We start from the raw sequence: 55,600 nt of genomic DNA, 5'->3' as shown, positions 1-55,600 counted from the left end.
AGTCTTGCTACTCACCCGTAATTTATCGGCAGCAGCTCCCCCTTGTGATCCGGATCACGGGACCAAACCCCCCGCACCATCCCCATGACGCAAGGAGATCACCCGATGCTGCCCTGGCGCCGCCTGCTCCGCCCGCTGGCCGTCCTCACCCTCGCCGCCGCCGCGCTCGTCGCCCCCACCGGCACCGCGCAAGCCGCCTCCGCCCCCAGCAGCGGCTGGAACGACTGGACCTGCAAGCCGTCCGCCGCGCACCCCCGCCCCGTCGTGCTCGTGCACGGCACCCTCGGCAACTCCGTCGACAACTGGCTCGGCTTCGCGCCGTACCTCGTCCACCGCGGCTACTGCGTCTACTCCCTCGACTACGGGCAACTCCCCGGCCAGTCCTTCTTCAACGGCCTCGGGCCCATCGACAAGTCCGCCGTCCAGCTCGGCACCTTCGTCGACCGGGTGCTCGCCTCCACCGGCGCCGCCAAGACCGACATCGTCGGCCACTCCCAGGGCGGCATGATGCCCCGGCAGTACCTCAAGTTCCTCGGCGGCGCCGCCAAGGTCGGCGCGCTCGTCGGACTCGCCCCCGACAACCACGGCACCACCCTGTCCGGGCTGACCCAACTGCTCCCGTACTTCCCCGGAGCCGAGGACCTCATCAGCTCGACGACCCCGGGCCTGGCCGACCAGATCGCCGGGTCCCCCTTCGTCACCAAGCTCAACGCGGGCGGCGACACCGTCCCGGGAGTGGCCTACACGGTGATCACCACCAAGTACGACGAGGTGGTGACCCCCTACACCAGCGGCTTCCTCAGCGGGTCGAACGTCCGCAACGTCGTGCTTCAGGACCTGTGTGCCCTCGACCTCTCCGAGCACGTGGCCATCGGCCTGACCGACCGCATCGCCTGGCACGAGGCGGCCAACGCCCTCGACCCGGCCCACGCCGAACGCACCACCTGCGCCTCGGTCTTCGAGTGACCGACCGCGCCCGGGCCGGAGCCTGACCCGGGGCCGGAGCTAGCGGCCGTGGCGGCCCGGCGTCGAACGGCGGCGGGCCACGGCGAAGAGCACGGCCGAGCCCACGGCCAGGGTGGCCGCCCCGGCGATCGCGATCATCGGGGCGGAGCCGTCGCCGCCGGTCCGCGCGAGGTTCCCGGTCGCCGCGCCCACCGCCGTCGCCGAGGACGGCGAGGCGAACGGGGACTCGGCGGTCGAACCGTTCGTGGCGGGGTCGTTGTCGCCGTGGCCGCCGTGCTCCACCGTCGACTTGGACGCGCCCTCGGAGATCTGCTCGTCCGTCGGCGGCTTGGCCACGGGCCCCTTCGACGGCTTGGCGCTCGCGGCGTTGTCGCCGGCGCCGCCGGTGCCGCTCGGCTTCGGGCCGGGCTTCCCGCCCCCGGTGTCCTTGCCGAAGACCACGTCCGAGCAGGTGTAGAACGCCTCCGGGCTGTCCGAGCGCTGCCAGATGCTGTAGATCAGGTGGCGGCCGCTCTTCTTGGGGACCGTGCCGGAGAAGACGTAGTCACCGCCCTTCATCCCCGGGTCGGTGACCTTCGCGAAGGGCTCCGGCTCCAGGTCGGCCCACTTCAGCGGCTTCGCCGGGTCGTAGCCGTCCTTCGTCACGTACAGCTCGAAGGTGCCCTTGTGCGGGGCCGTGCCCTTGTAGCGGAAGGTGTGGGGGCCGGACGTCAGCGCACTGGCCGGCCAGTCCGCGCGGGCCAGGTCCAGGCCCCGGTACTTGTCGTTGCCCGCCGAGCACAGTTGCCCGTTCGGGATCAACGCCCGGTGGTTGCCCGCCGCGTTGGCGATGTTCACCGCGTTCCAGTCGTAGAACGCCTGGGCGCCGCCCGCCGCGACCGCCGCCTTGCAGGCCGCCGACCGCGGGGACTCGGGGCCTTCCGCGTAGCAGGCCGCCACCCGACTGACCGGGTCCGTCATCGAACCGTGCGCGGCCGCCGGAGCGGCGGCGTACGCGGCCACCGCGAGCGGGGCGAGGCCGGCGGCGGCGATGCGGCCGACGGTGCGGATGGCGGTGCGCATGGTGGTCCTCCGGGCGGCGACGACGTCGGGTACGCCAGGGGGGCCGGCCGGCGCGTCCCCGGACACGAGGTGTCTCCGACGCCGTTCCGGCCCTCCCTGGCCCCGCCAACCTAACCGCCCCGACCTGCGGTTCCGCCCGGATCGGGGCCCGGAAGCCGATCCTTAGGCTCCGCTTAAGGAACCGGTAAGAGAGGGCTTAGGAAGCGGCGTTGGTGAGCCCTTGCACCCCAGGGGGTCTGACTCCTCAGCGTCCGTGACAGTCCAGGCGGATCCGGCGTGTTTCACCTCGGGTGGCTCCCCGATTGGCTCCCCGAGTGCTGCCGGTGACGTTCAGGCTTCGGCGCGCCTCCATACCTCGGGGCCGCCTCCCTCCCACCTGATCGGCCCGTCCTCGCTCAGGTCTACGTCCTCCAAGCCGACGCAGCGAAGGACCTCGATGACATCGCTGGGGGTGTGCGCACGCCCGAGGTCGCCGTTCACTCCGAGCGTGTGCACCGTGGCCTTCCGGCCACCCCGCGGTGGAGCGGCCGCATCTGCTGCACACCTGGGTCTAACAGTGCGAACGGGGCGCTACGCCGGACGGCATCGGGACCCCATGGTCGTTGTGGGCCGTCGAAGGTCCTCTTTCGATGGCCCACAGACGGCTCAGTTGTGCGACCGGGCTGTGTCACTGGTACGGGAAGTTATGTGACCGTGCTCCGACTCACCGCCCAAAGAGTGTCAGCAGCCCCGTGGCCACCCCCATCGTCGCGGCGAAGGCCACGCCAGCGCGGCAGAAGGCTCCGGGGATCGTGGCCCCGTCGGCCCGAGCAAGTACCCCCGCCACCACCGCACAAAGCAGGGCAACAAGAAGAGCAACGAGGACGGCCATGGCCATCAGGGCGTCGTGGGTTCCAAAGGTCATGGCAGGACTCCGTTTCCGTGTAGTGGGCGCCTGTCTTGGAGTTGGCGCGCCTCACTGCCCCGACCTTCGAGGTTCCGCTGTTCGACGATGTGTGGCCTGGTCCAGAATGAACACTCCCGAACACCCTGGGAGCGAGTGCCGATGAACGAGACCGACCCGCTGGAGATGCTGCACCGGGCCTTGCGGATCGCCCAGCTGAGTCGGGGGCTAAGCATGACGGCGGTGGCCACCCGTTCGAAGCTGAGTCGCACCACCGTCAGTCAGGCTTTCAACTCCTCCGTTCCGCCGAGTGAGGAGACCCTCGCCGCGCTCGCTCCCATCCTGAGGCTCGACCTGGAAACACTGCTCACTTACCGCAGGGCGTGCCCTGGACCGCGTATCGCCAACTCGGCACGGGTCGCAACCGTCAAATCCGCCAAGCGCGTTCCGGAGGACGACGCGGTCTTCGAGACCCGCTACCGCGACTACCTCAAAACCCGCCACGGCCAGCTAACGGTTGTCGGCTTGGACCTGCGTGGGCCGGCGGCCTCCAGCTGGCCCCTAGATGCGGCCTATCTAAGCCTGGAGCTGGCGGATTCGGCCACCCAGGCGCAGCGGGTGGAGCGGGCTGAGCATGCCTTACGCCGGAATAACCGCCTGCTTATCAGGGGTTTGGCCGGCAGCGGCAAGACCACCCTGCTCCAGTGGATCGCGTGTGCAGCAGCGGACGGTGAGCTGTTGGGACCCAACGATGGTCCCGACCAGCCCCCGGTCGCGTTCGTCCTACCGCTGCGCACGTTTGCACGCCGCAGCGAAGGGCTGCCCACCCCCCAAGAGTTTCTGTCAGCCGTGGGTTGTCCACTCGCCGGGGCCCAGCCTTCAGGATGGACGGATCGGGTTCTCGACTCAGGACGCGGAATCGTGCTGGTCGACGGCCTAGACGAGGTGCCAGAACGAATGCGTGGCCGAACCAGCACCTGGTTGCAAGAGCTGGTCGCGGCGTATACGCGTGCCCGGTTCGTGGTCACCACGCGCCCTACGGCTGTATCAGAGGGATGGCTGGCCGCCTCGGGTTTCAGGGAGCTCACTGTCCGACCGATGAGCCGCGACGACGTAACCGTCTTCGTCGCGCGCTGGCACACGGCAGCCAAGGCGAGTACCGACGATCCCGAAGTGCAGGCCCACCTTGACGGCCTTGAGAACGACCTCAAGGAGCAGGTCCGTGCGAAGCGGGACCTGTCACTGTTGACCACCACACCGCTGCTGTGCGCGCTGGTATGCGCACTGCACCGGGATCGCCGTGGTCAGCTCCCTCACGACCGCGTGGAGTTGTACGAAGCAGCGCTGACGATGTTCCTCTACCGCCGGGACCACGAGCGGGAGGTCGTGGCTCCCGAGGGCTTCACCCTTAGCGAGAAGGAGAGCGTGCAGCTCCTCCAGAGGCTTGCGTACTGGCTGATCCGCAACGGCCAGACGGAGATGCCCCATGGCACCGGGGTGGCAATCATGGCCGATGCTCTAATGTCGATGCATGCGGTAGCCCAGCAAGGCGACGCGACGCAGTTGCTGAACCATCTGCTGACGCGGAGCGGCCTGCTGCGTAGGCCCACGCCGGACACAATCGACTTCGTCCATCGGACCTTCCAGGACTTCCTAGGTGCGAAAGCAGCCGTTGAGGCGCACGATCTCCCGCTCATTGCTCGAAACGCCCATGACGCGCAGTGGGAAGACGTCGTACGGATGGCGATCGCACATGCCCGGGAAGACGAGCGGGTCGAGCTGCTAGAGGCCATCCTCGCCCGCTCACATGAGGAGGACTACCGCAAACGGCTCGCCCTACTGGCACTGGCTTGTCTCCGGCACGCCACCGAGCTTCCCCCGGCCACCCGCGAGAAAGTCGAGGCAAATGCCGGATCTCTGCTGCCGCCGCAATCCTGGGCAGCTGCGATCGAACTAGGTGAGATTGGGCCACTCGTGCTCGACCTCATGCCCAGCGCGGTCAATACGCCCGCGCGACAGGCTCGCTACTCGATCCGCACCGCCAAGGCGATCGGTGGCGATGGCGCCCTCGCATACCTCAAGTCCTTCAGCGGCACTCGAGACCTCTGGGCGCGCGCTGGACTGTGCGCTGGCTGGTCCGACTTCGATCCGGACGAGTACGTGGCGCAGGTACTCGTGCCCATGGCGGGTGAACTCCCAAATGTTCATCTCGTGGATGATCGGCAGGTTCAAGCGATCCGTCCCCTCCGGGTAACAAAGGTCACTTTCGCTGGGAACCACACGCCACAGGCAATGGGTCGACTGCCCCACCCTGAGCGGATTAGGTCCCTGACCCTCCAAAGCAATGCCCGAGTTGCGGAACTTAACCAGCTAACCAATCTCTTTCCGCAGCTTGGGGAACTGCACCTGGAAGCATGCCCACAGATGCGCGATCTTGCGGGCTTGGTGTCAACGTCGATCAGCCAGCTTTCGCTCATCGGGTCCACCATGCTGCGAAACCTTGGGCCTCTAGAGAGGATGAAGGGGCTTCGCTCGTTGCGGCTCCTGGACCTCGAGCGACTCACCCCGGGTCGCGTACCAGCTCTTCCCCAGCTTGAGTGGCTCGACGTCGACCATGGCGGCTTTCTCAACCTGCTCGACCGCTGGCCCGGCCTGACCCGGTTATCCGTCCAGGGCGCGGGGTTCCTTCGCGGTGGAAAATTCGCGCTGCCGCCGCGTCTGAGCCACTTGGATCTCTGGAATGTCGAACTGGAAGGGGCTGGGCGTCCATGGTTCGAGGGACTCACACAGGTAACCGACGCAAGCTTCAGCACATCGTCTGGAGCCGTAGCCCCGCTCGTCGATTTCTTCCCCCGAGTCCGCTCACTCCGGATCGTTGCACTTCATGGAGCCTTCGAGGTGGACGTAAGCCCCCTACTCGGACTACCCGAGTTGAGCAAGCTAACCCTGGACGGTTTCACCCGCGTCATTGGCAGCGAGGCATTTGCGCCCGATGTCATACGCATCGAGCATTCCTAGCGGTTTAGCCGGTTGCTACCGCCGCTGTGCATCCGCGCGCTCAGGCACGAGTGCGCCGTCGGTCATCCCCGGACGGCCCCACTCGATTCGGCCGCACCCGGAACGTCTGGCCCCCCAGGCCATGCGGAGGCGCTCTACCGGAATACGGCCGTCAGCCCTGGAGGCGCGCCGTATTCTCTTAGCCGGGCCGTTCCCCGTCCGTGAGCACCCAGACATAGCAGGGCGAGTGAGGGACCGGCCGGGCTAGTTCGTCGGTCCGTCCTGGTCGGTGTTGTCCGCTCTTGGTCGGCCTGGGGCGCCCTTGGATCGCTATGGCCTCTTCCACCCATGGCCGGGCATGCGAAGCTGGACTGCGCGGGGCCCATGCAGTCGCCCACGTGAGGCGGAAAAAGAGGAGGACGCGTGACGAACCCCAGCCCGCGCGGGACGTACCTGACGATCTCGGAAGCCCTGCGGGCGAGGATCGCTGCGGGGAGCTACCCGGATGGGCTTCCGTCTGAGGCTGAGATCGGGCGGGAATTCGGCGTTGCGCGTACAACCGTCCGTCGCGCGCTTCGCGCGCTGGAGGACGCTGGCGACGTAGCCATCGTCGCCGGGGTTGGCCGCCGCGTCGGCGGCGGATCACAGGTGGCACCGTACAAGCGAATCATGATGGACCTGTTGGACCGCATCCGGACGGGCGAGCTGTCCGCCGGCGCTCGACTTCCCAGTGAGGCAGAACTCTCCGAGTCCTACGGAGTCTCGCGGGGCACCGTCCGTCGTGCCTTGCACGAGCTGGAAGGCACAGGGCACGTTCAAGCTCGTCACGGAGTCGGGCGGTTCGTGAGCCCGACGTCCTGAACCTCGACAGCGTGGGAGGTACTTGCATGCAGTTGGCCAAGTGGGCTCACGACCTCGCGGAGTCCTTGCTCGCCGAAAGCCTGCCGCAGCGGTGGGCTCATTCGCAGCGCGTCTACTCTCAGGCCCTCACGCTGGCCCCGACGCTGGGTGAGGATGCGGAGCTGCTGGCCGCAGCGGCCATCGTGCACGACGTCGGGTACGCGCGGGCCGCCGTGGACACGGGGCAACACATGATCGATGGGGCGCGTTACCTGCGGGACGTGGTGGGTGCCGGCCCTCGGCTGTGCAGCGTCGTGGCCTTCCACACGTCTTCTCCGTGGGAGGCCGCCGAGGTCGGGCTGAACGAGGCTCTGGCGGAGTTCGGTCCGGCAGAGCCCGCACTGGTCGACGCGATCACCTACTGCGACCTGACCAGCAGCCCCGTGGGCGCGCTCGTGGATCCAGCAGAGCGGTTGGCTGAGGTACTCGACCGGTACGGCCCGGATCATGTCGTGTTCCGGGCCGTGTCCGCGGCTCGACCGGAGCTGCTGGCCCGGGTCGCCCGCGTGCGTCAGTGCAGCTTCGAGAAGGAGCAGTCCAGGCTCAACTGATTAGGGGAACTGGTGAGTCGCGGAAGCCTTCCTCCAGCCGCCGGCGGGTAGTGGGTGATACATCGAGGGACTCGATATCCGCCCTCGGAATCCACCGCACCTCCAAGGATTCCGAACTTACCTTGATCTCACCGCTGACGGGTCGGGCCCGGAAGCAGAGCGAGAACTCTTGCCTCACCTCGCCGTCCGCGAACGCGATGACATGACCCGGGTCGGTGAAAATGCCCACCAGGCCCACGACGTCGACCAGGATCCCGGTTTCCTCCAGGACTTCTCGGACCACCGTTCCCGTGATGTTCTCTCCGACCTCCTGGACGCCCCCCGGCATGCCCCATCGGCCATTGTCCGATCGTCGCTCCAGCAGTACATCGCCCGCATCGTTCACGACGAACGCTGTTACCGCGGGCACGATGCTGTTGGCCTTCGGCGCGTTGGGATCGTTGAAGTAGTCAGTGCGGCGGCTCATTCTCGCCCTTCGATGGGGATAGCTTCGGACCAGACCTTTTCGAAGCTCTGCTGATACGTGGAGACCAGCTCAGCACCGGCGACCTTGCGCAGATGAAGAACCGGCGTCAGAGGTGCGCTCACCCCGTACACCTGTGTGTTCACCAGCCATTCGTCATCCGACCGGTACAACGAGTTGTGCAGAGTGGACCTGTGGAGACGGAACTCGATCCCCGAAACAGAGTAGAGGGGGCGATAGAGCTTCATAACCTCTCGAACCTTGTAGGCCACTCCCTCGCCGATTTCCTCTTCCTCGCCTCGACGTCGAATCTCCGGACTTTCAGGGTCGCCGAGCAGGATGCGTGCCCGAACACCACCCGCTGCTTTCAACCTGAGCAACTGGGCCCAGCGAGGGTTTTCGGCGAGGAACACGCCCGCGTGGACCAGCACGCCAATCTCGCGTTCCGCCCGTCCGAACAGCTGGAGCCAAAGGTCCGCCGGCACGTAGGAGCGGTGAGGGTAGACCTTCAGAACCTCGGCATCAGCAGCGTCTTTACGCTGCCCGTCCGGCAGGCCGTCCGGCCAGAGATACCCCTCGTCCTCACGCAGGAGGGCCGAGACGGCAAGGCGGTGTCGCCGGTACGGCGCCCGCCCCTTGGTGATCCAGCGCTCCACCGTCTTGGGATCTACCCCGAGGTGCTCCGCCAAGGAGTCCGCGGTGACGCCTTGCGTCAGCATCGCGGACCTTAACCGCTCGTTCGCCATCAAACCCCCAGGGACGTCCAGGGACGTGTTCGCCCGCCAGAACGCTACCGAGGACGTCCCAAGTCGTCCAGGGACGTGGTGACTTCGTCCCGCCCTTCGGCGGCACTCTGATGGCACATCGCAAGGCGGACCGGCTGAGGCGCAGAGCTTGACAGCCTCAACCAAAACCGCCACTGTGAGATACACGTTCAAGCATGTATCTCATGCTTCAGTGCGGCTACTTCGCGCTGACCTGCATGGATGAGTGCAACGAGCTGTGTACGCAAGGGGCCCGGAACGGAACGGGCCCACAGCTGAGGGCGGGGACGCTGCAATCCCGCTAAAGGCCAGGGGGCAGGGCTTCAGCCCGACTGGCGAGGTGGCCCGGTGACCGCGAGCAACGGCCGGCGTGTGGGGACGTGGTCCCCCTTGCAGTGAGAAGCCTGTGCCCATCAATTCTGGAGGTCCAAGTGATCCGCTTAAGACCCCTGGCCGCCGCCGCGCTGGACCGGCGTGGCGGCGTTGCCCGTCGCGTCGCCTGATCTGCCGCGCATGCCGCGGCCGGTTGCCTCCCCCGCCCGTCCGCCCGATCGGGCAGGACGGGCGGGGCCGAAGGGAGCCGAGTCATTTCCGCTCCACTCCAACGAAGTGCAGCCCCGGTGCTGGAACACCGGGGCTGCTGTTCGGGCCCGTTCCTCCACAGAAGGAGCAAGACCCATGAAGTCCATCGCTGCACTTCACGACGTTGTTACCCCGTGGTCCGACGGCTTGGAGCCGTCGGACGCGGAGCTGGACGCGATCGAGACCGAGATGCCCGTGGTCCTGGCCGAGGTCGAGTTGCTGGACGCGCTGATCGCCCTGCTGGACCGGCCCGCCTCCGAGTTCGACGCCCGCCGCATCCGGCGGGCCCGCAACCGGGTCCTGACCGCCCAGCGGGCCCTGGCCAACCGCACCGCCGGCGCGACGGTGTCGGGGGACGCGGCATGAGCAAGCAGATCTTCGGAGCGCAGTTGTCGTTGCGCTGCTGCGGTACCACCAAGCCGGTGAAGACGGCCGGCCCGTGCTGGCAGATGTACGTGGCCATGTCCGGTCTGGTCAGCGAGTGGCCCACGTTCACGTGGCCGACGTCCACCGCGATCCCGAGTGTTCACGCGCGGCAGGCAGCCCTGGCGTATCTCGGGTTCACGCTCGCCGAGGACGCCGCATGGGAGTGGACGGAGAGCACCGGACCGGAGTACCACCCCCACCCCATGCGGGTCCTCCTCCTGGGTTCGGTCAAGGTCCGGCCGCTGGAAAGCGGGGCGGCATGAACAGCGTTCACCTGCGTTCAGCGGAACGCGCGCTGGCCGTGGGAACGTGGCTGATCGTGGGCGGGGCGATGCTCTACTCCGTCCTCACGGTCACCCCGTTGATGGCCGCGCACACCCCCGGCGCATGGGTGTGGACGGCGCCGATTCTGCCGCTCGTGGTGGATGCGGCCGTGGTCATCGTGGTCCGCCTTGATTCCGTCCTGGCCCGTCTCGGCGGGCACGGCGGTGCCTGGCCGGTGGCTCTGCGGTGGATGACCGGCGCCATGACCCTGGCCCTCAACGTCGGGGCGTCCGCCCTGGTCGGGGACCTGGTGGGTGTCGCCATCCACTCCGTCGCACCCCTCCTGCTGATCGTGACGGCGGAGGCCGGTCTCGCCTACCGGCGGGCCCTGACCGCCGCCGTGCGGGCACTGGAAGCCGAGCAGCACGCCAAGGAGCAAGCACGGGCGAAGGCGGTCCAGGACCGCGAGGACGCCCGCGAACAGCGGGCCCGTGAACGTCGCGAGCACGAGGCGTCCATCGCTCGTGAACAGCGTGAACACGAAGCCCGCCTCATCCGCGAGGAAGCCGAACGCCAGGACCGCATCCGCCGCGAGGACCAGGCCCGGGCGGAGGCGGCTGAACGGGCAGAGCGCGAGGCCCGTGAACGCCGTGAACAGATCCGTGAACAGCAGCAGGTCGAGCGTGAACGCCTTGAACGCCAGGCCGCGCAGCAGCGCGAATTGGAGGCCCAGCAGCGGGCCGAGCGTGAACGCCGTGAACACGTCCGTGAACAGGAACGCGTCGAGCGTGAACGCGCAGCGCTGCTGTCTGCCGGAGCGCCGGCCGAGAAGCTCCCCGAGGACCGGGCCCGCGCCACCGTCCGTGCCGCGTTCGACGCCGGCCTCGCCGTCCGGGTCGCCGCGGAACTGACCGGCTGGTCCGTCGGCTGGGCCTCCACCCGCTACCAGGAACTGCGCGACGAGAACACCGCCCCCGCCCTGGAAGGAGCCAGCTCATGAGTGTTCCCGCGCGGCTTCGGGCTTTCAGTTTCGGGGGCGGCTGGCAGTCCATGGCGGCCCTGGTCCTCGCGGCGACCGGTGAGATCGACTATCGGACGTTCTTGATGGCCAACGTCGGGGACGACTCCGAGAACCCGGCCACCATGGCCTACCTCGACCAGTACGCGCGCCCCTACGCCACCGAGCACGGCCTTGAGCTGGTCCTCCTGGACCGAATCATGGTCCGGTCAAAGGAGACCCGCACCCTGTACGGGGAACTCACCCGCGAGGGCTCCCGGTCGTTGAAGATCCCGGTGCGGATGAGCAACGGGGCCCCCGGGACCCGCTCGTGCACTGCGGACTACAAGATCAAGGTCATCGGCCGGGAGCTGAAACGCCGCGGCGCCACCAAGGACCAGCCGGCCACCGTCGGGATCGGCATCAGCCTGGACGAGATCGGCCGGGCCAACAAACGCCGATGCGAGCCGTACGAGCAGATCGAGTATCCGCTGCTGGAACGCGGCATCCGCCGCATCGACTGCGCCCGCATCATCCGCTCCGCGGGTCTGCCGGTGCCGCCGAAGTCGTCGTGCTGGTTCTGCCCGTTCCACCGGCCCGAGTCCTGGCACGACATGCGCCGCGATCATCCCGACCTCTTCGAGAAGGCATGCCGGCTCGAAGACCTCCTCAACGAACGCCGCGACACCCTCGGCAAGGACCACGTCTACCTCACCCGGTTCGGCCGCCCCCTGCGGGCCGCGATCCCCGACGGCGTCGACACCCTCCCGTTCGACGACACCGACCCCGGATGCGACTCCGGCTGGTGCATGACCTGACGCCCCCTGAACTACTCAGCAAGAGCCCGGCCGCAAGCCTCCTACAGCGACGGCCGGGCCCTCTTCTCCCGTGAAGGAGCACGTTCAGCATGACCGAGACCATTACCGAACGGCAGGCTCCCCCCGAAGAATCCACCCCCGCTCCGACCTCGCCGGAGGCCGACAAGCCTGCGTCGGCCAAGGACGTTGAGCACACCCCAGGCGGATTCCCGGTGGTGCCGCTTTCCCTGTCGGGGGCGAACACCACGGCGGGTCTGCTCGCCGCCTCTGCCCTGGTCGGTGGGCCGATCGCGGCGGCGGTCGCGATGACCGGCGCCGCGGTCCTGGGCGCCGCCGCCGTTCGGCGCCGTTCCAAGGCGAAGAAGACCGCTGCGAAGCCGTCTCAGGGCTCCGGCCGGACGCCGGGCGGAAGCGGTGGCCGTGGCCTCTTGGGTCGGGTCCCCGCACAGTCCCGCACCGCACCGCGTGCCGGTGGCGGCGCCGGCGCCCGAAAGGCCGCTACCGGTGGGCAGGTCCGGCATCGTGCGGGCGGTCCCGGCGGTGGCCGGTCCGGGTCGACCGTGGGCAAGACCGGTTCGCCGTCGGCTCGTCAGCGGGCCGCCCGTGCGGCTGCGGGTCTGGCCGGTGGCCGGGCTGGTCAGGTGCAGGCGCTGCGGTCCCACGCCCGTACGCAGTCTCCGACCCGGGCCGCTGCCCGCGCGGCGACCGTTCAGGCTCGCCGCCAGGTGGCCGACGCCCGCCGTGCCGCCAAGACCGACCAGCGCGCCAACCCCACCACGGGCAAGCCGCGGGGAGTGGCGGCGCGGACCTTGGCCAAGGGCATGGGCAAGGCCGGCGCCGTTCGGGACAAGGCCGTCGGCGCCGTCCGGGCGGCACGGGATCGCAGTAGCGGCCGGGCCGTGGCCGCCGGCCGTCAGGGTGTCCGGTCGGCAGCACTCCGGGCGAGGGTCGCCCAGCTCAAGGCACCCGCCCAGAAGGCCGCCCGCAAAGCCCTGCTCCGGTCCGCCGCCCGCTTCCACGGGCGGCGGGCCATGGCCGCGCTGTGCGGGCTCCTGGCCGGAGTGGTCGGCATGGTCACCACTCCGCTCGGGCGAAAGCTCGGCTGGACGTGGCTGATGCACCCCGGCCGCCGCCTCTACCGCCTCCTCGCCGGACGCGCCCAAGCCGAGCGCGAGGCCCGGGACGAGGAGATCCGCGCCCGGCTCGACCAGGACGAGAAGACCGCCGAGCAGGAAGCGGCGGCCGAGCTGGAGCAGGACGACGAGCAGCAGATCACCGACCGGGTCGAGCGGCCCGAAGGACAGGTACCCGCACCTCCCGTCAGCGAAGGAGCACACGAGATGGACAGCACCACGTCCGGGTTCAGGTTCGAGGAACTGGCCGCCGAGATGGAGCAGGCCGCCCAGTCCTACGAGCCGGAAAGCGCGATGGAGATCCTCGCGATGATCGAGGGCCTGCCCCAGGCCCTCGCGTCGATCGCGAACATCATGCAGATCCTCGCGGAGCGCTCCGACTCGGAGTTCCCGCTGGAGAAGGAGGTCGCGGGCGGCTTCAACGACATCTACGGCGCCCTGAACTCCGCCACTGCCGTCGCCGAGGACCTGGGCGCCGTCTTCCGTCAGGCCCACGAGGCCGACATCGCCCGCCACGAGGACCCCCGCAACGGCCCCGACGCCGAGAAGGGCTGGAACGTCTGATGACCACCACTTCCGCCATCAAGCACGAGGGTCTGGCCCTGGACTGGGCCGCCGGCCACGGGCCCGTCACCGGGGCCCTTTCCGCGACCACTGGCGCGTTCGCCGTCGCCACCGTCGGCACCCTCGCCCACATGCCGCCCACCTGGGCGCTGGCGGTCGGTACGGTCGGCGCGATCGGTCACACCGCGACCGGACTGCGGCAGAAGCTGGCCGGCCGCACCATCGGCGCGCGGGCCGCGTCCTGGCTCCTGGGGTCCGGCTGGACCACCTGGGCGCTCGCGACCAACCCCCTGACCTGGACCGCGCTGGGTTCCCTCGCGGTGATCGGGGTCGGCATGGGCGCCGCCGCCCGCTCCGTCGGCTTCTACGAGGAGGCCCGCGAACTGGAAGCGCTCGCGGCGGCCGAGCGGCAGGTGGCACGGGAACTCAGCGCGGAGCGGCGGAAGATCGCCGCCGAGTGGGTTGACCGCATCGAGCGGGTCTGCCACATCACCGTTCGCGTTCTGGCGGTGGAGATGTGGCCAACCGGGGCCGGGTTCACCATCGACGCCGAACTCCCGCCCGGCGGCATCACTTACGCCAAGATCGCCACCGAGTCCGCGCGCCTGTCCGCCGACGCCCGCCTGCCGCACGGCTGCACCGCCACCGCCTCACGGGGCATCCACCAGGGACGTGTGCTCATCGACGTGACCACGGTCAACGTCTTGGAACAGGAGATGCCCTACCCGTCGAACTACGGGCCGCTGTCGGTCCTGACCGGCATCCCCTGGGGAATCCGTACCAATGCCGACGAAGTGCCGGTGTTCCTGCGCGAGCAGTGCGCGCTGGTCGTCGGCCCCACCGGATCGGGCAAGACCAACATGGTCCACACGATCCTCGCCGGTTTCGCCCGCTGCACCGACGTCATCACCTGGGTCATCGACCTCAACGCCGGATCCGCCGGCCTGCCCTGGGTCCGTACCGAGGGCACCGGCGGCGCGCGACCGGGGATCGACTGGCTCGCCTCCACCCACGAGGAAGCCCTGCTCATGCTGGACACGGCGATCCGGGTGGCCAAGCACCGCAAGATGGCCTACCAGGACCTCATGTCCGAGGCGAACACCGACCTCCTGCCGGTGTCCGCGCAGATCCCGCAGATCGAGATCGTCATCGACGAGGGCGCCGAAATCCTCGCCAGCACGGACAAGCAGCACCGGGTCCTCGCCCGGAAGATCCTGGAAGTCATCCGCATCGCCCGCGCCATGGCCCTTCGCACCGTGCTGACCGCCCTCGGCGCGACCGGCGCCGTCCTCGGGGACCTGATGATCCGCCGTGAGGCCAAGGTCCGCGCCGCCCTGACCGGCGGGGAGACCGAGGGCATGGACCTGTCCAAGCTGTTCCCCGGCTCCCGGGGACTCAAGGTCGACCAGGCCCCCTACAAGGGCGCCGGGTTCCTCGGCACCCCCGAATCCGGGATCGGCCTGTTCAAGTCCTGGCGGATCAAGCCCGCCCAGATCCGCGACATCGTCATCGCCACCTCCGACCGACACCCCCGCCTCGATGCCATCTCCGCGAAAGCCGCGGGCCCCGACTACGCCCGCCGCTGGGACCAGGCCCGCACCGCCTGGATCACCGAGCACCACACCACCCCGCCCACCGACGAAACCCCGACGCAAGGTGGGGGCCTGAACCTCTCCGCACTCCGCACCGACCCCACCCCGGCCACCCCCGCAGTTGACGCGGTCGACGCCGAGTTCGAGCGGCTCATCGGCATCGAGTTCACCACCACCCCCCAGCCCCAGACCATCGAGACTCCCCAGGAGCCGAAGGCCGAACCGTCCGGGCTGAACCTGTCCGCGCTCCGCGACGACAAGGAAATCGGGCCCTCCTGGCTCCCCGACGCCATCACCGCGATCCGCGCGGCCGGCGCCGAGGGCATGAAGCCCGCCGCCGTCGCCGACCTCGTCGGCCGCAGCCGCGAAGCCGTCCGCAAGACCCTCAAGGCCGCCGCCGAACGCGGCGAACTCCACTACCGCGACCGGGGCCCGCACTCCGTCTACGTCCACCCCGGCCACGCCTGAGCGGCCACACACCGCTACCGCCTACCGCCTACCGCCAAATTGGCAGTAACCCCCGATACAGGCCTCCTACTGCCCACCAGGCGCCTTCACCAGCCGTTTTGGCAGTAGGCAGTACCGGGTTGGCAGTAGGCAGTAGGCAGTAGCCGCACACACGCAGAGCGACCACCCACGCGGGCGGCCCCACCACCAAAGGGGCCGCCCACACCGCGTCCAGGAGCCTGCAATGCCCTATGACCACACGACCGCGAGCACCACCCCGCCCGCCCGCTACGGCGACCCGATCTACCACCCCACGCCCGTCCAGCAGCCCGTCATGCCGCTCGCGGAACTCCCGCCCGGGGTCGAGATGGTCACCCTCCCGAACGGCTGCCGCACCCTCGCCTACACCCAACCCACCTCGCCGGCGCCCGCGCCGGCCGCCCAGCCGATCCCGGCCTGGGCCAAGACCACCGCCCTCCTCGCCCCGACCCTCGGCGGCGGAATCGCCGCCGCCGGATTCGGGATCTCCTACGCCGCCCCGGGACTGATCGCCATGACCGACGCCCTCTGGGCCGCCATCGCCCTCATCGCCGCCGGCACCCTCGCCCCCCTCCTCCTCCGCGCCGGGCGCGGACCGGGCCGGGGGACCACGCCGGTGCAGCACGTCACCCAGACCATCACCGCGTCCGGGATGTTCGGCCGAGCCACCGGGACCCTCAACAACCGCTGAAAGGACTGGCCACATGAACAGGACCCGGCCCCGCTGTCGGAGCTGATCTCCGACGCGGTCGCGCTCCTCACCGGCAAACACACCGTCCGCTGTCCCCATCCCGGATGCAACGTCAGCGTCCGCTACCGAGCCGTCACCCCCGACGAGGCCAAGCGCCTGACCGACCTCGCCACCGACCACACGCGGCACTGACCAGCACAAGGAGGAGAAGCCGTGCGATTCCGCATCCACCGCACCAACTGGCCCCGTCCCGCCCTGGTCCTGACCGACACGCCCCGGCTCGACTGCCCCGACTGCCAGGGGATCGGCGGTCACAACCGCGACTACGGCGACTACTCCACCGGCGAGTACGCGGGCACCGAGTGGGAGCCCTGCCCCTGCTGGGACGAAACCCGCCGATGGGTGCTCCTCCCGCTCCCGCGCCGCCCCCTCACCACGGACCCGTCGGCCGGCGCCTACAGCGACGAACCCCCGTTCTAGCAAAGCGAAGGGCGGCCCCCGTCTCGGCAAAGTCCGGGGCCGCCCTCATCCAGCACTGCGAAAGAGAACTGGAGAGACAAGCATGACCCAACCCACCCCCAATCGGCGAGACGGCCGCGCACAGCTCTTAGCTGACGCCTTGAGCATCGCGGCCCGCGGCTGGCCCGTCTTCCCCCTCCGCCCCGGATCGAAGGTGTCCGCGCTGCACGGCGAGACCAGGTGCCCGCGTACCCGCGCCTGCGCGGACGGGCACGCCAAGCCCGAGCAGCGCGCCACCACCGACCCCGACCACATCCGGACCGCCTGGGCCACCACCCCCTACAACGTGGGCTTGGCGACCGGCCCGGCCGGGCTGGTCGTCATCGACCTCGACCCACCCAAACCGTCTGACCCGCCCGGAACCCGCAGCGGCGCCCAGATCCTCGACGCCCTGTGCGTCGCCACGGGCGAGGAGATCCCGCCCACGTTCACGGTGACCACGCCGTCCGGTGGCCGTCACCTGTACTTCACCGCGCCGGCCGGGGTCCCGATGCGCTGCACTCAGGACGTCCTCGGTCGGCACATCGACACCCGGGCCTGGGGCGGGTACGTCGTGGCTCCCGGCAGCGTGACCCCCGCCGGCGCCTATAGCGTCACCGACGACCGCCCCGTCGCCCCGCTTCCGGCCTGGTTGCAGGTCAAGCTCACCGCCCCACCCCGGATCATCGCCCGCCCTCTCAACGCCCCCTCCACGCCTGTCAGTGGTGGCCGCCGGGCCTCGTATGCCGCCGCGGCCCTGCGCAACGAGGAGAAGAACGTCGCCGACGCGCCCGAGGGACACCGGAACAAGGCACTGGTCAGGGCCGCCCGCGCCCTGGGGCGGCTGATCGCGTCCGGCGACCTCGACCGCGCGGAGGTCGAGGAGGCTCTTAGCAGGGGGGCGGAAGCGGCCGAACTCAAGCCGTACGAGTACCGCTCCGCCATCACCAGCGCCCTCAACTGGTCCATCCGCAACAACCCCGTCAGCCGGAGGACGGCATGACCGCCCGCGAACACCCCCCGGCTAACAGCCCCACAAAGACCCCCGCCGGGATCAGCCCCGCCGAACCGGCCCCCACCCCGCACGGCCCTGGCGCGCCGAAGGTCGTCGCCGAAGGCGTCCTTTCATCTGTTCGCCCTGACCCGCGCGCCGACGACGGACGCCGGCCCATCGCCTGGCTCCACATCACAGCACCCGGCCGCGGCACCACCCCCACCGTCCGGTCCTGGTGCTGGTGCGGGCGAAACCTGTTCGCCGCCGGCCAGACCCGCGCCCTGGCCCTGATCGCTGACCACGACCGCCACCGCACCACTTGCCCCCTGCGGGCCGACGACAGGAGCGCCGCCGCATGACCCTCACCACCGACCACCCCGCCCCCGCCGACACCGAGGCCCCGGAGCAGGCGTCCGAGGGAGCGGCCACCCTCGACGCGGTGGAAGCCTTCCACCGCCGCTTCAACGTCTTCCCCAGCGAAGCCGCTTACGTCGCGGTCGTCCTGTGGGACGCCCACGCCCACCTCCTCGACGCGTTCGACGCCACCCCCCGCATCGCCTTCCTGTCCCCGGAACCCGGCTCGGGCAAGTCCCGGGCCCTGGAGATCGTGGAGACCTTGGTGCCCGCGCCGATGGTGGCGGTCAACGCCTCCCCGGCTGCGCTCTTCCGAGCCGTCTCCGGTGGTGAGGGACGGCCGACGATCCTGTTTGACGAGATCGACACCGTCTTCGGGCCGAAGGCCGGGGAGAACGAAGAACTGCGCGGGTTCATCAACGCCGGCCACCGCCGCTCCGGCGTCACCTACCGATGCGTCAGCGACGGCGCAGGCAACCAAACCGTCGTCGCGTTCCCCTCGTACTGCGCGCTCGCCGTCGCCGGACTGGGGAACCTACCCGACACGATCCTGACCCGCTCCGTCGTCATCCGCATGCGCCGCCGCGCCCGTTCGGAGAAGGTCGAACCATTCCGCGCCCGCCTGCACACCACCGAAGGCCACACCCTGCGGGACCGGCTCGCCACCTGGGCCGACAACGTCCGCGAGCGCATCACCGGAGCCTTCCCCGTCATGCCCGACGGGGTCACCGACCGGCCCGCCGACGTCTGGGAACCCCTCCTCGCCATCGCCGACGCGGCCGGTGGGGAGTGGCCCGAGCGCGCCCGCCACGCCTGCACCGAACTGGTCACCGCGGCCCAGACGGACGACAAGGCCAGCACCGGAATCCGGCTTCTCACAGATCTTCGCGACCACGTCTTCGGTGACATCCCCCGCCTGCCCACCGCCGCCGTCCTCGACCAGCTCCGCTCCCTGGACGAAGCGCCCTGGGGTGACATGAACGGCCGTCCCCTCGACGCCCGCGGGCTGGGCCAGATGCTCCGCGACTACATGACCACCGACAACAAGCCCATCGTCGCCCGGAACATCAAGACCGGCGGCGCGGTGCTCAAGGGCTACTACGCCGCCGACCTCGCCGACGCCTGGAGCAGGTACTGCCCGCCCCCCGGCTTCTGAACGAGCGCTACCACCGCTACCCCCGCTACCTCGCAGGTCAGAGCACCTGCCAGAGGTAGCGGCAACCCCTGAGGTAGCGGCAAGTCACTGCTACCCCACGGGCCCCGGCCAGCAGGCCGGGGCCGTGCACTCATCCGCTACCGCTACCCCCTCCGCTACCAGGACACCCTTTCTGACCTGCGCGGTAGCGGAGTAGCGGCGGTAGCGGACATCTGAGAGGCAGAGAGGGAGGCCATCCCATGGCCCTGAGGCTCGTACTTGAGCGCCGACTTCACAGAGTCGAGGAGGCGGCGACCCTCCTAGGCGTAAAGCGATCGACCGTCTACGAACAGATCCGGATGGGCCGCCTGCGGACCGTTCGCGTAGGCCGCCGCCGACTGGTGCCTACGGAGTACATCGACGAGTACGTCGAGCTTCTCAAAACGGAAGCTCAGGAAGCCGCTTAGCAACCACAGATCCACAGAACGGGGCCGCATCCTCCCGGTGCGGCCCCGTTCCCATGTACGAAAGAGGCCACATGGACGACAAACGGGCACCCGCCCGTAAGGCAGCGAACGGTGAGGATTCGATCTACTGGGACGCCTCCAAGAACCGCTACATCGGAGCTATCTCCCTTGGGTACACGGCGGCTGGCAAGCGGCGCCGATCCAAGGTCTCCGGGGCGACCAAGACGGAGGTCCGCCGGAAGCTGAGAGAGCTCAAGAAGGATCTCGACCAGGGGGCCAAGGCCCCTGCCCACTACACGGTCAAGCAAGCCGTCGAAGACTGGCTGAGTCAGGGACTCAAGGGCAAGGCATCCACCAGCATCGACACGTATCGCAGTCTCGCAGCCACCCACATCTATCCCGAGCTGGGCGCCAGCAAGTTGCGCCTCCTCGATGCCGACGATGTGGATCAGTGGCTGGACAGCCGATCCGCTGTCCTGGCATCAACGTCCCTCCGGCTGGTCCTCTCGATTCTGCGCCGGTCGATCGCCCACGCCCAGCGCAGAGGCAAGGCCGTGCGGAACGTGGCGGACCTGGTGGATGCCCCTGAGGGCAGGGTGGGCCGACCGAGTAAGTCGCTTTCCTTCGCCGAAGCAGAGGCCATTCTCCGAGCCAGTAGGGACACCTGGATCCATACGTACGTCGTCGTGTCTCTGCTGGTGGGCACCAGGCCCGAGGAGACACGACCGCTCTCTTGGCGGCATGTCCACACAGCGCCTATGGAGGATGAGAAGCCGCACATCGATGTCTGGCGGTCCGTTCGCAGTCACGGGGACACCAAGACGCAGAAGAGTCGTCGCTCCCTCGCGATGCCCCAGCAGGTGGCCAGAGTGCTGGACGCGCATCGAACCCGCCAGCAGGCGGAAGCCAAGGCAGCCGGCCGAGAGTGGTCCGTCGACGGTCTGGTCTTTCCCACGGACGACGGCGAGTTGCGGACCGCCCTCAACGTCCGGCGTCACTTCCGTAGTCTGCTGAGGGAGGCCAAGATCGACCAGCCGCAGAAGTGGACGACCAGAGAGCTGCGCACCAGCTTCGTCTCTCTGCTGTCCGATCACGGCATGCCGATCGAGGTCATCGCGCGCATCGTCGGACACAGCGGCAGCAGCACCACCGAGCGTGTCTACCGGAAGCAACTGCGTCCCGTCATCGCAGAAGGCGCTGAGGCCATGGATGAGATTTTCGGGGAAAAGAGATCCGAGGCGCCCGCTTTTCCCCAGTCGCCGTGATTCGCACGCCGTGGCTCCCGGTTTGGCTCCCAGGGGCCGAACCGGGAGCCCTCAGCGTGCCGGTGACCTGCCAGAACGGCCCCAGGGGAGTGTGAGCGCTCGTTAGGCTCCGCTTAAGGCAGCGGTAAGCGGCCCCTCAGGAAGGGGGCTCACTTCACGTTGACCGCGGTCCAGGCAGCGGCGACCGCCTGGTACTCCGTGCCACCGCTTCCATACAGGTCCGCGGCGGCCTTGAGGGTCGCCACCCGGGCTCCGGCGTAGTCCGTCGAGGAGGTCATGTACACCGACACCGCCTTGTACCAGATCTTGTACGCCTTGGTCCGGCCGATGCCGGCCACGCTGGAGCCGTTGGCGGTCGGCGAGTTGTAGCTGACGCCGTTGATGGTCTTCGCGCCGCTGCCCTCGGACAGCAGGTAGAAGAAGTGGTTCGCGACACCGGAGGAGTTGTGGACGTCGAGGCGGCCGACGTTCTTGTCCCAGTAGTCCGCGGAGGCGCCGTCGCGGCTCGGCTTGTCCATGTACCGCAACGGCGTGCCGTTCCCGTGGATGTCGATCTTCTCGCCGATGAGGTAGTCCCCGGGGTCGGAGGGGTTGGCGGCGTAGAACTCCACCGAGGTGCCGAAGATGTCGGAGGTGGCCTCGTTGAGGCCGCCGGACTCCCGGGTGTAGCGCAGCCCCGCCGTCGAGGCGGTCAGGCCGTGCGACATCTCGTGGCCGGCCACGTCGAGCGAGGTCAGCGGCTTGGTGTTGTTCGTGCCGTCGCCGTAGGTCATGCAGAAGCAGCTGTCGTCCCAGAACGCGTTGACGTAGGCGCTCCCGTAGTGGACGCGGGAGTACGCCGCGACGCCGTCGCCGCGGATGCCCAGCCGGCCCAGTTCGTTCTTGTAGAAGTCCCACGTCACGGCGGCGCCGTACTGGGCGTCGACGGCGGCGGTCTGCCGGTTGGCGGGGGTGCCGTCCCCCCAGGTGTCGTCGGCGTCGGTGAACAGGGACCCGGTCCCGCTCGTGCCGCCGGCCAGGTCGTAGGTCTTGTGGCCGCCGCGGGCGGTGTCGTTCAGCTCGAACTGCGAGCCGTTGGCCTTCGTGCCGACGGTGACCGAGCCGCTGTACTCGCTGGCGCCGATGCCCGTCTCGATGGCGTCGTAGGAGTGGAGCACCTTGCCGCTGCGGGCGTCGGTGACGGTGTGCAGCTTGCTCGGCGTCCCGTCGTCACCGACGCCCTCGGTGACGCTCTCCCAGGCCAGTACCGGCGCTCCGCCGACGGCCCAGACGACCTTGCGGGCGCCCTTGGGGGCCGCGAGGGAAGCGGTCTTGGTGTCCACGGATATCCGGGCGCCGTAGGCCTTCGTGGTGGAGCGCGCGCCGTTCTTGGCGTGCACGACCAGGTCGCCGCCGAGAACCGGCAGACCGGCGTAAGTGCGCTCGTAGCGAGTGTGGACGGTGCCGTCCGCGTCCTTGACGACGTCCCGGGCCACGAGCCCTTCCTGGTCGCCGAGGCCGATGGCCTTCGCGGTGGACGGGGCGTCGGACTGCGCCTGGGCGATCGCGGAGGCGCGCGCCGTCCCGGTCAGCGAAACGGCCGTGGCGCCGGCCTCGCGCTCGGCGGCGGCGTTGGCGGGGCCGCTCTGCACGGCGAGCGCGACCATCGCGGCGGAGGCGACGAGGGCGGCGGCGCGGAGGGCGTGAACACGGCTGCGGGAGGTGGGGGTTGAGGACGTGGGGTGAGTCACTCGTTGCTCCTTGGCTTGCCAGTGGGGGGCAGTGGTGGAGACAGTGCCAGGAAGCCACCCCTGATTGGCAGGTGCGCAACAAGAATTTGACCTTCTCGTTGTCCGGAGAACGCAAAGCGGTGTCCGCTCGGCGGTGAATGTGCCCGGTTTCGGAAGGAGTTGCTCCGCTGCCGCCCCGGGCCCGACGGCCCCGGGGCGGCAGCGGCCGTGCCCGCGATGCGGGGCTACCCGATGCCGGGGATCTGCCGCGTGGCGAAACCGGCGCGGACGGCGTCCGCCGCGGTCTTGCCGTACATGCGCTGCGCCGTCGAGATCGTCGTCGTCCGCGCCGCGTCCGCGAAGTCGGTGTCGGCGCGAAACCCGAACCAGGCGTTGACGATGATCCGGTCGGCCGTGCGGGCCCCCAGCGCGCCCCGGATGTCGAAGAGCGCGCGCGACCAGATCTCCCCGTCCGCGTGCACCTCGCCGGCCCGATCGGCGTACACCGTGGAACCGTCGATCCGCCGCAGGCAGTGCGGGGCCGTGCTGTAGCCGGTCGAGCCCCAGTCGGCGACGCACGCCAGGTCCGTCCTGCGCGGCCGGCCGTATACGTCGTCCGCGTGCGCGGCGACCTCGACCGCGAGGTGGTCGCCGAACGCCTCGCCGATCACGCCCGCCTCCGGGGAGGCGTCGAAGCCCGGGACCTCGAACCGGTCGTCGGCGCGGTCGTAGCCGGCGGCGTCCGCGGTCCTCGCGGAAGGGCCGGTGCCCGAGCGGACGTACGCCCACTTCCCGGCCGGCGAGCCGCTGCCGTCCAGGTTGCGCAGCGAGGCCACGGCGTAGGCGGAGGCGGGCACGGCGTCGGCGCCGTCCTTGTCGTCGGTCAACGTCCGGTCGCCGCAGGACCGGACGGGGTTGCCCACGAAGACCCGGCCTGGGGGAGCGGCGTCGGCGCGGGGTTTGCCGAGGGCAGGGCCGAGACCGGACCGGCCAGGGCGAACAGCGCTGCGGTGGCGGTGCCCGCGCGGACCAGGCCGCGGGGTATGCGGCGAGCCATGGACGTCCTCCTGTAAGGAAGCGGTGGCGTGTGAGGCCGTGATCCGCGCGCACACCAACTCCGGTGCGCCCGAGACGGGAGGGAAATGACGGCGGGCGTCCGCGCACCGGGCCGGCGGCCCGGGCCCGTACCGCCGCCGAGCCCTCAGGCGAGCAGTCCCGGCAGCCCGGCCGGGGTCCTGGCCTGGGCTTCGAGGGCGTCAAGGGCCCGTACGGCCCGCGCGGCGGCCTCCGGATCGCGCGCGGCGAGGCCGCTCGCCGCGAACTCGTCCTCGTCCAGGCGCAGGACGCTCGTCCCGTCCCCGGACACCCACAGATCCAGGTCCAGGTCCTCCACGAGGATCTCGCCGTCCCGGACCACGGCGGGCCGCGTCACGTCGCAGTACCACCCCTTGAGCCGACCGTCCCCCGCGCGCACCTCCTTGACGGCGTACCAGCGGCTGCGCCAGAAGTGCTCGGTGAACACGTCGCCCGGCTCGAAGCGCACGAAGCCGAAGTCCCGTACGCCCTCTGCCGCCCAGGGCGCGCGCACGGTCAGTCGGTCGCCCGTGTCGGCGACCAGGTCGGCCGGATAGCGGATCTTGGTGCGGCCGGCCTTGACGAGGGCGACGATGAGTCGGTCGCTCACGCCGTCACTTCCTTCGGGTCCGTGGGGGCGGCGAGTCGTTTCGCGAAGCGCGTCTCGGTGGCCCGGATCTCGTAGCCGAACCACTTGTTGACGGCGAGCATCGCCGCGTTGCCCGCGTCGTTGCCGGTCAGTGCCTCGGTGCAGCCCGCCGCGAGGGCCCGGTGCAGGGAGGCGGTCTTGGCGAGCTTGGCCAGACCCCGGCCCCGGTAGGCGCGGCGCGTGCCGGTCATGGCGGAGCCGTAGCGGCCCGCCCCGTCGGTCCGCGCGGCCGAGAAGGCGGCCACGGCGCCGTCGACGAGGACGACCGTCGTCAGGTCGTGGTCGAGCGAGGGATCACGCCACACCTCGCCGAGCCAGTCGTCGTAGTCGTCCAGCTCCACCGGCAGGTCGCCCGGCTCGTCCGACGAGACCTCCGCGTCGGCCTCGTACAGCGGGCGCGGGTCGTCCGCGAACGCGGAGGCGGGACGCAGTTCGACGCCGGGCGGCAGGACGGTCGGCGCGGGCGGCAGGGTGTCCGCCGACAGCTCCAGCCGCAGGAAGTGCGCGGAGCGGCCGGCCCGGTAGCCGTGTCGTGCGGCGAAGGAGTGCTCGGCGGCCCCGTCCAGGACCCAGGCGTACGCGGTCACGGCCCCGGCGGCGGTCAGGTGGTCCTCCGCCGCGCGCAGCAGGGCACTTCCGACGCCCAGACCACGGTGGTCGGGATGCACCTGGAGGTTGACGTAGCCCTGCCCGGGCTCCGGGCTCTCGTGCGCGATGCCGACCTGGGCGGTGGCGACGGCCGGGCCGTCCGCGCCCTCGGCCAGCAGGATGCGGTACCGCTTGTCGGGGTGGGCGCAGGCGACCTCGTGGGCCACCCCCGCCGCAGTGCTGATCATGAACGGGAGGGCGGACCGGCGCAGGCGTACGACGGCCTCCGCATCCTCCCGATCGCCGGGGCGCAGGTCACGGATCGAAACGGTCATGCGGCCGACGCTAGGCGCCGGGCCGCTCTCGGCGCCTGCGAATTATCGAGGCGGTGGGGGAGAATCGGCCGCGTGACCCCGACTTCGACCCACCTCAAGATCAAGATCGACGGCGCGGCCGGCGCCGCGGCCCCCTACGAGCAACTGCGCGCGCAGATCGCGGACGGCGCACGCACCGGGCGGCTGCCGGTGGGGTTCAAACTGCCGACGGTGCGCGGGCTGGCGGAGGAACTGGGGCTCGCGGCGAACACCGTGGCCAAGGCGTACCGGGCCCTGGAGGCGGACGGCGTGATCGAGACGCGGGGGCGCAACGGGACGTTCGTCGCCGCCGCCGGGGACTCCGCCGCGCGGGAGGCCGCCGCGGCGGCCCAGGCGTTCGCGGAACGCGTCCACCGGCTGGGTCTGACCCGGGACGAGGCCGTGGCCGCGGCGGGGGAGGCGCTGCGGGCACGGTACGGCGGGTGAAACCACGCGGTAGGCGCGCAGCCCACGCGGTAGGCGTGGCGCGGCCCCGCCGCAGGAGCGGGCTCCCTCACGCCGTGCGGGAGCGGAGCCGCGCCATCAGGTGGTGTTGCATCGGCTGTCCCATGGCCTCCATCTCCTGCACCACGACCAGTTCCCCGTCCTCCAGGGTGTACCGGCGACGCATCCCGGTCACCTCCTTGGCCCGGGGGGTCAGCGACACGCTCCGGGTCGCCATCTCGAACTCCGTGCCGGACGCCCGGCCGACGTACGTCTCGACGATCCCGGTCGGGTGGGCCAGCACCACCTCCAGGGTGGCGTCGGGCATCACCCGCCACCAGCCGACCTCCCGCCCCGACGGGCGCAGGGCCGCGCCGGCCGCGTCGATCAGCCACGCGCGGGACTCGTAGCGCAGGAAGGGCCGTCCGTCGTGGCTGAAGGTGACCTCCTGCTCGTACCGGAACCCGTGCTCCAGGGTGGGGTACTCACCGCTTCCCCGGCCGTGCCAGCGCCCGATGAGCGCCAGCACGGGGCGCAGCTGCGGGTGGGGCTCCGGGCCCTCGCCGAGGACGGAGGTGTCGGGGAAGGGATTCTCCTGCGCCGGTTCGAGCACGTGGGACTCCTGTTCGGTATGCCCGGGGGCGCCGGGCACGGCGGGGCGTGGTCGTCGGCGCCATTGTCGTCGTCCCGGGGCCGCCGGGGCGGGACCTACAGGTAGAGCCCCGGCTCCGCGCCGTGGCCCTGCGGCGGCAGGAGGGCCGCCGTCGGGCCCGTACCGCGGCGCAGGGCGAAGAGTTCGGCCAGCGTGGCGCCCTCGCGGGAGACGCCCTCGTCGGTACCGAGCCAGTCCGCCGCCTCACGGTGCGTCAGCCGTCCCACCTCGATCCGGGCCAGGCAGCGGCCCGGCCGGACCACCGCCGGGTGCAGCCGCTCCAGGTCCTCGTTGGTCGTCACCCCGACCAGGACGTTGCGGCCCTGGCCCAGCAGGCCGTCCGTCAGGTTCAGCAGCCGGGACAGCGCCTGACCGGCCTGGTGGCGGGCCTCGCCGCGGATCAGCTCGTCGCAGTCCTCCAGCAACAGAAGCCGCCAGCGGCCCTTGGCCGTGCCCTCGTCCTCGCCGATCGCGATGTCCATCAGGTAGCCCACGTCGTTGAACAGCCGCTCCGGGTCCAGCACGCAGTCCACCTGGCACCACTCCCGCCACGACCGGGCCAGCGTCCGCAGCGCGGAGGTCTTCCCCGTCCCCGGCGGCCCGTGCAGCAGGAGCAGCCGGCCCGCGATGTCGTCCGGGGTCACCTTCATCAGCCGGTCCATCGCCTCCGCCACCGGCGCGGTGTAGTTGGGCCGCACCTCGGCCCAGGTACCCGCCGCGATCTGCCGGGTCGTGCGGTAGGGGCCGCGGCGCGGGGAGACGTACCAGAAGCCCATCGTGACGTTCTCCGGCTGCGGTTCGGGCTCGTCCCGCGCCCCTTCCGTCGCCTCGCCGAGCACGCCCGCGGCCAGTTCGTCGCTGACGGCGGTCACCGTCACGTCCGCGCCCCGGCTCCAGCGCGACACGAGCACGGTCCAGCCCTCGCCCTCGGCGAGGGTGGCGCTGCGGTCGGTGTCGCGCGCCGAGCGCAGCACGCTCGCGCCGGGCGGCAGCAAGGTGGCCTCCGCCTTGACCCGTTCGATGGAGACGCTGTGCGAGTACGGCTGCTCGCCGGACGAGAACCGGCCGAGGAACAGGGCGTCGACGACATCCGACGGCGAGTCGCTGTCGTCGAGGGTGAGCCGGATCGGCAGCGCGTCGTGCGGGTTGGCTGACATGGCGCCCATGATCCGGCACGAACTGGCCTCCCGCACCCGTCTTTCGCCGGAACGGGTGCCCGGGTCGGCTCTTCAAACCCCTCGTCGGTGAAGGTTCGGAGCGGACTCCACTCCGAACATTCTTGGCATGAACACTTCCAGCCGGGCCGTGCTCGCTGTACCAACGACTCAGGAGTAACCCCCACTAGGAGCCGCACACATGAGCAAGAGCCTGTCGCGCTTCGCCACCCTCACCTCCGCCCTCTTACTCGCCGCAGGTGCCACCCTGTTCGGCGCGGGCCAGGCGGCCGCCTCCGCCCAGGCCGACTTCGGCTACGTAGCCCTCGGAGACTCGTACTCCTCCGGCGTGGGCTCCGGCAACTACGACAGCGGGAGCGGCAACTGCAAGCGCACCTCCCGCGCCTACCCGGCCCTGTGGGCCGCCGCCCACTCCCCGCAGACCTTCTCGTTCGTCGCCTGCTCGGGCGCCCGGACGGGTGACGTCCTCTCCGGCCAGCTCGGCCCGCTGAACTCCGGCACCGACCTCGTCAGCATCACCATCGGCGGCAACGACGCCGGATTCTCCGACGTCATGACGACCTGTGTGCTCCAGTCGGAGTCCACCTGCGTCAACCGGGTCAACCAGGCCAAGGCGTACGTGGACTCGACCCTCCCCGGTCAACTCGACCAGGTCTACAACGCCATCACCGGCCGCGCCCCCGCCGCCCACGTGGTGGTCCTCGGCTATCCCCGCTTCTACCAGCTCAACGGCTCCTGCGTCGCGGGACTGACCGAGGGTGAACGCAGCGCCATCAACGGCGCCGCCGACTACCTCAACGCCGCCATCGCCAAACGCGCCGCGAACCACGGCTTCACCTTCGCCTCGGTGACCGGCGCCTTCACCGGACACGAGATCTGCTCCGGCAGCGCATGGCTGCACAGCCTGAACTGGGCCGACATCGGCGAGTCCTACCACCCGACCGCCACCGGGCAGTCGAGCGGCTACCTGCCCGTCTTCGCCGGCAAGGCGTAACGCCCCGACCGGCCGCTACGGCGTGCTCCCCGAGTCCGGTGTCCGGCTCGGGGAGGCGGAGGGGGCCGGTGGAACGGAGGAGGAGGCCCCGGGCGCCGGGGTCTCCTCCTCGCACGTGAGGGAGAAGTCCAGCCACGCCGAGACCGCCCGCGCGGGCCGGCGCACCTCCAACCGGACGGCGTCGTCCGAGCCGGCACCGGCCCCGCGATCGGATTCGGTGTGGTCGAACCGCCGGGTCCGCGCGCCGCCGGCCTCGTAGGTGACGCTCTGCCAGCCGGCGTCCGAGCCGGCCGCGCCGCGCGTCACCCAGCGGTACTCCACCTCGGCGGGGACGGCGTCCACCTCGATGGTCCCGGTGAAGGCGGGCGCGTCGGCCGGGCTAGGCGGGCAGCCGCCGCGGTAGCCGCCGTGCACGGTGTGGACGTACAGCGTCACCTTCGGCGCGGGCGTCGGGCTGCCGCTCGCCGAGGGCGAGGCGGAGGGCGAGGCGGAGGACGAGGCGGAAGGCGCGGGCGACGGACCCGTGGAGGCGGCCGCCGTGCCCGGGGCGCCGTTCCCGCCGCTGCCACCGTTCGCGCCCGGTTCCGCGTCGTGGTCGAGCAGCAACCACCCCAGTGTCACCACCGCCAGCAGCAGCACCACGATCCCGGCGGTCAACACCAATACGGCCCACTCCCGTTGGGCCCGCGGAGCCGTGTCACGCGGGGCGAGGGGGGCGAGGGGTGTCGTGGGGGCCGGGCCGTAGGGGCCCGTCCCCGGGGCCCGTCCGTACAACGGGGCCGTCGACGCGTCCGGCCCCGCCACCGGACCGCCCGGATGGCGTACGGTCCCGCCCGCGCCGATCACCCGAAGCATCCGGGTGGCCTCCGCCGCCGACAGCCGCTCGGCCGGCTCCTTGCGCAGCAGCCCCTCCAGTACGGGCGCCAGCGGCCCGGCCCGGCGCGGCGGCGGCAACTGGTCCTCCACCACCGCCCGCAGTGTGGTCAGCGGGGTGTCCCGGCGGAACGGCGAGACTCCCTCGACGGCCGCGTACAGCAGCACGCCGAGCGACCACAGGTCCGACGCCGGCCCCGGGCCGCGACCCAGCGCCCGCTCCGGCGCGAGGAACTCGGGGGACCCCACGACCTCCCCGGTCATCGTGAGGGCGGAGGAGCCCTCCAGGCTCGCGATGCCGAAGTCCCCGAGGAGCACCCGGCCGTCGTTGGCGATCAGCACGTTGGCCGGCTTCACGTCCCGGTGCACCACCCCCGACTCGTGCGCGGAGCGCAGCGCGGCCAACACCTGTTCGCCGATGTGCGCGGCCCGCTGCGGGGCCATCGGCCCCTCGCCCTCCAACACCTCCGCCAGTGAGAGCCCGCGCACCAGCTCCATCACGATCTAGGGGCGGCCCTCCTCGGTCACCACGTCGTAGACGGTCACGACCCCTCGGTGCGAGACCCGCGCCGCCGCCCAGGCTTCCCGTTCCAGCCGCCGGTACATCCGCTCGACCTCGGCCGCGTCCAGACCTGCCGGCGCCCTGACCTCCTTCACCGCGACCTCGCGGCCGAGCACCTCGTCCCGGGCCCGCCAGACGATGTCCATGCCGCCCCGGCCCAGCGGATCCAACAGCCGGTACCGGCCGGCGACGACACGCCCGTCCCCCTCCACGTTCCCGCTCACCCGAGCCCCCCGTCTCCGTCACCGGATGATCACTCCAAGTTACCGCAGCGGGCCCGCGTTGACACGGGTGGTGACAGGACCGCCGCGAGGAGGCCCCGGGGGCGGGTCGGGCCCCCTCCGGCCTGTGCGGAGAGTGATCGCCGACTGCGCTGAGTAATCGTCAACTCCCCGTAGGTATAGGGGTAATTCACACCACCGGGATACCCGGGGGCGACCCGGGGGCGATAGGGTTAACCTGCCCGGGCCGGGTGCCCTCGTACGGGTGGGGAGAGACATGGAACAGATAGCAATGCGCAGCAGGCCGCCCCGCGTGCCTGCCATCACCTGCGGCAGCAGCGCGACCAGTTCGCGCCTCGACCGCCACCTCGCCGTGCTGGGCGGACCCGCCGTCCCGCACCACGAGGCCGCGGAGGCGACGCTGCTGATGCGTGAACTCACCTCCCGCGACCACACGCACGTCCAGCGGAGCCGGAGCGCGCGCGTCGCGCTGTTCGCGCCGCTGCGCCGGCTGCGGCGCACCCTCTTCGGCAGCCGCCGCTCGTAACCGTCCCCGAGAGGCGGCCGGTCGGTCCGGCCGCAACCCCCCGGCCCCGTCTTGTCCACGGCCCGTTCATGGCCCGTCCACGGTCCGCACTCCGGTCGCTCGGCGCCCCGGTGTTGCCGATGCCCCGATGTCCCGGTGTCCCCGCGCGTGCTCGCGCCGGGACACCGGGAGGCCGGGACCCGCTGTCGCGCGGCCTGCGGCCGGGCCGCCGTCCCCGTCAGGCGATCACACCGTCCCGGCGCAGCGCTGTGATCCCCTCGTCGGCCATCCCCAGTTCCCGTAGCAACGCCTCGGTGTGCTCGCCCAGCGCGGGCACCGCGCCCATCCGGGGCGGCGGGCCGTCCGGCAGTCCGATCGGGGGCAGGAGTGCCCGCAGCGGACCGGCCGGTGACCCCACCTCCCGCCAGCGGTCCCGGGCGGCCAGTTGCGGGTGCGCGGCCAGCCGCGCCACCGAGTTGAGCCGCGCGCAGGCGATGCCCGCCGCCTCCAGGCGCCCGATCGCCTCGTCCGCGTCCAGCCCGGCCAGCGCCTCGGCCACCACCGCGTCGGTCTTCTCCCGGCCGCGGGTGCGCGCGGCGTTCGTCGCGTACGCCGGATCGTCCGCCAACTCCGGCCGCTCCAGCACCTGTTCGGCGAGGCGGCGCCACTCACGGTCGTTCTGTACGGACAGCAGGACGCGGTCCCCGTCGGCAGTCGGGTAGGCGTCGTAGGGTGCGATGACCGCGTGCGCGAGGCCGGTCCGCACCGGCTGTCGGCCGCCGTGCATCGTGTGGTGCAGGGGGTGGCCCATCCACTCGGCGAGCGCGTCCAGCATCGACACCTCCACCCGGCCCCCGCGCCCGGTGGTCCCGCGACGCAGGAGAGCGGCGAGCACCCCCGAGAAGGCGTACATGGCCGCCGCGATGTCGGCGGCCGGAATACCCGCCTTGACGGGCTGCTCCGGGGTGCCGGTCACCGACACGAGCCCCGCCTCGCACTGGACGAGCATGTCGTAGGCGCGCTTGTGGGCGTACGGGCCCTCGGGGCCGTACCCGGAGATGTCCACGGCGATCAGCCGCGGATAGCGGGCGCACAGGGCGGCCGAGTCGAGGCCGAGCCGGGCGGCGGCGCCCTGGGCGAGGTTCTGGACGAAGACGTCGGCGCCGTCCAGCAGCCCGTGCAGGACCTCCCGCCCGCGCGGGTCCTTGAGGTCCAGCGCGATCGACTCCTTGCCGCGGTTGGCCCAGACGAAGTGCGAGGCGAGGCCCTGGGCGGTGGTGTCGTAGGCACGGGCGAAGTCGCCGCCGTCGGGGCGCTCGACCTTGACCACCCGTGCTCCGAGATCGGCGAGCTGGCGGGTGGCGAAGGGGGCCGAGACGGCCTGTTCGACGGCGACGACGGTGACGCCGTCGAGGGGCAGCGGATCGGCGGCGGGCGGCGCGGGGTGCGTATCGGGAGCCATGACAGCCTGCCTACCGGCTGGGACCCGGGCCTGTCATCCCGCACAGTGCCGAGATCTCGGGAGTTCCGGCGCCCGGGTTGCCGAGGGCGGTCGGCGGTCGTGGCCGGTCCCGGTCGTGGCCGGTCCCTCTCTGTCCCGGTCGTAGCCGGTCCCGGCCGCTGTCCGTGTCGATCGGGGCCACTCCCGGGCCCCCGTCGGTTCCCGTCGCGGTCGGTCCCGGCACCGGTCGGTCCCGGTCGCAGTCGGTCCGGGACGGGATCAGTCCCGGCCGCGGGCGAACCGGCGGGCGGCCGCCGGCGCCGTCAGCGCGAGCAGTACCAGGGACCAGAGCACCGCCCCCGCCACCGGATGGGCCGCCGGCCAGGCGGCGCCCGCCGCGGCCTCACCGCCCGCGTTCCCGCACAGCGCGCGCACCGCGCTCGCCACCGCGCTGATCGGGTTCCACTCGGCCACCGCCCGCAGCCACCCGGGCAGCCCGGCGGTCGGCAGGTAGGCGCTGGAGAGCATCGGCAGGACGAAGGTGGCGCTGCCCAACTGGCCCGCCGCTTCCTCGCTCTTGCTCAGCAGCCCCAGGTACGTACCCGTCCAGGCCATGGCGAAGCGGAACAGCAACAGCACCCCCAGGGCACCGAGCGCGCCCGGCAGGCCGTGCTCGACCCGCCACCCCATCGCCAGCCCCACCAGCATCAGCGGCACCATCGACAGCGCCGTCGTCAGCAGATCGGCGGCGGTCTGCCCGAGCGGTACGGCGGCCCGGCTCATCGGCAGCGTGCGGAAGCGGTCCATCACCCCGCGGTGCGCGTCCTGGGCGGCCGTGAACATGCCGGTCATCAGACCGTTCGCGGCGGTGGCGGCGAGCAGCCCCGGCACCAGGAACTCCCGGTACTCGGAACCCGGCATGGCGAGCGCGCTGCCGAACACGTAGCCGAAGAAGAGCAGCATCGTGATCGGCATCGTCTGGGTGAGGATCAGCAGCGCGGGCGCGTGGCGCGCCTTCTGCAACTGTCGGGTGAAGACGGCGCCGCCGTCGGACAGCAGGGTGCTCATGCCGCGTTCTCCTTCGCGTGCCCGGTGGTGGTGGCGGTACGGACCCGGGTGAGGCGCAGGAACACCTCGTCCAGGGTGGGCGGTCGCAGGGCGGCGTCGGTGAGCGGGATGCCGGCGGAGTCGAGGGCGCGGATGATCCGGGGCAGCGTCAGGTCACCGTCCAGGACCGTCACGCCCACCGTGAGGCGCCCCTCGTCCACGACCGGACTGCCGCCCGTGAGCTGGTCGAGTACGACGGCCGCGCCCGCGAGGGCCGCCCGGTCGGTGACGGTGACCTCGGCGCGGGCGCCGATCCGGGCCTTGAGCTCGGCCGGGGTCCCGCCGGCCACGGCCCGGCCGCCGTCCACGACCACGATGTCGTCGGCGAGCCGGTCGGCCTCCTCCAGGTACTGGGTGGTGAGCAGGACGGCGGTGCCCTCGTCGGCCAGTTCCCGTACGGCCGCCCAGATGTGCTCGCGGGCCGCCGGATCGAGGCCGGTCGTCGGTTCGTCCAGGAACAGCACGCGGGGGCGGTTGATCAGCCCGGCGGCCAAGTCCAGGCGCCGTTTCATGCCGCCCGACCAGGTGGAGGCGACCCGGTCGGCCGCGCCGCCCAAGGTGAAGCGTTCCAGCAGCTCGTCGGCCCTGCCCCGGCCGGCGGCCCCGCGCAGCCCCGCCAGGCGGGCGAAGAGCCGCAGGTTCTCGCGGCCCGTCAGGTCCCCGTCCACCGAGGCGTACTGCCCGGTGACCCCGATGGCGCGGCGCACCACGGCCGGCTCGCGGGTGACGTCGTGACCGGCGACCAGTGCGCGGCCGCCGGTGGGGGCGGTGAGGGTGGCGAAGACGCGGACGGCGGTGGTCTTGCCCGCGCCGTTGGGGCCGAGGAGGCCGCAGACCGCCCCGTACGGCACGGCCAGGTCCAGCCCGCGCAGGGCGTGGACCTCCCCGTAGTTCTTCTCCAGACGCTCACTAAGTACAGCGTACGTAGTAGTCATGTGCCGGACCCTACCGCACTACGTACGCTGTACGTAACTACGATGGGGCGATGGATCAGGTGACGGTGCGATGGACGAGGTCGAGCGGATGACACCCGGCGGCGGACGCCCCGCCGAACCCGAAGTGATCTGGGCCCGTCCGCAGCGCGCGGGGCGGGGCCCGCGGCCCGCGCACAGCCGTGACTCGATCGCGGCCGAAGCGGTGCGGATCGCGGACACGGAGGGGATCGACGCCGTCTCCATGCGACGGGTCGCGGCCGGGATCGGCGCCGGGACGATGTCCCTCTACAACTACGTCCCGCGCAAGGAGGACCTCTACGAGCTGATGGTCGACGCGGTGAGCGGCGAGTACTCCTACGCCCCGCCGACCGGCGACTGGCACGCCGACCTGCTGGCCCTGGCCCACCAGACCCGGGCGCTCATGCACCGCCACCCCTGGCTGCCCCGGCTGCTGAGCCCGGTCCACGGGTTCAGCCCCAACGCCCTGCGGTACCTGGAGCACGGCCTGGCCTGTCTGGCGCCGCTGGACCTGCCGGACGCGGAGAAGCTGGAGCTGATCGCCGCCGTCAACGGCGCCGTGGCCACGTACGTGTCGAGCGAACTGGCCCTGGCCGAACGCGCGCGCACGCTGCCCTGGAGCGAGGCCGACGAGCAGGACGTACGGACGGCATGGCTGGCCTCCCGCATCGCCACGGGGGAGTACCCGAGGCTGGCCGCCGCCCTCACGGGATGGACGGGTATCCCCGCCGATCTGGGCGAGGCGTTCGACCGCTCGGTGTCACGACTGCTGGGGGCGTGGGCGAAGTAGGTCGCCACGACGGGCTTCCACAGCAGGCGCTTTCTAAGCAGGGGGCTGCCACGGCAGGGGCTGTCACAACAGGGCGAACTGGCCGCCCGGCCCCTCCTCCCGGTGGTCCAGGACCGAGGCCGGGCGCCGGGCCCAGCGCGGCGGCGGCAGCACCCCGGCGGCCGCGAGGGCGTCGGTCGACAACGGGGGCCCCGGCTCGAACGCCGCCCGCGACGGGGCCAGGTCGGCGAGCAGCCCCAGCGTCGTCACCAGCGACAGCAGCTCCGAGGTCCAGGCCTGCGGCCACTCGGCAGGGCCCAGCGCCTCCAGCCCCGCCGCCTGCGGCCCTTCCGTCCCCACCGCCGCAGGTCCTTCCGTCCCCGCCGCCGCCCGGTGCGCGGTGCGGGCGGCGAACCAGGTCTCCAGCGTCCGTGCGCCCTGCGCCTCGTACTCCCACGCGCCCGCCGGTACGGGGGAGATGCTCCCGTTCCCCAGGGTCAGCCTCTCGGTCTCCGGGTCGTACGCGAGCGCGCCCGGCCACGTCGTGACCGCCGAGCGGACGTATGGCCGACGCCCGTCCGGCAGCCGGGGCGCGTCCCCGCCCCGCGCGCCGCGCACCTGCGCGGCGAGCAGCCGGTTCCCCAGTTCCAGCCCGGCGCGCCAGTGCTCCGGATCGGCGGCGAGCGGGACCTCGTACGCCCCTCGGGCCCCGGGGCGGGCCGCCGCCAGGATCCAGCACAGGACGTCCTCCGGGCCGACCCGGACGCCGTACCGCTCGCCCAGCAGGGCCGGCAGCCCCGGCGCGATATTTGGCTCCGCGCCGCCCGGACGCCGGTGCAGGGGGCGCACGCGGCCGAGCCGGCCGACCGGGAGGTGGGCGGTGACCAGCGGTTCGGGGGCCTCGACGAGGAAAAGTTGCCGATCGTCGCGGACCCGCCACAGCTCGGGGCGGGCCGCGTCGATGAGCCGTTGGTCCGGCAGCAGCCACTGTTCGTCGAAGGGGGCGCGCAGGATCCGTACGGGCTGTGGGCAGGGGCCGGGGGTGGCGGCGAAGGGGGCGGTCTCGGAGCGCTGCCCGGGCAGGGCGGCCGCCCCGGTGGCGGGCGTACGGCCCCGGGCGGGCCGGAACAACCGCTCCTGCTCCGCTCCTTCGGCGGCCACGAGCGCCGTCCACCGGGACCGCAGGGTGGCCGGGTCGGGCGCGGCCACCCAGTCCCGTCCCAGCCGCGGCGGGCGCACGGACCAGGGCATCAGATCGTCCAGCAGCGGGTTCTGCGGCGGTACGTCGGTGCTCACGCGGCCGATGGTATCGACGGCGAGCGGCGGCCGGGCCCGGTCCCGATCGAAGCGTTACGCTCCTTGTGTACGCCTATGGAGGCGTTTGAGGAGCATTTCCGGTAGGAGGCGGTCATGAGTCAGTACGACGAATACTCGACCCCGTCGCAGGCCGAGGGCGAGCGCCTCGACGAGGACATGGACGAGAAGGAGAAGGGGCAGCGGCATCCGCAGACCATGCGCGGAACGCCGTCCCAGGCGGAGGGTGAGCGGGGCGCGGAGGAAGAGGAGCGGAAGCGCTGACCGCGGTGGGGCTGCGCTCGGGGCCCTCCGGGCGCCGGGGGCGCTCGGAAGCTCGGAACCGTGGGTGCGGCCGGGACCTTCGGGACGGTAGGGACCCTCAGGACGGTAGAGACTCTCAGGACGGTAGAGACTCTCGGGACCGTCGGATCAGGTGGCGTCGACGGTCACGGTGAACGAGAACCGGTCACCCCGGTAGCGGATGCGAGCGACGTCCACGACCCGCCCGTCCGCGTCGTAGGTCACGCCCGTGTAGTGCAGGATCGGGCTGAGCAGTGGGACCCGCAGCAGCTCGGCCGTCTCCGGATCGGCGAGCCGCGCCTCCACCGTGTCGGTGATCCGGCTGATCTTCACGCCCACGATGTCCCGGATCACCTTGGTCATCGGCCAGCGTTCCAGGTCCGCCGGATCGATCGCGGAGGCCAGCTCCGGCAGGACCGCGTTCTCCGCCCAGTTGCTCGGCTCGCCGGTCTCGCTGTCGTGGCGCAGACGCCGGTACGTGACCACCTCCGCGGTGTCCGGGAAGTGCTCCAGCAGGTCCCCGGCCACCAGCACGCGGGCATGGCCGAGGATCGTCGTACGTTCGCCCGACTGCTGGGCCACGATCGCGTCCACCGAACCGAGCAGCCGGACCGGGGCCCCGCGCCGCGCGCCCGGTTCGATGAACGTGCCGCGCCGCCGGTGCCGGCTGATCAGACCCTCGCCCTCCAACTCCTTGAGCGCCTGGCGCATCGTCAGCACGCTCACCCCGTAGTGCTCGGCCAACTGCTCCTCGGTGGGCAGCCGCAGCGAGGCGTCCGGGGTGCGGCCCAGTATCGAGGCGCGCAGCGACTGGGAGACCTGGTACCAGAGCGGAAGCTTCCGGTTCAGTACCAGCGAGTCGGGGGCGAAGGCGGTCACGGTGTTTCTCCGTACGGGCGGGACGGGCGGGGCTTCGACGGCCGACGCCCTCTAGGCGCGGAAGTGGCGCTCCAGACCCTGCCACACGTCGTCGTACCCGCGCTGGAGGTGGTCGGCGCCGGCCGCCTGCGCGGTGGCGGTGACGGGCCAGCGCGTCTCGAACATGAAGGCCAGACCGTCGTCGATCTTCTGCGGCTTCAGCTCCGCGGCGCTCGCCCGGTCGAACGTCTCCCGGTCCGGCCCGTGCGCGGACATCATGTTGTGCAGCGAGCCGCCGCCCGGCACGAAACCCTCGGCCTTGGCGTCGTAGGCGCCCTCGATCAGGCCCATGTACTCGCTCATCACGTTCCGGTGGAAGTACGGCGGCCGGAAGGTGTCCTCCCCGACCAGCCAGCGGGGCGCGAAGACGACGAAGTCCACGCCGGCGAGCCCCGGGGTGTCCGAGGGAGAGGTGAGGACGGTGAAGATCGACGGGTCCGGGTGATCGAAGCTGATGGAGCCGATGACGTTGAAACGGCGCATGTCGTACACGTACGGGGTGTGCGTGCCGTGCCAGGCGACCACGTCGAGCGGCGAGTGGTCGTAGGTCGCCGACCAGAGGTTTCCGCAGAACTTGTTGACCACCTCCGTCGGACGCTCGATGTCCTCGTACGCGGCCACGGGAGCCCGGAAGTCCCGCGCGGCGGCGAGGCCGTTGGCGCCGATCGGGCCGAGGTTCGGCAGCTCGAACGGCTGCCCGTAGTTCTCGCAGACGTAGCCTCGGGCGTCCGCGTCCAGCAGCTCCACGCGGAAGCGGACGCCGCGGGGGATCAACGCCATCTCGCCCGGGCGGGCGCTGAGCAGACCGAGTTCGGTGCGCAGCAGCAGACCGCCGCGCTCGGGGACGATGAGCAGCTCGCCGTCGGAGTCGCTGAACACCCGGTCGGTCATGGGGGCGTTGGCGGCGTAGAGGTGGATGGCCATGCCGGTGCGCTGGGTGGCGTCGCCGTTGCCGCCGAGGGTCCAGAGGCCGGCCAGGAAGTCGGTGCCGGGGGCCGGGTCGGGGAGCGGGTTCCAGCGCAGACGGTTGGGGTCGGGGACGGTCTCGGTGAAGGGCGCGGTGCGCAGGGCACCGTTGTCCACGCGGGTGAAGGGCGGGTGCGCGGCCGAGGGGCGGATCCGGTAGAGCCAGGAGCGGCGGTTGTGGGTGCGCGGCTCGGTGAACGCGCTGCCGCTGAGCTGCTCGGCGTAGAGGCCGAGAGGGGAGCGCTGGGGCGAGTTCCGGCCGTGGGGGAGCGCCCCGGGAACGGCTTCGGAGCTGTGCTCGTTCCCGAAGCCGGTGAGGTACGCCAGCCCCTCCGCGATCTTCGAGGCCCGCTCGCTGGTGCTGCCGCCGTCACTCATGCAACGCTCCCGTGTCTGCCGAAGGAATCCTATGCCTGACAGTAGGATTCTCCCCCATCCGCCGTCAACGCCACCGGGACGCGGCGCGGGGCGCCGGGCGGGGCGCGGGGCGCCCGGGGCGCCGGCGCCTGGGGTGGGGTCGACGCCGGAGTGGGGGTACGCCCTGACCGTGCGGGCGGAAAGCCTCGGCGTCACGGACATGTGGGGAGCCGCCGGGCCTCGGCCGGTCCTGGTCTCCCTCATGGGCCCCATCGACGACGAGGCGGTATTCGAGGCCGAGCACGCCGACGAGGTTGACCGGGGGCCTCTCCTCGGCTTTCACCCCGACCCGCGCCGTCGACGTCATCGCGTTCTGCGACCGGCCCGTCGACCACACTGTCACGGCCCTGCTGACCGCCGCCGTCATGAACGTGACCGGCGGCGTCGCCCACGCCGAACTCCGTGACGATCACGTGCCGATCGTGGCCGGCCTGGCGGGCATCGTCGCGACGATGACGGACCCGCGCCCCGTCGCGTACGGATTCGCGGAGTTCCTCAGGGCGTGGGCCCGACAGCCCGGATTCCGGCTCCTGAAGTAGCCGTGGGCGGCTCAGCCGGTTCGCCCTCGGCGGACCAAGCCCCGGAGCGCCCACGTCCAGGAGTTGACGGCATGTCTTCAGTGCTGGTGGTGGGTTGCGACCTGCAAGCGATACCCGGTGTCGATGCGGAGGCCCTTCGATCCGACGGCGCCCGCCCCAGGCCGCCGTCGCGTTCAACACCAGCGGCGGGGACTCCGTCGAAGCGGCTCGGCGCCGGCTGTGACGGCTGCCCGGCGGGTCACGCCCCGAGCCGCGCAGCCCAAGGGGCCGGCGCGGCCGATGCGGGCCAGGCCAGGGCCCACGCTCCGGGTGTCGGGGACCTTGGTGGTGGCGGCCCGGCGTGGGCGTGTCCCAAGCGGACCGCCGCTCCCCGCGTCCAGCCCCGCCGGCGACGGCGGTTGACGGGCCCCCTCCCCGAGATCGAGCAGAGGCCGGTCCGGGAGGGGCGTCCGAGACCGCCCCTGGGCGTCGGCGGCTCGCCCGCCCGGGCCCACGGTTCGAGCACCTCGACCCGCCGCCGGACTTCGGCGTGATTCGGGCCCGAGGGGATCCGAAAAGATGAACATTGCTCTACTCTCTCGCGCATGCCGTGGACCCGCAGGATTCCTGCCGTGCCGGCGGTGCTCCTCGCCGCCCTCCTCGCCCTCCTGTCCCTCCTCGTCGCCGCGCCCTCCGCCGCCGCGCACGAGGAGCGCCCCGTCACCCTCCCCGACGGAACCGGCTCCGTACCCGAGTACCGCACCGCCGAGCCCGACCTGCTGGTCTGCAAGACGGACCGACCGGACTTCGAGCGCCGGATATCCGCCTTCCCCGCAGACCTCAAGCAGCGCAACCTCACCCTCTACGAACGCTGCGAGAAGACCGGCTACCGCCACCTCCAAGACGCCGTCGACGCCGTCGACCGGGCGGGGATGAACATCGCGATCCTCCCCGGTCTGTACGAGGAGGAGCCCTCCCTCCCCAAGCCGACGGGGGAATGCGCCCACCTGAAGGCCCCGAACTCCGCGCTCGGCTACCAGATCCTGTCCTACGAGCAGCAGGAGCAGTGCCGCCACAACCAGAACCTGGTCGCCATCCTCGGCAAGACGAACCTCCAGATCGAGGGCACCGGCGCCTCCCGCCTCGACGTGGTCATCGACGCCAAGTACCAGAAGCTCAACGCCATCCGCGCCGACAAGTCCAACGGCATCTACTTCCGCAACTTCACCGCCCAGCGCACCACCTTCAACTCGCTCTACGTGCTCGCGGGCGACGGCTTCGTCATCGACGACGTCCTCACCCGCTGGAACGACGAGTACGGCTTCCTGACCTTCGCGAGCGACCACGGCCTCTACAAGAACTGCGAGTCCTACGGCAACGGGGACTCCGGCATCTACCCCGGCAGCGCCTCCGACATCAACAACGGCCGCGGCTACGACGTCCCCCGCTACTCCATCGAGATCACCGGCTGCCACAGCCACCACAACATGGTCGGTTACTCCGGAACCGCCGGGGACTCGGTCTGGGTGCACGACAACGAGTTCGACCAGAACATGGGCGGGGCCTCGATGGACAGCGCCTTCCCCGGCCACCCCGGACTGCCGCAGAACCACGCCAAGTTCGAGCGGAACCTGATCCACGACAACAACGCGGACTACTACCCGAACGTCGCGGACGGCACCTGCGCCAAGCCGCCCATCGAGCGCGGCTACGAACAGGGTGTGGTCTGCCCGCAGATCTCCATGCCACCGGGCACGGGCATCATCACGGCGGGCGGGAACTGGAACCTGTACGAGCACAACTGGGTGTACGGACACCAACGCGCGGGCTTCTTTCTCAGCGCCGTCCCCGCCTTCATCCGCGGTGAGGAGGCGTGGTCGAAGCAGGCGGACACCTCCCACCACAACCGGTACGCCGGCAACATCCTCGGCAAGGACAAGTCGGGCGCCTCCCGCCCCAACGGCATGGACGTGTGGTGGGACGGCCAGGGCGCCGGCAACTGCTGGCAGGCGGTGCCGGACGGATCGACCCCCGGCACCCTGCCCGAGTGCGGTGACCGCCGCGGCTCGGTCTCCGGCGGCTCCGCGCGCCTGGCCGGCGAACCGGTCAAGCTGGTCCACCTGCTCGTCTGCGCCGACTACAACGTCCAGGCACGCAAACTCCCCGCGGGCTGCGACTGGTACGGCGCCCGCGGCCCGGAGCGGGTGCAGACCCAGATCGCACTCGCCGTCGCCGCCGTACTGCTGCTGGTCGGCGGAGTGCTGTGGTGGCGCCGTCTTCGCCACTCACGGCTCGGGACGGCCGCCTCGCTGCTGGGCGCGGCCGGGCTGGTGCTGGACGTCGCCGGCTCCACCATGACGCTCGAAGCCACCTTCGTCCCTGCCCTCGCCTTGCTGCTGCTCGGCCTCTGGTGGACGGGAGCCGGGGCGGCGCTGCGGCCGAACCGGCCCTGGTTCGCCCGGCTGACCCTGCTGCTGGGCGCCCTCACCCTGCTCGACGCCTTCGACAAGGCCGTCCTGATGATCCCCTGGATCCCCCTGAGCCCCGCTTGGATACGAGGTCTCGTGGCGGTGCTCTGGACCCTGTGGGCGGTCGTCGCCTCCGCCCGCCCGGGCGCCACCCCGGCCCGCCCCGCCGGCCCCGGCGGCGACCCGGACGGTGACCGCGTCCCCGTCCCGGCAGGCCCCGCCCCGACCCTGAGCGCCGCTGCCACCCCGGACTCGCCGGAACCCACCGGAGGCCCCCAGTGACCGACCACCCCACCGGCCACCGCGCCGACCCCGTCACCTGCGACGTCTGCACCCCCCTTCTCCACGCCGCCCCCCTCCTTCGCGCCGCCCCCCTCCTCCCTGTCTCCCCTCCCCTCCTCCCGCGCCCGCCCCACCGGACGACCCACACCGCCCGGACCACCGCCCTGGTGGCCCTCCTCCTGCTGCTCGTAGGCGGTGCGGCGGCCGGCTGCGGGGGCAGGGCCACCACCCACCACAAACCGGGCACCAGTCACGAGCAGGCATCCGGCAACGTCGGCACCCTGCTCCCCGCCCAAGACGGCGAAGGCCACCACCTGCGCGAGGTCCCGGCCGAGGGCGCGCCCGAGGTGCGCCTCACCGCGCGCCCCGACTCCGAGGACGGCTGGAACCTCCAACTGACCGTGTCCCGCTTCCGCTTCACCCCGGACAGCACGGGCGGCGCCGCCCTCCCCGGCGCCGGCCACGCCCACTTGGAGCTCGACGGCCGCAAGCTGGCCCGGGTGTACGGCCCCTGGTTCCACCTGCCCGCGGCGCAGGTACCTGAGGGCGCGCACACCCTGACCGTCCGCTTGTACGCCGACGACCACACCGCCTGGGCCGTCGGCGGCAAGGCGGTCGAGGCGTCCGTCCCGCTGACCGGCGCCGCCCCCGGCGGGACCGGCCACACCCACGCGACCTCAACCCCGCCGCCGGCGACCCCTCAGGCGGACCGGACGGTCACCCTCACCGTGCGGGACGGCAAGGTCACCCCGGCTCCGGGCCGGATCGAGGTGACACACGGCGAGCGCGTGGCCCTTCGGGTCACCAGTGACCGCGCGGACACCCTCCACGTCCACGGCTACGACAAGGAACTCGCCCTGCCCGCGGGCCAAGAAGTCACCCTGATTCTGACGGCCGACCGCACCGGCCTGTTCGAGGTCGAGACCCACGAGTCCGGCCTCGTCCTCACCCAACTCCTCGTCCGGTGACCCCACCGCGACCGTTCCTGGCCCCCGCCCTGTGCGCGGGAGGTGACTGCGGAGGCCGGGACGTGGTCCCGCACCCGGCCGATCCGGCCGTCACCTTCCTCGCGCACGGGATCGGATCCCAGCACGATCTGCCCATATCTCCCTTCTATGCCTTCGCCGGCGCCTTCGCCGCGCTGTTCGTCTCCTTCCTCGCCCTCGGTCTGCTCTGGTCCACCTCCCGCTTCCGCGGCGACCGCTCCGGCCTGGCCCTGCCCGCCGGACTCCAGCGGGTGGCCGACGCGCCGACCACCCGCACCACCCTTCGCGGACTCGGCCTCGCCGCAGCCCTCGCCGTACTCCTGCACCTCCTCCTCGGTCCCGACGATCCCGCCCGGAACCCCGCTCCCGGCGCCGTCTACGTCCTCCTCTGGGTCGGGCTCGTCCCCGCCTCCCTCCTCTTCGGTCCCGTCTGGCGCCTCCTCAACCCCCTGCGCACCCTGCACCGGCTGCTCGCCCGGGCCCTGCCCCACCCGGGTCCCGGTCGGCCGCTCCCGCCCAGGCTCGGCCAATGGGCCGCCGCGGTCGGACTGTTCGGCTTCACCTGGCTAGAGCTCGTCTCGCCGGATCCCGCATCAACCACCACCCTCCTGATCGCCCTCGGCTGCTACACCGCCGTACAACTCGCCCTCGCCGCCCGCTTCGGCGAGAACTGGTTCGCATACGCAGACGCCTTCGAGGCGTACTCCACCCTCCTGGCCGGCCTCTCCCCCCTCGGCCGCCGTGCCGACGGCCGCCTGGTCCTGCGCAACCCCTTCCACGGACTCGACGCGACGCCCGAGCGGCCCGGACTCGTCGCCACCGTCTGTGTCCTGCTCGGTTCCACCGCCTACGACGGCTTCTCCGACAACCCCTCCTGGATCAACGCGATACAGACCTCCCCCCTGGGCCGCACCCCCACGGCCACGCTCGGACTCCTCGGTTCCATCACCCTCGTCGCCACCCTCTACTGCCTGTGCGCGGCGGCCACCCGCCTCGTCAGCGGCCCGCACCCCGGCCCGCTGACCGCCTTCGCGCACTCACTCGTGCCGATCTCCCTCGGCTATCTCACCGCCCACTACTTCTCCCTTCTCGTCACCGAAGGACCACGCACGGTAATCATGGCAGCGGGCACTGACAACGCCCCCGAACCCTTGCCGCCAGTGGGCCCCGGCGGACTCGCCACGCTCCAGGTCGTCGCCGTCGTCACCGGCCACGTCCTCGGAGTCGTCGCGGCCCACGACCGCTCCGTACGCCTCTTCCCGCCGGCGAAAGCCGTCGCCGGTCAACTGCCGCTGCTCGCGCTGATGATCACGTACACCGTCGGCGGACTCGGCCTCCTGCTGAACTGAGGCCGCCGACCCCGGCACCCGCCAGGAGCGGCATGATGGACCCCGTGCCCCCCGCCCAGCCCATGCGCCGGACCCCGATCCAACAGCGCAGCGCCGACCGCCTCGCCCGCATCCTCGACGCCTGCGCCGAACTGCTCGACGAGACCGGGTACGAGAACCTCAGCACCCGCGCCGTCGCCCAGCGCGCCGGAGTGCCCATCGGATCCGTCTACCGCTTCTTCGGGAACAAGCGGGCCATGGCCATCGCCCTCGCGCACCGCAACCTCGACCGGTACGCGGAGGGCATCCAGGTGCGGCTCGCCGCGCTCCCGAGCACCCACTGGCGGCCCGTCGTGGACGCGGTGCTCGACGAGTACCTGGCCATGAAACGCAGCGTTCCCGGCTTCGCCCTCGTGGACTTCGGCGTGCCCGCGCCGCCCCCCGAAGGGCCCGCTGCCGACCCGAACCACCTGGTCGCCGCCCGGCTCACCGAGCTGCTCTCGCGCCACCTAGGGCTCGCGCCCGACGCCGCCCTCGAACGAGCGGTGCTGATCGCCGTCGAAGCCACCGACGCGCTCCTCCAGCTCGCCTTCCGGACCGACCCGGCCGGGGACCCGGGCATCGTCGCCGAAACCCGCGCCATGATGCAGGCGTACCTGGCCAGGGTGCTGGACTGACATCGCCGCCCGCCCGCCCGCCTCGCCGTCGGCGTTCGCATCCCGCCGGCGTCCACGGGGGCAGGCCGGAAGCGGCCGGAGCCGAACCGGGGCGCAGCCCTCCCCAACCTCCCTACCGGTCGGTATGCTCGTGCCCCGTCGGCCCGCCGCCGCGGGCCTGCCGACCCCAGGAGGGTCCATGCCCCGCACCGCCCTGCGCATCTGCCCCCTCTGCGAGGCCACCTGCGGCCTCACCCTCACCATCGAGGGCGCCACCGTCACCGGCGCCCGGGGCGACCGCGACGACGTGTTCAGTCGGGGCTTCATCTGCCCCAAGGGAGCCTCCTTCGGCGCCCTCGACGCCGACCCCGACCGGCTGCGCACCCCCCTCGTCCGCCGCGACGGAGAGCTCCGGGAAGCCACCTGGGAAGAGGCGTACGACGCCATCGCCGCCGCCGTGCCCGCCCTGGTCCGGGAACACGGGGCCCAATCCGTCGGTGTGGTCCTCGGCAACCCCAACGTCCACACCATGGCGGGCGCCCTCTACCCCCCGCTCCTCCTCAAGGCACTCGGCACCCGCAACCTGTTCACCGCCAGCACCCTGGACCAGATGCCCAAACACGTCTCCAGCGGTCTGCTCTTCGGCGACCCCTTCGCCATCCCGGTGCCCGACCTCGACCGGACCGACTTCCTCCTGCTGCTCGGCGCCAACCCCGTCGAATCCAACGGCTCGCTCTGCACCGCTCCGGACTTCCCCGGGCTGCTGAAGGCGCTGCGCGCACGCGGGGGCAAACTGGTCGTCGTCGACCCGCGCCGCACGCGCACCGCACGGCTCGCCGACCGGCACCTCGCCCCACGCCCCGGCAGCGACGCCCTCCTCCTGGCCGCGCTCGCTCAGACGCTGCTCGACGAGAAGCTGACGGCCCCAGGAGTCCTCGCGGAACACACCGACGGCCTCGGGGAACTCGGCGCCGCGCTCGCGAGTTTCACTCCTGAGGCGGTCGCCCCCGCATGCGACCTCCCCGCCGCCGAGATCCGCGCCCTCGCCCGCGAACTCGCGGCGGCGCCCACCGCCGCCGTGTACGGGCGGATCGGGAGCTGCACCGTGGAATACGGCACCCTCGCCAGTTGGCTGGTCGACGTACTCAACATCCTCACCGGCAACCTCGACCGCCCGGGCGGAGCCCTCTTCCCTCTTCCCGCGGCCGGCCCACGGCCCCGCCCCGCGGGCCCGGGCAAAGGGTTCGCCACGGGCCGGTGGCACAGCCGGGTCAGTGGCCACCCCGAGGTCAAGAGCGAGCTGCCCACGGCCGCGCTGGCCGAGGAGATCGAGACACCGGGGGAGGGGCGCATCCGGGCCGTGATCGCCATCGCCGCCAACCCGGTGCTGTCGGCCCCCGACGGGCACCGCCTCGATGAGGCCCTGGCCGGCCTCGACTTCATGGTCAGCGTCGACCCCTACCTCAACGAGACCTCGCGCCACGCCCACGTGGTGCTGCCCCCGCCGCCGCCCGCCCAGAGCGCGCACCACGACTTCGCCTTCAACGGCTTCGCCATCCGCAACCAGGTGCGCTACACCCGACCGGCCGTGCCGCTCGAAGCGGGCCGGCTCGACGAGTGCGAAATCCACGCCCGTCTCGTCCTCGCCGTCTCCGGCATGCACGGCAGCGCCGAGCCGTCAGCCGTCGACGAACTGGCCATCCAGACCACCCTCGCCAAGGAGACCGGCGACCCCGACTCGCCGCTGCGCGGAGCGGACCCGGCGCGCCTGACCGGCCTACTCACCGGCGAAACCGGCCCGGAGAGAAGGCTCGATCTGATGCTCCGACTCGGGCCGTACGGAGACATGTTCGCAGCCGACCCGGGCGCAGCCGACCCGGGCGCGGACGGCGATCCGCGCGCCGACGCCGATCCGCGGGAGGGTACGAGCGCGCCCGCACGCGGCACCGGGGGTGCACCGGTAGTCGGCCTCAGCCTGGAGCGGGTACTCGCGTACCCGCACGGCATCGACCTGGGCCCGCTGCGCCCCCGGCTTCCGGGCGTGCTGAGGACCCGCAGCGGCAGGATCGAGCTGCTGCCGGACCCGATCGCGGCCGAGCTGCCGAGGCTCCACGCGGCGCTCGCCGAACGCCCCGCCGCCCTGGTGCTCGTGGGCCGCCGCCATCTGCGGTCCAACAACAGCTGGTTGCACAACGTCCCGGCCCTGGTCGGAGGTTCCAACCGCTGTACCCTCCAGGTCCACCCCTACGACGCGGACCGCCTCGGCCTCACCGACGGCGGCAGGGCCCGGATCACCGCCGACGGCGGCGCCCTGGACGTTCCGGTCGAGGTCACCGATTCCATTCGCACCGGAGTCGTCAGCCTCCCGCACGGCTGGGGGCACGACCGTGCGGGCTCCCGGCTGTCGGTGGCCGCCACCGACCCCGGAGTCAACGTGAACCAACTGCTCGACGGCACCCGCCTGGACCCGCTGTCCGGCACCGCGGTCCTCAACGGGTTCCCCGTCGAGCTGTCACCCCTGCCCTGAGCTGGGGTTTTGCTCGTATTGCTCACACGCGCACGTCTTGTTGGCGCAAGGAGGCGGCGCCTACGTTCCCTGCATGCTGACTCTCCTCGGCTTCGTCATGATCGGGACGTTCCTCGTCCTGATCATGATGAAGAAAATGTCGCCCATCGCGGCCCTGGTCCTCGTCCCCGCGCTCTTCTGCGTCTTCGCCGGGAAGGGCGCTCACCTCGGCGACTACGTCATCGACGGCGTGGGCAAACTCGCGCCGACCGCGGCCATGCTGATGTTCGCCATCGTCTATTTCGGCGTGATGATCGACGTCGGCCTCTTCGACCCGGTCGTGCGGGGCATCCTGCGGTTCTGCAAGGCCGACCCGATGCGTGTCGTCGTCGGCACCGCGGTGCTCGCCGCCGTCGTCTCGCTCGACGGTGACGGCTCGACCACCTTCATGATCACGGTCTCGGCCATGTATCCGCTCTACAAGCGGCTCGGACTGAGCCTGGTGGTGATGACCGGCGTCGCGGCGACCGCCAACGGCGTCATGAACACCCTGCCCTGGGGCGGCCCCACCGCCCGCGCGGCCACCGCCCTCAAGCTCGACGCCGGGGACATCTTCGTGCCGATGATCCCGGCCCTCGCCATGGGGCTGGTGTGCGTGTTCGTCCTCGCCTACGTGCTGGGCGTGCGGGAACGCCGCCGTGTCGGCACCCTCACGCTTCCCGGCGCCGGCGGCGGCGCGCACGAGGGCGCACCCGAAGAGGCGCACGCGGACGTGCGCACCGCCGCGCTCGTTGCGGAGCCCGCGGCGGCCCCGGCCCTCACGGTCGCGGTCGGCACCGGCACCGGCGAAGGCGCGTCCCCCGAAACGGCGTCTCCCGCGTCGTCCCCCACCTCGTCCCCCATGTCGACGTCCGCCTCGACGTCCGGACCGGCCGCGGCCCCGTCCGCCGGGGAAGGGGACGCCGACGGCATGCAGGGTCTCGACCCGAACAGGCCGACCCTCCGGCCCCGCCTCTACTGGTTCAACGCCGCCCTGACCGTCGCCCTGCTCGCCGCGATGATCATGGAGTTGCTCCCGATCCCGGTGCTGTTCCTGCTCGGCGCGGCCCTCGCCCTCACTGTCAACTTCCCGCACATGCCCGACCAGAAGGCCCGTGTCGCCGCCCACGCCGACAACGTCCTCAATGTCGCCGGAATGGTCTTCGCGGCCGCGGTCTTCACAGGCGTCCTGACCGGCACCGGCATGGTCAAGCACATGGCCGACTGGCTGGTCGGCGCCATCCCCGACGGCATGGGCCCCCACATGGCGCTCGTCACCGGAGTTCTGAGCCTGCCCCTGACCTACTTCATGTCGAACGACGGCTTCTACTTCGGCGTCCTGCCGGTACTGGCCGAAGCCGGCGCCGCCCACGGCGTCGCGCCGCTGGAGATCGCGCGCGCCTCCCTCGTCGGTCAGGCCCTGCACATGTCCAGCCCACTGGTTCCGGCCGTCTACGTACTCGTGGGCATGGCCAAGGTCGAATTCGGCGACCACACCCGCTTCACCGTGAAATGGGCGGCACTGACCTCCCTGGTGGTCCTCGCCGCAGGGATGCTTTTCGGCATCATCTGAGCCCGGCCCACCCTGGCGCGGTAAAACTACCGTTGCTAATTTGTAGGCTGTCCGCGAGGTCGGCGTCTACACGCTCGCGCGTGCTCGGGAGGAAAGCCATGAAGGCCCACGACGGGATGTACATCGGCGGCGCATGGCGGCCCGCCGCGGGACGCGACCGGATCGAGGTCGTCAACCCCACCGACGAGCAGGTCATCGGAGGGGTCCCGGCCGGCACCGCCGACGACGTGGACGCCGCGGTACGGGCGGCCCGCGCGGCGCTGCCCGGTTGGGCGGCGAGGCCCCCGGCCGAGCGGGCCGCCCTGATCGGCGCCCTGCGCGACGTACTGGTCGCGCGCAAGAGCGAGATCGCGGAGACGATCACCGCCGAGCTCGGTACCACGCTCGGTTTCGCGGAAGCCGTCCACGTCGGCGCGCCGATCGGGGTCGCCACCTCCTACGCCGAACTCGCCGCCGGCTACTCCTTCGAGGAGCGCCTCGGCAACTCCACGGTGCTGCTCGAACCGGTCGGTGTGGTCGGGGCCATCACACCCTGGAACTACCCGCTGCACCAGATCGTTGCCAAGGTGGCACCCGCTCTCGCCGCCGGCTGCACCCTCGTCCTCAAGCCGGCGGAGGACACCCCGCTGACCGCACAGCTCTTCGCCGAAGCCGTGCACGAGGCGGGCGTCCCGGCCGGAGTCTTCAACCTGGTGACCGGTACCGGGTCGGTCGCCGGACAGGCGCTGGCCGGGCATGAGGGAGTCGACCTCGTCTCCTTCACCGGCTCGACCGCCGTGGGCCGGCAGATCGGCGCCACCGCCGGCGCCGCGATCAAGCGGGTCGCCCTCGAACTGGGCGGAAAGTCGGCCAACGTCATCCTGCCCGGAGCCGACCTCGCCAAGGCCGTCTCCACGGGCGTGGCCGACGTCATGCGCAACTCCGGTCAGAGCTGCAACGCGCTCACCCGCATGCTCGTCCACCGCGACCAGTACGACGAGGCCGTCACCCTCGCGGCCGCCGCCGTCGCCAAGTACCCCACGGGCGACCCCACCCAGCCGGGCACCCGCGTCGGCCCGGTCGTCAACGCCAAGCAGCGCGATCGCGTCCGCGCGTACATCGTCAAGGGTGTCGAGGAAGGCGCGCGCCTGGTCGCGGGCGGCCCCGAGGCGCCCCACGAGCAGGGTTACTTCGTCGCCCCGACCGTGTTCGCCGATGTCACGCCCGAGATGACCATCGCCCAGGAGGAGATCTTCGGCCCGGTGCTGTCGATCCTGCGCTACGAGGACGAGGAGGACGCCCTGCGCATCGCCAACGGCACCGTGTACGGGCTCAGCGGCGCCGTCTGGGCCGCGGACGAGGAGACCGCGGTCGCCTTCGCCCGCCGTATGGACACCGGCCAGGTGGACATCAACGGCGGCCGCTTCAACGTGCTCGCGCCCTTCGGCGGCTACAAGCAGTCGGGCGTCGGCCGTGAACTGGGTCCGCACGGCCTGGCCGAGTACCTCCAGACCAAGTCCCTGCAGTTCTGAGACCGGCCGCGCCACGCCGCGGCCCCCGCAAGCCCGCCGCGCCTCGCGGCAGTCCCGCCGCAGCCCGCGGTCACAACGCCCCGCCGTCACAACGCCCGCCCCCGCCCCGCCCCGAGAGACGGAAACGACCATGGTCCGCGCCGCCATCCTGCCCGCCGTCGGAGCTCCGCTGGAGATCCGGGACATCGTGCTGCCCGAACCCGGTCCGGGCCAGGTCCGGGTGCGGCTCGCCGCGGCCGGTGTCTGCCACTCCGACCTCTCCCTCACCAACGGCACCATGCGGGTCCCCGTCCCCGCGGTGCTCGGCCACGAGGGCGCCGGAACGGTACTGGCCGTCGGCGAGGGCGTCACGCACGTCGCCCCGGGGGACGGGGTGGTGCTCAACTGGGCCCCGTCCTGTGGCGCGTGCCACCACTGCCTGATCGGCGAGGTATGGCTCTGCGCCAACGCCCTCACCGGAGTCGGCGCCGTCTACGCCCACGACGCCGACGGAACCGAACTGCACCCCGGGCTCAACGTCGCAGCCTTCGCCGATGAGACGGTCGTCGCGGCGAACTGCGTGCTGCCCGCGCCCGCCGGGATCCCGCTCACCGAGGCCGCCCTGCTCGGCTGCGCGGTGCTGACCGGTTACGGCGCCGTCCACCACAGCGCCCAGGTCCGCCCCGGCGAGTCGGTGGTCGTCTTCGGCGTCGGCGGCGTCGGACTGGCCGCCCTCCAGGCCGCGCGGATCGCGCAGGCGGGCCCGATCGTCGCCGTCGACGTCTCCCCGGCCAAGGAGGAACTCGCCAGGGCGGCCGGAGCCACCGAGTTCGTCCTCGCGTCCGACACCACCGCCAAGCAGATCCGCGCCCTCACAGCCGGTCGGGGAGCGGACGTCGCCATCGAGTGCGTCGGCCGGGCGGACACCATCCGGGGCGCGTGGGAGTCCACGCGTCGCGGCGGCCGCACCACCGTCGTCGGCATCGGCGGCAAGGAGCAGCAGGTCACCTTCCACGCACTGGAGATCTTCCACTTCGCCCGCACCCTCACCGGCTGCGTCTACGGCAACAGCGACCCGGCCCGCGACCTCCCGGTGATCGCCGACCACGTCAGGGCCGGCCGCCTCGACCTCGGGGCCCTCGTCACCGACCGCATCGCCCTCGACGGCATCCCGGGCGCCTTCGAGGACATGCTGGCCGGCAAGGGCGGCCGTTCCCTGATCGTCTTCTGACGCGCGCCCTCGGGGAACCCGGCCGCCCCCACCGGGACGGCCCTGCCGGCGGCCGTCGTCACGACGGCCGCGGCAGCGCCTCGTACTGGAGGGCCAGGCCGTCCAGCAGGGCCGACAGGCCCGTCTCGAACGCGCCCTCGTCCACCTCCCGCTGCCGCTCCGCCAGCAGGTGGGCCTGCCCCAGGTGCGGGTAGTCGCCGGGGTCGTACGCCGTCCGGTCGTCCACGAAACCCCGCGCGAAGGACGCGACCGCCGAGCCCAGGATGAAGTACCGCATCAGGGCGCCGATCCGCGTCGCCTGGGCCGGTGGCCATCCCGCCGCCGTCATGGCGCCGAAGACGGCGTCCGCCACCCGCAGCCCCGCCGGCCGACGGCCGGGTCCGCGCGCCAGCACCGGCACGATGTTCGGATGGTCGGCCAAGGCGGCCCGGTAGGAGTGCGCCCAGTCGTGCAGGGCCTCCCGCCAGCCGCGGTCCCCGTCGAACATCGACAAGTCGACCCGACCGCTCACCGAGTCCGCCACCGCCTCCAGGATCTCGTCCTTCGTCCGGAAGTGGTTGTAGAGCGAGGGGCCGCTGACCCCGAGCGCGGCCGCCAGCCGCCGCGTCGACACCGCCTCCAGCCCCTCCGCGTCCACCAGCGCGCCCGCCGCCTCGACGATGCGGTCTCTGCTCAGGAGGGGCTTGCGCGGTCTGGCCATGCGCCACATAGTAGGGCCTGACCCCGTTAAACTAGCGCTGCTAATTCAACCCCACGCCCGCCCGCGGAGGCCCCCGTGAATCTGGAGCTCAGCGAGGAGCAGACCGCCGTACGCCGGCTCGCCCGCGAGTTCACCGAGCGCGAGATCGCCCCGTACGCCGCCGACTGGGACCGCGCCGAAAGCGTCGACCGGTCCATCGTGAAGAAGCTCGGCGACCTCGGATTCCTCGGCCTGACCGTCCCGGAGGAATACGGCGGCTCCGGCGGCGACCACCTCGCCTACGCCCTGGTCACCGAGGAACTCGGCCGGGGCGACTCCGCCGTCCGCGGCATCGTCTCGGTCTCCCTCGGCCTCGTCGCCAAGACCATCGCCGCCTGGGGCACCGAGGAGCAGAAGCGGGCCTGGCTGCCCCGCCTGTGCTCCGGCGAGGCGCTCGGCTGCTTCGGCCTGACCGAACCGGGCACCGGCTCCGACGCGGGCAACCTCACCACCCGCGCCGCGCGCGCGGGGGACACGTACGTCCTCAGCGGCAGCAAGATGTTCATCACCAACGGCACCTGGGCCGACGTGGTGCTCCTCTTCGCCCGCACCAACGACGAGCCGGGCCATCGCGGCGTCTCCGCCTTCCTCGTCCCGACCGACAGCCCGGGCCTGACCCGCCGCGAGATCCACGGCAAGCTCGGTCTGCGCGGCCAGGCCACCGCCGAACTCGCCCTCGACGGCGTCCGCGTACCCGCCACCACGATGCTCGGCCCCGAGGGCAAGGGCTTCTCCGTCGCCATGTCGGCCCTGGCCAAGGGGCGGATGTCGGTCGCGGCCGGTTGCGTCGGCATCGCCCAGGCGGCGCTCGACGCCGCCGTCGCGTACGCCGGACAGCGCGAGCAGTTCGGCAAGCCGATCGCCCGGCACCAGTTGGTGCAGGAACTCATCGCGGACATATCCGTCGACGTCGACGCGGCCCGACTGCTGACCTGGCGGGTCGCCGACCTGATCGACCGGGGTCAGCCCTTCGCCACCGAGGCGTCCACGGCCAAGCTCTTCGCCTCCGAGGCCGCCGTGCGCGCCGCGGGCAACGCGCTCCAGGTGCACGGCGGCTACGGCTACATCGACGAGTACCCGGCCGGGAAGCTGCTGCGCGACGCCCGCGTCATGACCCTGTACGAGGGGACCAGCCAGATCCAGAAGCTCCTCATCGGTCGCGCCCGCACCGGGGTTTCCGCCTTCTGACGGGTCGTCGGAGGCGGTGCGGGCGCCGGGGCCGCCGGCCTGAGTACGTACGTGAGTACGCGCGCGGATGCGCCGCAGGGCGCCCCGCCGCGACGCTGGACCCATGAACGAGACACCGGTCAAGCAGCAGAACACGGGGGCGTACTACGGCCAGGCCGTCGCCTCCTTCGGCATCGCCCTCGCCGCTGTCGGGCTGGGCATCTACAACATGGACGCCGACGGCTGGGTCCGCGCCTTCCTCGGCATCGCGGTCCTCTACCTCACCACCTCCGCCTTCACCCTGGCCAAGGTCGTCCGTGACCGCCAGGAGGTCACCCAGATCGTCAGCCGGGTCGACCAGGCCCGAATGGAGAAGATCATGGCGGAGTACGATCCCTTCGCCCCGAGGCAGATTCCCGAGCGCCCCGCCGCTCAGCCCTAAGCGCTTGCTCACCCTCCGGTAAGGTGTTGGTTCCTACAAGCCGAAGAGGGTGAGCGAGCGATGGACAGTGCCGGCGCGGCCGAGACCGGCGGCTACCAGCCGTGGTCGGAGGTCACCCCCGACGCCGCCCGGCGACTCCTGGTCGCCGCCGTCGAGACCTTCGCGGCGCGCGGCTACCACGCGACCACCACGCGGGACATCGCCGCCCGCGCCGGGATGAGCCCGGCCGCGCTCTACATCCACTACAAGACGAAGGAAGAGCTGCTCCACCGGATCAGCCGGATCGGCCACGACAAGGCGCTGGAGATCCTGGAGACGGCCGCGGACCGCCCCGGGACCGCGGCCGAGCGCCTCGACGAGGCCGTGCGGTCCTTCGTGCTGTGGCATGCCGCGCACCACACCACGGCGCGGGTGGTCCAGTACGAGCTCGATGCTCTCGCTCCGGAGCACCGCTCCGAAATCGTGGCACTGCGCCGGCAGAGCGACGCCGCCGTCCGACGCATCCTCGCCGACGGCGTCCGGTCCGGGGAGTTCGACGTCCCCGACGTCCCGGGCACCACCCTCGCCGTGCTCTCCCTGTGCATCGACGTGGCCCGCTGGTTCAACGTCGCCGGCCGGCGCACGCCCGACGAGGTCGGCGCGCTCTACGCCGACCTCGTGCTGCGCATGGTGGCGGCGAAACCCTGACCGCCGGTCCCGCGCGTCCCGGCGGCCTCAGAAGTAGTACCGGGACACCGACTCGGCCACGCACACCGGCTTCTCGCCGCCCTCGCGCTCGACCGTCACGGTCGCGGTGACCTGCACCCCGCCGCCCGCCTCCCGGACATCGGTGACCACGGCGGTCGCGCGCAGCCGCGACCCGACCGGCACGGGGGCCGGGAAACGCACCTTGTCGGTCCCGTAGTTGATGCCCATCCGCATGCCCTCGACCCGCATGATCTGCGGCACCAGGCTCGGCAGCAGCGACAGCGTGAGGTAGCCGTGCGCGATGGTCGAACCGAAGGGCCCGGCCGCCGCCCGCTCGGGGTCCACGTGAATCCACTGATGGTCACCCGTGGCGTCGGCGAAGAGGTCGATGCGCTTCTGGTCCACCTCCAGCCACCCGCTCGGGCCCAGCCGCTCGCCGATACCGGCGCGCAGCTCCTCGGCGGACGTGAAGATCCTCGGTTCGGCCATGCCCTGCCCCTGCCTCTCGCTGATCAAGCTAATAAGCGCTTGCTCAGCATGCTGGGGGCGCCCGCCCCTGTCAACGCCCTCCGGCCCCGTTGGCCGGCCACGCCGACTACGCTCGGGCGGGTGCCGCAGATTCCCGGAAAAGTCCACGAACTCACGGTCG

At 71.6% G+C, this 55,600-nt stretch carries 55 protein-coding genes (1 of these 55 cut by a window edge); 35 read left to right on the top strand and 20 right to left on the bottom strand.

Annotated elements, in window-relative coordinates; translation table 11 throughout:
* The first annotated feature begins 105 nt into the window (after positions 1–105).
* Positions 106–966, top strand: coding sequence for an esterase/lipase family protein (locus ACFVXJ_RS09410; RefSeq protein ID WP_389661016.1), 861 nt, complete (start codon positions 106–108; stop codon positions 964–966).
* 39 nt (positions 967–1,005) lie between these two features.
* On the opposite strand, the gene ACFVXJ_RS09405 is transcribed toward ACFVXJ_RS09410, so the two are convergent.
* Positions 1,006–2,028, bottom strand: coding sequence for a lytic polysaccharide monooxygenase (locus ACFVXJ_RS09405; protein WP_389660879.1), 1,023 nt, complete (start codon positions 2,026–2,028; stop codon positions 1,006–1,008).
* A 703-nt stretch (positions 2,029–2,731) separates the two neighbouring features.
* Positions 2,732–2,932, bottom strand: a complete 201-nt coding sequence (locus ACFVXJ_RS09400; RefSeq protein WP_389660877.1) for a hypothetical protein — start codon at positions 2,930–2,932, stop codon at positions 2,732–2,734.
* A gap of 141 nt (positions 2,933–3,073) precedes the next feature.
* On the opposite strand from ACFVXJ_RS09400, the gene ACFVXJ_RS09395 reads away from it, so the two are divergent.
* From ACFVXJ_RS09395 to ACFVXJ_RS09385, 3 genes are all read left to right on the top strand, one after another.
* Positions 3,074–5,929, top strand: a complete 2,856-nt coding sequence (locus ACFVXJ_RS09395; RefSeq protein ID WP_389660875.1) for an NACHT domain-containing protein — start codon at positions 3,074–3,076, stop codon at positions 5,927–5,929.
* A 402-nt stretch (positions 5,930–6,331) separates the two neighbouring features.
* Positions 6,332–6,769, top strand: coding sequence for a GntR family transcriptional regulator (locus ACFVXJ_RS09390; protein WP_389660873.1), 438 nt, complete (start codon positions 6,332–6,334; stop codon positions 6,767–6,769).
* Positions 6,770–6,795: 26 nt separating this feature from the next.
* Entirely contained in the window at positions 6,796–7,359 is a 564-nt protein-coding gene (locus ACFVXJ_RS09385; RefSeq protein WP_389660871.1) for an HD domain-containing protein, read from the top strand.
* On the opposite strand, the gene ACFVXJ_RS09380 is transcribed toward ACFVXJ_RS09385, so the two are convergent.
* Both ACFVXJ_RS09380 and ACFVXJ_RS09375 read right to left on the bottom strand, forming a co-directional pair.
* Positions 7,352–7,825, bottom strand: coding sequence for an NUDIX domain-containing protein (locus ACFVXJ_RS09380; RefSeq protein ID WP_389660869.1), 474 nt, complete (start codon positions 7,823–7,825; stop codon positions 7,352–7,354). The two genes, ACFVXJ_RS09385 and ACFVXJ_RS09380, sit on opposite strands and share 8 nt — an antisense overlap.
* Positions 7,822–8,568 carry a helix-turn-helix domain-containing protein gene (locus ACFVXJ_RS09375; protein WP_389660867.1) on the bottom strand — a complete coding sequence of 249 codons (747 nt, stop codon included), beginning with the start codon at positions 8,566–8,568 and terminating at the stop codon, positions 7,822–7,824. The genes ACFVXJ_RS09380 and ACFVXJ_RS09375 overlap by 4 nt, the downstream gene beginning before the upstream one ends.
* 696 nt (positions 8,569–9,264) lie before the next feature.
* Between ACFVXJ_RS09375 and ACFVXJ_RS09370 the strand changes: the two genes are divergently transcribed.
* The 13 genes from ACFVXJ_RS09370 to xerC all read left to right on the top strand — a co-directional run bounded on the left by ACFVXJ_RS09370 (position 9,265) and on the right by xerC (position 20,852).
* Entirely contained in the window at positions 9,265–9,534 is a 270-nt protein-coding gene (locus ACFVXJ_RS09370; RefSeq protein WP_389660866.1) for a DUF6284 family protein, read from the top strand.
* Positions 9,531–9,857, top strand: coding sequence for a DUF6303 family protein (locus tag ACFVXJ_RS09365; RefSeq protein WP_389660864.1), 327 nt, complete (start codon positions 9,531–9,533; stop codon positions 9,855–9,857). Before ACFVXJ_RS09370 ends, ACFVXJ_RS09365 begins: the two co-directional genes overlap by 4 nt.
* On the top strand, positions 9,854–10,858 hold the full coding sequence (locus ACFVXJ_RS09360; protein ID WP_389660862.1) for a DUF2637 domain-containing protein: 1,005 nt from the start codon (positions 9,854–9,856) through the stop codon (positions 10,856–10,858). Before ACFVXJ_RS09365 ends, ACFVXJ_RS09360 begins: the two co-directional genes overlap by 4 nt.
* Positions 10,855–11,673, top strand: coding sequence for a phosphoadenosine phosphosulfate reductase (locus ACFVXJ_RS09355; RefSeq protein ID WP_389660860.1), 819 nt, complete (start codon positions 10,855–10,857; stop codon positions 11,671–11,673). The genes ACFVXJ_RS09360 and ACFVXJ_RS09355 overlap by 4 nt, the downstream gene beginning before the upstream one ends.
* An 89-nt stretch (positions 11,674–11,762) precedes the next feature.
* Positions 11,763–13,370, top strand: coding sequence for a hypothetical protein (locus ACFVXJ_RS09350; RefSeq protein WP_389660858.1), 1,608 nt, complete (start codon positions 11,763–11,765; stop codon positions 13,368–13,370).
* Positions 13,370–15,430, top strand: coding sequence for a hypothetical protein (locus tag ACFVXJ_RS09345; RefSeq protein ID WP_389660856.1), 2,061 nt, complete (start codon positions 13,370–13,372; stop codon positions 15,428–15,430). Before ACFVXJ_RS09350 ends, ACFVXJ_RS09345 begins: the two co-directional genes overlap by 1 nt.
* Positions 15,431–15,653: 223 nt before the next feature.
* A complete protein-coding gene (locus tag ACFVXJ_RS09340) occupies positions 15,654–16,139 on the top strand; it encodes a hypothetical protein (RefSeq protein ID WP_389660854.1) in 486 nt (161 codons plus the stop codon).
* A gap of 213 nt (positions 16,140–16,352) precedes the next feature.
* Positions 16,353–16,619, top strand: a complete 267-nt coding sequence (locus ACFVXJ_RS09335; protein ID WP_389660852.1) for a hypothetical protein — start codon at positions 16,353–16,355, stop codon at positions 16,617–16,619.
* Between the two features lie 139 nt (positions 16,620–16,758).
* Entirely contained in the window at positions 16,759–17,640 is an 882-nt protein-coding gene (locus tag ACFVXJ_RS09330; protein WP_389660850.1) for a bifunctional DNA primase/polymerase, read from the top strand.
* Complete coding sequence (locus tag ACFVXJ_RS09325) at positions 17,637–17,990, top strand: hypothetical protein (RefSeq protein ID WP_389660848.1); 354 nt, start codon at positions 17,637–17,639, stop codon at positions 17,988–17,990. The genes ACFVXJ_RS09330 and ACFVXJ_RS09325 overlap by 4 nt, the downstream gene beginning before the upstream one ends.
* Positions 17,987–19,141: a DUF3631 domain-containing protein gene (locus ACFVXJ_RS09320; RefSeq protein WP_389660846.1), complete on the top strand. Its 1,155-nt coding sequence runs from the start codon at positions 17,987–17,989 to the stop codon at positions 19,139–19,141. Before ACFVXJ_RS09325 ends, ACFVXJ_RS09320 begins: the two co-directional genes overlap by 4 nt.
* Positions 19,142–19,380: 239 nt before the next feature.
* Positions 19,381–19,587 carry a helix-turn-helix domain-containing protein gene (locus tag ACFVXJ_RS09315; RefSeq protein WP_389660844.1) on the top strand — a complete coding sequence of 69 codons (207 nt, stop codon included), beginning with the start codon at positions 19,381–19,383 and terminating at the stop codon, positions 19,585–19,587.
* A 71-nt stretch (positions 19,588–19,658) separates the two neighbouring features.
* Positions 19,659–20,852 (top strand): tyrosine recombinase XerC, encoded by a 1,194-nt coding sequence (xerC, locus tag ACFVXJ_RS09310; protein ID WP_389660842.1) that lies wholly within the window; start codon positions 19,659–19,661, stop codon positions 20,850–20,852.
* Positions 20,853–21,001: 149 nt separating this feature from the next.
* Here xerC and ACFVXJ_RS09305 read toward each other — a convergent pair whose 3' ends face one another.
* The 4 genes from ACFVXJ_RS09305 to ACFVXJ_RS09290 form a co-directional block, all read right to left on the bottom strand.
* The gene (locus tag ACFVXJ_RS09305; RefSeq protein WP_389661014.1) at positions 21,002–22,498 is read right to left on the bottom strand and encodes a M4 family metallopeptidase; all 1,497 of its coding nucleotides are present in this window, start codon (positions 22,496–22,498) and stop codon (positions 21,002–21,004) included.
* 308 nt (positions 22,499–22,806) lie between these two features.
* Positions 22,807–23,484, bottom strand: a complete 678-nt coding sequence (locus tag ACFVXJ_RS09300) for a hypothetical protein (RefSeq protein WP_389660840.1) — start codon at positions 23,482–23,484, stop codon at positions 22,807–22,809.
* A 278-nt stretch (positions 23,485–23,762) separates the two neighbouring features.
* Positions 23,763–24,245 (bottom strand): DUF402 domain-containing protein, encoded by a 483-nt coding sequence (locus ACFVXJ_RS09295; protein WP_389660838.1) that lies wholly within the window; start codon positions 24,243–24,245, stop codon positions 23,763–23,765.
* The gene (locus ACFVXJ_RS09290) at positions 24,242–25,207 is read right to left on the bottom strand and encodes a GNAT family N-acetyltransferase (protein ID WP_389660836.1); all 966 of its coding nucleotides are present in this window, start codon (positions 25,205–25,207) and stop codon (positions 24,242–24,244) included. The genes ACFVXJ_RS09295 and ACFVXJ_RS09290 overlap by 4 nt, the downstream gene beginning before the upstream one ends.
* A 72-nt stretch (positions 25,208–25,279) precedes the next feature.
* Here ACFVXJ_RS09290 and ACFVXJ_RS09285 point away from each other — a divergent pair, with 72 nt between their 5' ends.
* Positions 25,280–25,672 carry a GntR family transcriptional regulator gene (locus ACFVXJ_RS09285; RefSeq protein ID WP_389660834.1) on the top strand — a complete coding sequence of 131 codons (393 nt, stop codon included), beginning with the start codon at positions 25,280–25,282 and terminating at the stop codon, positions 25,670–25,672.
* 67 nt (positions 25,673–25,739) lie between these two features.
* On the opposite strand, the gene ACFVXJ_RS09280 is transcribed toward ACFVXJ_RS09285, so the two are convergent.
* Both ACFVXJ_RS09280 and ACFVXJ_RS09275 read right to left on the bottom strand, forming a co-directional pair.
* On the bottom strand, positions 25,740–26,282 hold the full coding sequence (locus ACFVXJ_RS09280) for an FABP family protein (RefSeq protein ID WP_389660832.1): 543 nt from the start codon (positions 26,280–26,282) through the stop codon (positions 25,740–25,742).
* A 95-nt stretch (positions 26,283–26,377) separates the two neighbouring features.
* Positions 26,378–27,478 (bottom strand): DUF5925 domain-containing protein, encoded by a 1,101-nt coding sequence (locus ACFVXJ_RS09275; RefSeq protein ID WP_389660830.1) that lies wholly within the window; start codon positions 27,476–27,478, stop codon positions 26,378–26,380.
* A 199-nt stretch (positions 27,479–27,677) separates the two neighbouring features.
* Here ACFVXJ_RS09275 and ACFVXJ_RS09270 point away from each other — a divergent pair, with 199 nt between their 5' ends.
* Entirely contained in the window at positions 27,678–28,490 is an 813-nt protein-coding gene (locus ACFVXJ_RS09270; RefSeq protein ID WP_389660828.1) for an SGNH/GDSL hydrolase family protein, read from the top strand.
* A 15-nt stretch (positions 28,491–28,505) separates the two neighbouring features.
* Here ACFVXJ_RS09270 and ACFVXJ_RS09265 read toward each other — a convergent pair whose 3' ends face one another.
* The gene (locus ACFVXJ_RS09265) at positions 28,506–29,852 is read right to left on the bottom strand and encodes a protein kinase (protein WP_389660826.1); all 1,347 of its coding nucleotides are present in this window, start codon (positions 29,850–29,852) and stop codon (positions 28,506–28,508) included.
* Positions 29,853–29,867: 15 nt separating this feature from the next.
* Positions 29,868–30,149 (bottom strand): hypothetical protein, encoded by a 282-nt coding sequence (locus ACFVXJ_RS09260; RefSeq protein ID WP_389660824.1) that lies wholly within the window; start codon positions 30,147–30,149, stop codon positions 29,868–29,870.
* A 274-nt stretch (positions 30,150–30,423) separates the two neighbouring features.
* On the opposite strand from ACFVXJ_RS09260, the gene ACFVXJ_RS09255 reads away from it, so the two are divergent.
* Complete coding sequence (locus ACFVXJ_RS09255; protein ID WP_136214965.1) at positions 30,424–30,693, top strand: hypothetical protein; 270 nt, start codon at positions 30,424–30,426, stop codon at positions 30,691–30,693.
* 217 nt (positions 30,694–30,910) lie between these two features.
* On the opposite strand, the gene ACFVXJ_RS09250 is transcribed toward ACFVXJ_RS09255, so the two are convergent.
* The 3 genes from ACFVXJ_RS09250 to ACFVXJ_RS09240 form a co-directional block, all read right to left on the bottom strand.
* On the bottom strand, positions 30,911–32,134 hold the full coding sequence (locus ACFVXJ_RS09250) for a CaiB/BaiF CoA transferase family protein (protein WP_389660822.1): 1,224 nt from the start codon (positions 32,132–32,134) through the stop codon (positions 30,911–30,913).
* A 258-nt stretch (positions 32,135–32,392) separates the two neighbouring features.
* On the bottom strand, positions 32,393–33,181 hold the full coding sequence (locus ACFVXJ_RS09245) for an ABC transporter permease (RefSeq protein ID WP_389660820.1): 789 nt from the start codon (positions 33,179–33,181) through the stop codon (positions 32,393–32,395).
* Positions 33,178–34,155: an ATP-binding cassette domain-containing protein gene (locus ACFVXJ_RS09240; RefSeq protein ID WP_389660818.1), complete on the bottom strand. Its 978-nt coding sequence runs from the start codon at positions 34,153–34,155 to the stop codon at positions 33,178–33,180. Before ACFVXJ_RS09240 ends, ACFVXJ_RS09245 begins: the two co-directional genes overlap by 4 nt.
* Positions 34,156–34,225: 70 nt before the next feature.
* Between ACFVXJ_RS09240 and ACFVXJ_RS09235 the strand changes: the two genes are divergently transcribed.
* Positions 34,226–34,963 (top strand): TetR/AcrR family transcriptional regulator, encoded by a 738-nt coding sequence (locus tag ACFVXJ_RS09235; protein WP_389660816.1) that lies wholly within the window; start codon positions 34,226–34,228, stop codon positions 34,961–34,963.
* Between the two features lie 63 nt (positions 34,964–35,026).
* On the opposite strand, the gene ACFVXJ_RS09230 is transcribed toward ACFVXJ_RS09235, so the two are convergent.
* On the bottom strand, positions 35,027–36,193 hold the full coding sequence (locus ACFVXJ_RS09230) for a type ISP restriction/modification enzyme (RefSeq protein WP_389661012.1): 1,167 nt from the start codon (positions 36,191–36,193) through the stop codon (positions 35,027–35,029).
* A gap of 159 nt (positions 36,194–36,352) precedes the next feature.
* Between ACFVXJ_RS09230 and ACFVXJ_RS09225 the strand changes: the two genes are divergently transcribed.
* Positions 36,353–36,520: a hypothetical protein gene (locus ACFVXJ_RS09225; protein WP_361314047.1), complete on the top strand. Its 168-nt coding sequence runs from the start codon at positions 36,353–36,355 to the stop codon at positions 36,518–36,520.
* 147 nt (positions 36,521–36,667) lie between these two features.
* On the opposite strand, the gene ACFVXJ_RS09220 is transcribed toward ACFVXJ_RS09225, so the two are convergent.
* Both ACFVXJ_RS09220 and hmgA read right to left on the bottom strand, forming a co-directional pair.
* Complete coding sequence (locus tag ACFVXJ_RS09220) at positions 36,668–37,417, bottom strand: GntR family transcriptional regulator (RefSeq protein WP_389660814.1); 750 nt, start codon at positions 37,415–37,417, stop codon at positions 36,668–36,670.
* 51 nt (positions 37,418–37,468) lie between these two features.
* Entirely contained in the window at positions 37,469–38,800 is a 1,332-nt protein-coding gene (gene hmgA, locus ACFVXJ_RS09215) for a homogentisate 1,2-dioxygenase (protein ID WP_389660812.1), read from the bottom strand.
* 293 nt (positions 38,801–39,093) lie between these two features.
* Here hmgA and ACFVXJ_RS09210 point away from each other — a divergent pair, with 293 nt between their 5' ends.
* From ACFVXJ_RS09210 to ACFVXJ_RS09170, 9 genes are all read left to right on the top strand, one after another.
* The gene (locus ACFVXJ_RS09210; protein WP_389660810.1) at positions 39,094–39,378 is read left to right on the top strand and encodes a DUF6368 family protein; all 285 of its coding nucleotides are present in this window, start codon (positions 39,094–39,096) and stop codon (positions 39,376–39,378) included.
* A 584-nt stretch (positions 39,379–39,962) separates the two neighbouring features.
* A complete protein-coding gene (locus ACFVXJ_RS09205) occupies positions 39,963–42,107 on the top strand; it encodes a right-handed parallel beta-helix repeat-containing protein (RefSeq protein WP_389660808.1) in 2,145 nt (714 codons plus the stop codon).
* 164 nt (positions 42,108–42,271) lie between these two features.
* Positions 42,272–43,075: a hypothetical protein gene (locus tag ACFVXJ_RS09200; RefSeq protein WP_389661010.1), complete on the top strand. Its 804-nt coding sequence runs from the start codon at positions 42,272–42,274 to the stop codon at positions 43,073–43,075.
* Positions 43,076–43,137: 62 nt separating this feature from the next.
* Positions 43,138–44,442 (top strand): hypothetical protein, encoded by a 1,305-nt coding sequence (locus ACFVXJ_RS09195; protein WP_389661008.1) that lies wholly within the window; start codon positions 43,138–43,140, stop codon positions 44,440–44,442.
* Positions 44,443–44,477: 35 nt separating this feature from the next.
* Positions 44,478–45,098, top strand: a complete 621-nt coding sequence (locus ACFVXJ_RS09190) for a TetR family transcriptional regulator (protein ID WP_389661006.1) — start codon at positions 44,478–44,480, stop codon at positions 45,096–45,098.
* 178 nt (positions 45,099–45,276) lie between these two features.
* Positions 45,277–47,604 carry a molybdopterin-dependent oxidoreductase gene (locus tag ACFVXJ_RS09185; protein WP_389660806.1) on the top strand — a complete coding sequence of 776 codons (2,328 nt, stop codon included), beginning with the start codon at positions 45,277–45,279 and terminating at the stop codon, positions 47,602–47,604.
* Positions 47,605–47,677: 73 nt separating this feature from the next.
* A complete protein-coding gene (locus tag ACFVXJ_RS09180; protein WP_389660804.1) occupies positions 47,678–49,195 on the top strand; it encodes a CitMHS family transporter in 1,518 nt (505 codons plus the stop codon).
* A gap of 98 nt (positions 49,196–49,293) precedes the next feature.
* Positions 49,294–50,706 (top strand): aldehyde dehydrogenase family protein, encoded by a 1,413-nt coding sequence (locus tag ACFVXJ_RS09175; RefSeq protein WP_389660802.1) that lies wholly within the window; start codon positions 49,294–49,296, stop codon positions 50,704–50,706.
* A gap of 130 nt (positions 50,707–50,836) precedes the next feature.
* Positions 50,837–51,916, top strand: a complete 1,080-nt coding sequence (locus ACFVXJ_RS09170; RefSeq protein WP_389660800.1) for a Zn-dependent alcohol dehydrogenase — start codon at positions 50,837–50,839, stop codon at positions 51,914–51,916.
* A 58-nt stretch (positions 51,917–51,974) separates the two neighbouring features.
* Here ACFVXJ_RS09170 and ACFVXJ_RS09165 read toward each other — a convergent pair whose 3' ends face one another.
* The gene (locus ACFVXJ_RS09165; protein WP_361314073.1) at positions 51,975–52,616 is read right to left on the bottom strand and encodes a TetR/AcrR family transcriptional regulator; all 642 of its coding nucleotides are present in this window, start codon (positions 52,614–52,616) and stop codon (positions 51,975–51,977) included.
* Between the two features lie 75 nt (positions 52,617–52,691).
* Between ACFVXJ_RS09165 and ACFVXJ_RS09160 the strand changes: the two genes are divergently transcribed.
* From ACFVXJ_RS09160 to ACFVXJ_RS09150, 3 genes are all read left to right on the top strand, one after another.
* Positions 52,692–53,843, top strand: coding sequence for an acyl-CoA dehydrogenase family protein (locus ACFVXJ_RS09160; protein ID WP_389660798.1), 1,152 nt, complete (start codon positions 52,692–52,694; stop codon positions 53,841–53,843).
* Positions 53,844–53,946: 103 nt separating this feature from the next.
* A complete protein-coding gene (locus ACFVXJ_RS09155) occupies positions 53,947–54,264 on the top strand; it encodes a YiaA/YiaB family inner membrane protein (protein ID WP_389660796.1) in 318 nt (105 codons plus the stop codon).
* Positions 54,265–54,324: 60 nt separating this feature from the next.
* Positions 54,325–54,951, top strand: coding sequence for a TetR/AcrR family transcriptional regulator (locus tag ACFVXJ_RS09150; RefSeq protein WP_389660794.1), 627 nt, complete (start codon positions 54,325–54,327; stop codon positions 54,949–54,951).
* Between the two features lie 27 nt (positions 54,952–54,978).
* Here the strand turns inward: ACFVXJ_RS09150 and ACFVXJ_RS09145 are convergent, their stop codons facing one another.
* Complete coding sequence (locus ACFVXJ_RS09145; RefSeq protein WP_361314085.1) at positions 54,979–55,440, bottom strand: MaoC family dehydratase; 462 nt, start codon at positions 55,438–55,440, stop codon at positions 54,979–54,981.
* A gap of 120 nt (positions 55,441–55,560) precedes the next feature.
* On the opposite strand from ACFVXJ_RS09145, the gene soxR reads away from it, so the two are divergent.
* Positions 55,561–55,600 carry the start of a redox-sensitive transcriptional activator SoxR gene (gene soxR / locus ACFVXJ_RS09140; protein ID WP_389660792.1) on the top strand. The gene runs 410 nt beyond the window's last position, so 40 of the gene's 450 nt are visible here — the first part of the coding sequence; the start codon lies at positions 55,561–55,563; its stop codon lies off the right edge, out of view.

The organism is Streptomyces sp. NPDC058279, assembly GCF_042881255.1.
Classification (GTDB): Bacteria; Actinomycetota; Actinomycetes; order Streptomycetales; family Streptomycetaceae; genus Streptomyces.
This window is presented reverse-complemented; position numbering and strand designations above follow the sequence as displayed.

Bases quoted from the DNA above. Each gene is read 5' to 3' on its own strand.
- ACFVXJ_RS09240 (WP_389660818.1), bottom strand. From the start codon at position 34,155: ATGACTACTACGTACGCTGTACTTAGTGAGCGTCTGGAGAAGAACTAC.
- ACFVXJ_RS09410 (WP_389661016.1), top strand. From the start codon at position 106: ATGCTGCCCTGGCGCCGCCTGCTCCGCCCGCTGGCCGTCCTCACCCTC.
- hmgA (WP_389660812.1), bottom strand. From the start codon at position 38,800: ATGAGTGACGGCGGCAGCACCAGCGAGCGGGCCTCGAAGATCGCGGAG.
- ACFVXJ_RS09385 (WP_389660871.1), top strand. From the start codon at position 6,796: ATGCAGTTGGCCAAGTGGGCTCACGACCTCGCGGAGTCCTTGCTCGCC.
- ACFVXJ_RS09145 (WP_361314085.1), bottom strand. From the start codon at position 55,440: ATGGCCGAACCGAGGATCTTCACGTCCGCCGAGGAGCTGCGCGCCGGT.
- ACFVXJ_RS09270 (WP_389660828.1), top strand. From the start codon at position 27,678: ATGAGCAAGAGCCTGTCGCGCTTCGCCACCCTCACCTCCGCCCTCTTA.
- ACFVXJ_RS09205 (WP_389660808.1), top strand. From the start codon at position 39,963: ATGCCGTGGACCCGCAGGATTCCTGCCGTGCCGGCGGTGCTCCTCGCC.
- ACFVXJ_RS09250 (WP_389660822.1), bottom strand. From the start codon at position 32,134: ATGGCTCCCGATACGCACCCCGCGCCGCCCGCCGCCGATCCGCTGCCC.
- ACFVXJ_RS09235 (WP_389660816.1), top strand. From the start codon at position 34,226: ATGGACGAGGTCGAGCGGATGACACCCGGCGGCGGACGCCCCGCCGAA.
- ACFVXJ_RS09375 (WP_389660867.1), bottom strand. From the start codon at position 8,568: ATGGCGAACGAGCGGTTAAGGTCCGCGATGCTGACGCAAGGCGTCACC.
- ACFVXJ_RS09340 (WP_389660854.1), top strand. From the start codon at position 15,654: ATGCCCTATGACCACACGACCGCGAGCACCACCCCGCCCGCCCGCTAC.
- ACFVXJ_RS09255 (WP_136214965.1), top strand. From the start codon at position 30,424: ATGGAACAGATAGCAATGCGCAGCAGGCCGCCCCGCGTGCCTGCCATC.
- ACFVXJ_RS09155 (WP_389660796.1), top strand. From the start codon at position 53,947: ATGAACGAGACACCGGTCAAGCAGCAGAACACGGGGGCGTACTACGGC.
- ACFVXJ_RS09150 (WP_389660794.1), top strand. From the start codon at position 54,325: ATGGACAGTGCCGGCGCGGCCGAGACCGGCGGCTACCAGCCGTGGTCG.
- ACFVXJ_RS09190 (WP_389661006.1), top strand. From the start codon at position 44,478: ATGGACCCCGTGCCCCCCGCCCAGCCCATGCGCCGGACCCCGATCCAA.
- xerC (WP_389660842.1), top strand. From the start codon at position 19,659: ATGGACGACAAACGGGCACCCGCCCGTAAGGCAGCGAACGGTGAGGAT.
- ACFVXJ_RS09325 (WP_389660848.1), top strand. From the start codon at position 17,637: ATGACCGCCCGCGAACACCCCCCGGCTAACAGCCCCACAAAGACCCCC.
- ACFVXJ_RS09355 (WP_389660860.1), top strand. From the start codon at position 10,855: ATGAGTGTTCCCGCGCGGCTTCGGGCTTTCAGTTTCGGGGGCGGCTGG.
- ACFVXJ_RS09175 (WP_389660802.1), top strand. From the start codon at position 49,294: ATGAAGGCCCACGACGGGATGTACATCGGCGGCGCATGGCGGCCCGCC.
- ACFVXJ_RS09245 (WP_389660820.1), bottom strand. From the start codon at position 33,181: ATGAGCACCCTGCTGTCCGACGGCGGCGCCGTCTTCACCCGACAGTTG.
- ACFVXJ_RS09395 (WP_389660875.1), top strand. From the start codon at position 3,074: ATGAACGAGACCGACCCGCTGGAGATGCTGCACCGGGCCTTGCGGATC.
- ACFVXJ_RS09320 (WP_389660846.1), top strand. From the start codon at position 17,987: ATGACCCTCACCACCGACCACCCCGCCCCCGCCGACACCGAGGCCCCG.
- ACFVXJ_RS09230 (WP_389661012.1), bottom strand. From the start codon at position 36,193: ATGCCCTGGTCCGTGCGCCCGCCGCGGCTGGGACGGGACTGGGTGGCC.
- ACFVXJ_RS09275 (WP_389660830.1), bottom strand. From the start codon at position 27,478: ATGTCAGCCAACCCGCACGACGCGCTGCCGATCCGGCTCACCCTCGAC.
- ACFVXJ_RS09305 (WP_389661014.1), bottom strand. From the start codon at position 22,498: ATGGTCGCGCTCGCCGTGCAGAGCGGCCCCGCCAACGCCGCCGCCGAG.
- ACFVXJ_RS09315 (WP_389660844.1), top strand. From the start codon at position 19,381: ATGGCCCTGAGGCTCGTACTTGAGCGCCGACTTCACAGAGTCGAGGAG.
- ACFVXJ_RS09405 (WP_389660879.1), bottom strand. From the start codon at position 2,028: ATGCGCACCGCCATCCGCACCGTCGGCCGCATCGCCGCCGCCGGCCTC.
- ACFVXJ_RS09350 (WP_389660858.1), top strand. From the start codon at position 11,763: ATGACCGAGACCATTACCGAACGGCAGGCTCCCCCCGAAGAATCCACC.
- ACFVXJ_RS09170 (WP_389660800.1), top strand. From the start codon at position 50,837: ATGGTCCGCGCCGCCATCCTGCCCGCCGTCGGAGCTCCGCTGGAGATC.
- ACFVXJ_RS09180 (WP_389660804.1), top strand. From the start codon at position 47,678: ATGCTGACTCTCCTCGGCTTCGTCATGATCGGGACGTTCCTCGTCCTG.
- ACFVXJ_RS09345 (WP_389660856.1), top strand. From the start codon at position 13,370: ATGACCACCACTTCCGCCATCAAGCACGAGGGTCTGGCCCTGGACTGG.
- ACFVXJ_RS09400 (WP_389660877.1), bottom strand. From the start codon at position 2,932: ATGACCTTTGGAACCCACGACGCCCTGATGGCCATGGCCGTCCTCGTT.
- ACFVXJ_RS09365 (WP_389660864.1), top strand. From the start codon at position 9,531: ATGAGCAAGCAGATCTTCGGAGCGCAGTTGTCGTTGCGCTGCTGCGGT.
- ACFVXJ_RS09370 (WP_389660866.1), top strand. From the start codon at position 9,265: ATGAAGTCCATCGCTGCACTTCACGACGTTGTTACCCCGTGGTCCGAC.
- ACFVXJ_RS09165 (WP_361314073.1), bottom strand. From the start codon at position 52,616: ATGGCCAGACCGCGCAAGCCCCTCCTGAGCAGAGACCGCATCGTCGAG.
- ACFVXJ_RS09225 (WP_361314047.1), top strand. From the start codon at position 36,353: ATGAGTCAGTACGACGAATACTCGACCCCGTCGCAGGCCGAGGGCGAG.
- ACFVXJ_RS09380 (WP_389660869.1), bottom strand. From the start codon at position 7,825: ATGAGCCGCCGCACTGACTACTTCAACGATCCCAACGCGCCGAAGGCC.
- ACFVXJ_RS09185 (WP_389660806.1), top strand. From the start codon at position 45,277: ATGCCCCGCACCGCCCTGCGCATCTGCCCCCTCTGCGAGGCCACCTGC.
- ACFVXJ_RS09360 (WP_389660862.1), top strand. From the start codon at position 9,854: ATGAACAGCGTTCACCTGCGTTCAGCGGAACGCGCGCTGGCCGTGGGA.
- ACFVXJ_RS09290 (WP_389660836.1), bottom strand. From the start codon at position 25,207: ATGACCGTTTCGATCCGTGACCTGCGCCCCGGCGATCGGGAGGATGCG.